Genomic DNA, 55,923 nt, shown 5'->3' on the forward strand with positions numbered 1-55,923 from the left:
AACACCGACTGGGCCTACCACTACTACCGCGGCGCCCTCCCGCCCGGCCGCATCAACCTCGGCATCCCCTACTACTCCCGCGGCTGGCAGAACGTCCAGGGCGGCACCGACGGCCTGTGGGGCACCTCCGCGATGCCCGACCAGTCCCAGTGCCCGAAGGGCCTCGGCGGTCGCGGCCCGGCCAACGCCCAGAGCTGCGGCCTCGGCGCGACCGGCATCGACAACGTCTGGCACGACACCGAGGATGGCCGCGAGGTCGGCGCCGGGTCGAACCCGCTGTGGCACACCAAGAACCTCCAGGACGGCCGCACCCCCGGCTACCTGAAGTCCTACGGAGTCGACCCGGCCACCGACGCGGGCAAGCTGACCGGCGGCTACGCCGAGAAGTACTCCGACCCGCTGCAGGCGTCCTGGCTGTGGAACGACACCAAGAAGGTGTTCCTCTCCACCGAGAACGAGAAGTCGATCGACGCCAAGGCGAAGTACATCGCGGACAAGGGCATCGGCGGGGCGATGATCTGGGAGCTCGCCGGCGACTACACCAAGCGCCCCAACGGCGAGTGGGGCATGGGCTACGACCTGACCACCCGGCTCGACAACGCCCTCAAGGGCGCGGGGGCGTCCGGCAACACCACCGGCGGCGGCAAGACGCTGCCCGCCCAGGTGATCGACGTCAAGGCCGAGCTGGTGGACTTCCCCACCAACGTCGCGGACATGTGGCCGATGCAGCCGAAGCTGCGGATCACCAACAACTCCAAGGTCGCCCTCGCCCAGGGCACGGAGATCTCCTTCGACCTGCCCACCTCCGCCCCGCCGGTGGTGAAGGACGGGGCCTGGAAGGAGATGAGCGGCATCGTCCCCGGCCACACCGGGCCCAACGCGGGCGGGCTGAAGGGCGACTTCCACCGGGTGACCGTCAAACTCGGCTACTGCGAGGACATCCCCGCCGGCAGGTCGAAGGACATCGACATCAAGTACTACCTGCCCGTCACCGGCCCCGCGAACGTCACCTTCAGGATCGGCGGCACGGACTACGGGTCCACCGGCGACAAGCGCCGCGCGGTGACGACCGTCGATCCCCCGGCACCGGCCTCCGGGGCCCAGTGCCAGGCCGCGCCGTGGCAGGCGCACGCCTACAACCCCAACCCCTCGTTCGCGTTCTGGCAGACCGGCGACAAGTGGATCATCGAGGACCGCAACAGCGGCAACGTCCTCGACCACCCCGCAAGCTGGACCGACGCCCACCTGGTGGACAAGCAGAACGGCAACGCCAACCAGCTGTGGACGGTGACCGAGGAGAGCCAGGGCTGGTACCACATCAAGTCCGCGTCCAGCGGCCACGACCAGTGCCTGGGCGCCACCACGGCCAGGGGCACCCTCACGGTCCGGGACTGCGACGGGAAGGTCGACCAGTGGTGGCGCCTGGTGCCGCTCAGCACGGACCAGGCCACCGCCGGCAAACCGCAGCTGGACAAGTGGTCCACCGGCGGCCCCAAGCACGGCAGCTCCTACGCGCTGGGCAGCTTCGCCGACGGGACCGACTGGTGGAAGGCACCGGCCTACCTCGCCGCGCCCGCCAACAGCGCCACCGCCGCCGGCACGAAGATCATCACCGGGGACACCGACGGCGCCTGGGCCTCGACGGTGTCGTGGAACGGCTTCTACTGGCGCGCCAAGTGGTGGAACAAGGCGACCGACGAGCCCGGCAAGAGCGACGCCTGGCAGAAGCTCGGCCCCACGCCGTGACCACCCCCGGCTCCGGCCGGAGTTGATCACCCGGGCCCCGGGAGAGCGGTGACGCCCTCCCGGGGCCCGTACCCACTACCGGCGCCTGAGCCGGTGCAAAACACCCCAGCCACCCCGGAGTCCTGACGGAACGCGAGGGCCGGGGCGGGCAGTCAAGCGACTGCCCGCCCCGGCCCTCGTTCGTCCTCGACGGTCACCCCGCCTCCGCTGTCCGGGGCCATACCCGGCTCACGGCCGGTGTGTGCTCCTTCGCTCCACTGGGTGACGACCCGGGTCCGGCGCGGGTATCCGACACCTCCGACCCCACCTCGGCCGAGGAGGAGTGTCAATTCCGCGGGTTGAGGCGGCGGGTGGGCTCCGCTGTCGACGGGTCCTCGGGCCAGGGGTGGCGGGGGTAGCGGCCTCTCAGCTCTGCGCGGACGGCGCGGTAGCCGTTCTGCCAGAAGGATGCGAGGTCGCCGGTGACGGCGGCGGGGCGACCGGCGGGGGAGAGCAGGTGAATGGTGAGGGGGACGCGGCCGGCGGCCAGGGCAGGGGTCTTGGTCCAGCCGAAGAGTTCCTGCAACTTGACGGCCAGCACCGGGCGTTCGGTGCTGTAGTCGACCCGTATCTTCGAGCCGGACGGCACGGTGATGCGTTCGGGGGCCAGCTCGTCCAGGCGGCCTGCCTCGCCGGTGGCCCAGGGGAGCAGGCGTTGCAGGGCGGCAGTCGTATCGATGCGGGCGAGGTCGGCGCGGCGACGGGCGCGGGAGAGTTCGGGCTCCAGCCATTCGTCGGCGCGTTCCAGCAGCGCGGCGTCGGAGACGTCCGGCCAGGGGTCGCCCATGGCGGTGTGGAGGAAGGCGAGGCGTTCGCGCAGGCCGGAGGGGAACGTCAGCAGGGTGCTGATGCCCTCGCGGGCCAGGCCTTCGAGGATGGCGGTGCGGACGAGGGCCCGGTCGGGGCGGCTGAGCGGCTTCTCGGCGAGTTCGATCGCGCCCAGCGACTCGACCCGGCGGGAGACGACCTCGTCGCGGCGGGTGTCCCAGTGGACTTCCTCGCGGGATTCGAGCAGCGAGGCACCGGCAAGCCGGGCGGTGTCCTCGTCCAGTGCCGCAGCGTGCAGGATGCGGGCGGACGGGGAGCCGGCCGGGCGGTCGGCGACTGCGATGGCGAGCCACGGCAGTGCGCCGAGCGCGGTGCCGGGCGCGAGTTCGGCCGCCGTCCCGGAGGCCATCAGGTACGGGCTGCGCTCGCCGGGGGCGGGCCGCTCCACCCGGGCGCGGGCGATGCGTTCGGGGAAGGCGAGGGCGACGACGAGGCCGGCGGCGGTCGTGTCGGGTAGCTGAGTGGCGGCTTCGGAGCCGGCGGCGCGCAGCAGGCGGCGGACTTCCTCGCGCCAGCGGCCGGCGTAGGGGTCGTTGGAGGAGCGGACCGCCCGCCAGACCGCGCCGAGGTCGTCGCCGAGGGCGCGCGGCGGTTCCTCGGAGAGCAGGGCGACCACCTCGGCAGCGCGACGGGCGCCGACGGCAGGGGCGCCGTCCACCAAGGCCCGCCCCAGCCGGGGGTGCAGCCCGGTGCGGGCGAGGCGCACGCCGCGCGGAGTGGCCCGGCCGTCGGCGTCGACGGCGCCGAGGGCCTGGAGGGTCTGCCGGGCGGCGGCCATCGCCCCGGCGGGCGGGGCGTCGGGCAGGGCGAGGCCGGTGGCGTCCGGGTCGCCCCAGCAGGCGGCCTGGAGAGCGAACGTGGTGAGGTCGGCGAGGGCGATCTCGGGGGTGGGGAAGCGGGCGGCGAGGGCGTCCTCGGCCTCGTTCCAGCAGCGGTACACGGTGCCGGGGGCCTCGCGGCCCGCACGGCCGGCGCGCTGGCGGGCGGCGGCGAGAGAGGCGCGGACGGTGACCAGGCCGGCCAGGCCGCGGGCGTGGTCGGTGCGCGGTTCGCGGGCGAGCCCGGCGTCGACCACGATCCGCACGCCGGGCACGGTGAGCGAGGACTCGGCGACGGCGGTGGCGAGCACGACGCGGCGGCCGTCCGAGGGGGTGAGGGCGGCGTCCTGGACGGCCTGCGGGGCGCGGCCGTGGAGTTGTAGTACGTCCGCCGCCACGGTGGACAACTGCCCGGCGACACGGCTGATCTCGCCGACGCCGGGCAGGAAGCAGAGCACGTCGCCCGCCTGCTCGGCGAGCGCCCGCCGGACGGTGGCGGCGACGTGGTCGAGCAGCGCCGGGTCGACCCGGGTGCCGTGGGCGGGCCGGACGGCGCGCGGCGGCGGTGCCCACACCGTCTCGACCGGGTGGGAGACCCCGTGCGCCTCCACCACCGGCGCGCCGCCGAGGAGTTCGGCCCAGGCCTCGGTGTCGGAGGTGGCCGAGGCGCAGACCAGCCGCAGTTCGGGCCGCAGTGCCGCCCGGACGTCGAGGAGGAAGGCGAGCGCGGTGTCGGCGTCCAGGTGCCGTTCGTGGCACTCGTCCAGGACGGCCACGTCCACTCCGGGCAACTCCTGGTCGCGCTGGAGCCGTTGCAGCAGCACCCCGGTGGTGACCACCTCGACCACCGTCTCCGGGCCGACGCGACGGTCCCCGCGCACGGTGTAGCCGACCCGCCCGCCGACCGCCTCGCCCAGCAGCCAGGCCATCCGCCGGGCGGCGGCCCGGACGGCGAGTCGGCGCGGTTCGGCGACCAGCACGCGAAGCGTCGGACGCCCGGGATCGAGCAGACCGGCGAGCGCGAGCGGCACCAGGGTCGTCTTGCCGGTGCCGGGCGGGGCGGCGAGGACGGCGGTGCCCGGCCCGTCCAGCGCGTCGTGCAGTGCGGGCAGGGCGCTGCGGACGGGCAGTTCGCGCCAGGCGGGGTTCAGCGAGGCGGGGTTGGGCAAGGCGGGGTTCGGCAAGGCGTCAGCTCCGCTCGGCGACGAAGATCGCGGTGCCGGGGATCAGCCGCCCGCGCAGCGGGGACCAGCCGCCCCACTCCTGCTCCAGGCCGACCGGCCACTCGGGCTCGACCAGGTCGGTCAACCGGAATCCGGCGCCGACGAGTTCGCGGACCCGGTCGCCGATGGTGCGGTGGTGCTCGACGTAGCTGGCACGGCCGTGCTCGTCCTCCTCGACGTAGGGGGTGCGGTCGAAGTAGGAGGAGGCGGCGGTGAGGCCCTCGACGCCGGGCTCGTCGGGGAAGGCCCAGCGGATCGGGTGGGTGACGGAGAACACCCAGCGGCCGCCGGGGCGCAGTACCCGGTGCACCTCGCGCATCAGGGCGGCGGTGTCGGCGCTGAACGGGACGGCGCCGTAGGCGGAGCAGGCGAGGTCGAAGGAGGCGTCGGCGAAGGGCAGGACGGCGGCGTCGGCCTGGACGACGGCGACGGGGGTGGCGCCGCGGCCGAGGTCGATCCGGCGGGAGTGCTGGAGTTGGCGGTGGGAGATGTCCAGGGCGACGGGGCGGGCGCCGCGGCCGGCCAGCCAGCGCGAGCACTGGGCGGCGCCGGCGCCGATCTCCAGCACGTCCTTGTCCGCGACCTCGCCGAGGAGGTGGGCGTCGGCCTCGTCGAGGCCTTCGGGGCACCAGGTGAAGCGGTCGTCGCCGAGGAACTCCCCGTGCTCGTCCTGGTACTCGTCGGCGTTGCGGTCCCACCAGTGCCGGCTGGCCCGGCTGCTCTCCCCGGTGCCGGCCGCGCGCCGTACCGCGTCGTCGCCGTCGCCGTCAAGATCATGCAGGTCGGACTGGGGGGTGGTGGCCACGGTGATAATGCCCATCGCGTAGGGTGTGGAGTGCGGAAGCGCCGCTGCCGAGACCGGGCCCGTCAAGGACCCGATCCTGGTGGTGGCATCCGGGGAAGGGCCCCTTCGGGCGCCACCGCAAGGTGCGCAATCGGAGGATATGGCCTGATCCATACCGGGCTCCACCGTCTTGCCGCTCTTGGCGTTGACCGTGCCTGGCCGTCCCCGTATGCTACAAGTTGCGCTGCGGGCCTGCGCGCCTCAGACGGAGCAGGTCGCGCTCGCATCTGTCGAAGACCCCACGGTCGCAAGACGGACGCCGGATTTCTCGCTGTGCGGGAATGCCGGTGCGCCGTGTTCTTGGCTGTCCGGCTTTCGGTGGGAGCGATACGGGCCCCCCGCGTGGCATTACCTACGACTTTCATGTCCGTACCGGAGCCCTTTTCCTAATGACGAGCCCCACCGACTCCTCCCTCAGCACCACCCCGCAGGTCGCGGTCAACGACATCGGCGACGCCGAGGCGTTCCTCGCCGCCATCGACGAGACCATCAAGTACTTCAACGATGGCGACATCGTCGAGGGCGTCATCGTGAAGGTCGACCGTGACGAGGTCCTCCTCGACATCGGTTACAAGACCGAGGGCGTCATCCCGTCCCGCGAGCTCTCGATCAAGCACGACGTCGACCCGCACGAGGTCGTCGCCGTCGGTGACAACATCGAGGCCCTGGTTCTCCAGAAGGAGGACAAGGAGGGTCGTCTCATCCTGTCCAAGAAGCGCGCTCAGTACGAGCGTGCCTGGGGCACGATCGAGAAGATCAAGGAAGAGGACGGCATCGTCACCGGTACCGTCATCGAGGTCGTCAAGGGTGGTCTCATCCTCGACATCGGCCTCCGTGGCTTCCTGCCGGCCTCGCTCGTCGAGATGCGCCGCGTCCGCGACCTCCAGCCCTACGTGGGCAAGGAGCTCGAGGCCAAGATCATCGAGCTGGACAAGAACCGCAACAACGTGGTCCTGTCCCGCCGTGCCTGGCTGGAGCAGACCCAGAGCGAGGTCCGCCAGACCTTCCTCACCACCCTGCAGAAGGGCCAGGTGCGCTCCGGCGTCGTCTCCTCGATCGTCAACTTCGGTGCCTTCGTGGACCTGGGTGGCGTCGACGGCCTGGTGCACGTCTCCGAGCTGTCCTGGAAGCACATCGACCACCCGTCCGAGGTTGTCGAGGTCGGCCAGGAGGTCACCGTCGAGGTTCTCGACGTTGACATGGACCGCGAGCGCGTCTCCCTGTCGCTGAAGGCGACCCAGGAGGACCCGTGGCAGCAGTTCGCCCGTACCCACCAGATCGGCCAGGTCGTTCCGGGTAAGGTCACCAAGCTGGTTCCGTTCGGTGCGTTCGTCCGCGTGGACGAGGGCATCGAGGGTCTGGTCCACATCTCCGAGCTGGCCGAGCGCCACGTGGAGATCCCGGAGCAGGTCGTCCAGGTCGGCGACGAGATCTTCGTCAAGGTCATCGACATCGACCTCGAGCGTCGCCGCATCAGCCTGTCGCTCAAGCAGGCCAACGAGGCGCTGGGTGCCAACCCGGCCGAGGTCGAGTTCGACCCGACCCTGTACGGCATGGCCGCCTCGTACGACGACCAGGGCAACTACATCTACCCGGAGGGCTTCGACCCCGAGGCGAACGACTGGCTGGCCGGCTTCGAGAAGCAGCGTGAGGAGTGGGAGCGCCAGTACGCCGAGGCGCAGTCCCGCTTCGAGCAGCACCAGGCCCAGGTCATCAAGAGCCGCGAGGCCGACGCCGAGGCCGCTGCCGAGGGTGGCGACGCCGTCGCCGCCGCTGCCGGTGGCTCCTACTCGTCCAGCAGCGACGAGGGCTCCGGCGCTCTCGCCTCGGACGAGGCCCTGGCGGCCCTGCGCGAGAAGCTGGCGGGCGGCCAGAGCTGAAGCTCTGACCCGCTGCCAGTACCTGGCGCATAGCTGAACGGTGGGCCCCACCCGGAGAAATCCGGGTGGGGCCCATTTCGTTTTCCGCCTTTGGCCGGGGCCTTTTGCTTCACGTTCTTTCGTTTTTCGCCTTCACTTATTTGTGGTTCATGTGAAAGAATTTTGTGAGATGTGGCTCATTGTCCGTCTATAGGTCGAACATCGGGTTGCACCTACATTGAGGGGAGCTGCCCGAAAGGCCTCCTTGATGCGCAACGCTCCCACCGCTGCCGGCGACCCCGCGGTCCCCGGGCGGCTCGCCGCCCTCGGCCGGTTCTGCTTCCGCCACCGCCGCTGGGTGCTCGGCCTCTGGGCCGTCGTCCTGGTCGTGGGCGTGCTGATCGGCGGCCGGGTCTTCGAAGGAACGGTGGCCGGCGCCTCCTCCGCCACCGCCGAAGCCGACCGGGGCAACGCGGTGGTCGCCGCGACCGACCCGGCCCGCGGCACCGTCACCGCCGTCGTGGACGGGAAGCCGGTCGACGACCCGGCCGTACGGGCCGCCGTCACCAAGGCCACCGCCGACCTCGCCGCCCTCCCCGGAGTCTCCTCCGCGCTCGACGCCTACGGCACCGGCCCGGCGCCCGCCGCACTGCGCTCCGCCGACGGCACCGCGAGCCTGGTCACCGTACGGATGGCCGACACCAGCAGCTCCGCCCAGGCCGACGCCGTCACCCAGCGCCTCGCCGCGCTGAACGGCGAGGCCGGCGCCCACGTCACGGTCGGCGGGGACCTGGTGCTCCAGGACGAGGTCAAGAAGCAGACCGAACAGGACACCCGCTTCGGCGAGATGGTGACGCTGCCGCTCACCCTGATCGTCATGGTGCTGGTCTTCGGCGGCCTCGCCGCGGCCAGCCTGCCGGTGATCGGCGCGGTCGCCTCGGTGGGCGGCGCGCTGCTGGCCATGTTCGGTTTCAGCCGGATCATGGACATCGACACCAGCGTGCTGCCGATCGCCACCGTGCTCGGGCTCGGGCTCTCGATCGACTACGCGCTGCTCATGGTGAACCGCTTCCGGGAGGAACGCGGGCACGGCGCGGGCATCGCCGCCGCCGTCGAACGCACCGCCGCGACCGCCGGGCGCACCGTCGCCTTCTCCGGCCTCACCGTCGCCGTCGCGCTCTCCGGCCTGTTCGTGTTCACCAGCCCGGTGCTCGGCGCGGTCGCCGCCGCCGGGGTGAGCGTGGTGGTGATCGCGGTCGCCGCCGCGCTGACCCTGATCCCCGCGCTGCTCGGCTTCGCCGGCTCCCGGATCAAGGCGCCCGCCGCGCCCGTCCCCGACGAGGGCTTCTTCAGCCGGACCGTCCGCCGGGTCGGCAAGCGGGCGGTGCCGGTCGCGCTCGCCTGCGTCGCCCTGCTGATGGCCGCCGGCGCGCCCTTCCTGCACGCCGACATGCGCAACTCCGGCGCCGCCGTGCTGCCCGCCTCCTCGGCCGGGCGGCAGGTCGCCGACGCCGTCGACCAGCGCTTCCCGCAGGCCGCGGCCGCGCCGATCACCGTCGTCGTCGAGGGCGGCGCGCCCGTCGCCCAGGCGTACGCGGACGACGTCGTCGCCGAGCTGCCCGGGGTCGCCGGGGTGCGGGCGGTGACCCCGGTGAGCGACTCGGTGTCCACCGTCGACGTGCTCGTCCACGGCGACCCGCAGGGCCGCCAGGCCAAACAGGTCGTCCAGGAACTGCGGGCCGACCGCGGCGGGCTGAAGACCTACGTCACCGGCGGCGCGGCCTCGGTCGTCGACTTCGAGGACGAGCTGATGTCGCGGGGCCCCTGGGCGCTCGGGCTGGTCGCGGTCGGCACGCTGGTGCTGCTCTTCCTGATGACCGGCTCGGTGGTGATGCCGGTCAAGGCGCTGCTGATGAACCTGCTGTCGCTGGGCGCCTCGCTCGGCGCACTCACCCTGGTGTTCCAGGACGGGTACTTCAGCGGGCTGCTCGGCTTCAGCCCCACCGGCGGGCTGGAGACCTTCATCCCGGTGCTGGTCTTCGCCTTCGCGTTCGGGCTGTCCATGGACTACGAGGTGTTCCTGCTCGCCCGGATCAAGGAACTGCGGGACAAGGGACACGGCTGCACCAGGGCGGTGGAGCTCGGGGTCCAGCGCAGTGGCCGGATCATCACCTCGGCGGCGCTGTTGATGGTGATCGTGTTCGCCGGGTTCGCCCTCGGGGACATGCTCATGGTCAAGCAGATGGGCATCGCGCTGGCCGTCGCCGTCGCGGTGGACGCCACCCTGGTGCGCTGCCTGCTGGTGCCCGCCGCGATGAGCCTGTTCGGCGAGTTCAACTGGTGGGCGCCCGCCCCGCTGCGGCGCCTGCACCGGCGCTTCGGGCTGAGCGAGCACGTCGAACTGCCGACCGTCGGCGCGACGGCCGTCCCGGCTCCGCGGCCGGAGGCCAGGGACCTGGTGGGTTCAGCGCAGTCGGCGCAGTAGGTCGACGCCCGCCCTCAGGGTCAGCCGCTCCTCCGGGGTGAGGCGGGCCTCGATGGCGGTGGCGATCCGCTGCTCCCGGCGGGCGCGCTGCTCCAGCAGGGCGGCGCGGCCCGCTCCGGTCGCGGTGACCAGCAGTTTCCGGCCGTCGGTGGGGTGGGGCTGCTGGGTGACGAGCCCGGCCTCGGTCAGCAGGGCGACGGTGCGGGCCATCGACTGGTGGCGGACGCGCTGGTGCTCGGCGAGTTCGGCGACGGTGCAGGCGCGTTCGTCGCGGACGAGGACGCCGAGGACGCCGGCCTGGTTCTGCGGCAGCTCGTCGTCCGGGCGCAGGGAGCGGACCAGGTCGCCGATGGCGGCGCGCAGCTCGGCGGCGAGTTCGAGGGTTTCGGGAGCCGGACTGTTCATGGGAGAAGCCTACCGGGAACCTCCACAGCAAAACTGTACAGTCATGCTGTATGGTCTGCCGCATGAGGATCACCAAGTTCGGACACGCCTGCGTACGCCTGGAGCACGACGGGACGACCGTCGTCGTCGACCCCGGGGCGTTCACCGACCCCGCCGCGCTGACCGGGGCCGACGCCGTCCTGATCACCCACGAGCACATGGACCACTTCGAGGAGGCCCGGCTGCGCGCCGCCCTGGAGGCCGACCCGGCCCTGCGGGTGTGGACCAACAGCGCGGTGGCCGCCCAACTGGACGGGGTGGCGCAGCGCGTCGCCGTGGTCGGCGAGGGCGACGCCTTCGAGGTCGGCGGGGTCGGGGTGAGCGTGCACGGCGAGTGGCACGCGGTCATCCACCGGGACATCCCGCGGGTGAAGAACATCGGCTTCCTCCTCGACGGCCGGCTGTTCCACCCCGGCGACGCCTTCACCGTGCCGCCGCACTCGGTGGACACCCTGCTGCTGCCGCTCGCGGCGCCGTGGAGCAAGGCCGGTGAGGTCGTCGACTACGTCCGGGAGGCCGCTCCGCGGGTGGCGGTGCCGGTGCACGAGGCGACGCTGAGCCCGATCGGGCACATGATCGCCACCCGGCTGCTCGGGCCGGACGGGCCGGGCACGGGCGCGGAGCTGACCGTGCTCGGCGAGGGCGAGAGCCTGGAGCTGGGCTGACGGTGCCGGCCGGGGGGCGGGGCCGGACAGGTGCTGGTTGCGCGGCGGTCGGCCGCTGGTCCCTGCGGTCCGGGCGCCGGTAGCCTGACGCCATGCTGAAGATCGGACTGACGGGTGGCATCGGCGCCGGCAAGAGCGAGGTGTCCCGGCTCTTCGCCGCCCACGGCGCGGTGATCGTGGACTCCGACGTGATCGCCCGCGAGGTGGTCGCGCCCGGGACGGACGGTCTGGCGGCCGTGGCCGCCGAGTTCGGGCCGCAGGTGCTGCGCGAGGACGGCGCGCTCGACCGCCCGGCCCTCGGCGCGATCGTGTTCGCCGACCCGGCGCGGCTCCAGGCACTGAACGCGATCGTCCACCCGCTGGTGCGCGCCCGGTCCGCCGAACTGGAGGCCGCGGCCGCGCCGGACGCGGTGGTGGTGCACGACGTGCCGCTGCTCGCGGAGAACGGCCTCGCCCCGCTGTACGACCTGGTCGTGGTGGTCGACGCGGCCGACGACGTGCGGGTGGAGCGGCTGGTGCGGCTGCGCGGGATGGCCGAGGACGAGGCCCGGGCCCGGATGGCCGCGCAGGCCTCGCGGGCGGACCGGCTGGCGATCGCCGACGTGGTGATCGACAACGGCGGGCCGCTGGAGGCGCTCGCGGCGCGGGTCGACGAGGTGTGGGCGGAGCTGGTGAAGCGCGCCGCCGCTGCCTGAGGTTCAGGCGGCGGTCAGCGGCAGACGGGCCCGGACGGCGAAGCCGCCCTCGGTGGTGGGGCCGGCGTGCAGGGTGCCGCCGAGGTCGTCGGCGCGGGTGCGCATGCCGTCCAGGCCGTGGCCGCCGGAGGGCAGCCGGAGTCCGTCCGGGTCGGCCGCCGTGGCGGGGGAGTTGACGATGTCGAGGCGCAGCCCGTCCGGGTGGACCTCGACGGTGACGGCGACCTCGGCGGCCGGGGCGTGCTTGTGGGCGTTGGTCAGGGCTTCCTGGACGATCCGGTAGGTGGCGTACTGCACGGCCGGTCCGGGTGCGGGCAGTCCTTCGGCGGGGCCGGTGAGGGTGAGGTCGACGGCGAGTCCGGCCTGGCGGGACTCCTCGACCAGGGCGGGCAGTCCGTGCAGTGAGGGGCCCTGGTCGGAGGCCGGGGTGAGGACGCCGAGCAGGCCGCGCAGCTCGGTGAGGGCCTGGAGGCCGAGAGCGCGGATCAGGCCGAGGGTCTCCCGGACGGCGGTCGGGTCGTCGGCGGCCGCGACCTGGCAGGCGCCCGCGTGCAGGGTGATGAGGGAGACGCGGTTGGAGACCACGTCGTGCATCTCCCGGGCGAGCCGGGCGCGTTCGGCGGCGGCGGCGCGCTCCTCGGCGTACCGGCGGGCCGTCTCCAGCAGCCGGTTGCGTTCGGCGAGTGCGGCGACGGCGCGGGCGCGATGGTGGGCGGTGAGGCCGAGGGCGAGCGGGACGGCGCCGAAGACCAGCGGGTCCTCGGCCAGGTTGGCGAGGGCGGAGAGGCTGCTGACGTCCCCGAGGTCCATGGGGAGGAGCAGGCGCACCCCGGCCAGCACGGCCAGGACGGCCGTCACCCGGGTGGCGCCGCGCCGCGTGGCCAGCCCGTAGAGGGCGACGGCGAGCGGGAGTTGGCCGCCCAGCAGGGTGACGGCGGCGACGGCCGCCGGGTACCGCAGGCGGGCGGCGAGGGCGAGCGCGCCGGCCGCCACCAGGCCCGCGTTGACCGGTGCCGAGGTGGTCGGTCCGATGTCGGGGTCGCCCGCGGCGAGCGGGACGAGCACCAGCAGCACCAGGACGGTCGGCCCGAGCGCGACGACCGGGCCGGGCAGGCGCAGCGGCGGGCCCGGCAGCGGTACCGCGGCGAGGGCGGAGTCCAACTGGTCGGCGGGGTGGGTCCGGTGGGCCGCGCCGGCGTGCTGGGCGGTGTGGGGCTGGTGGTCGGCGTCGGCTTGGTGGGCGGCGTCGGGCTGGTCGGTGGACGGGTGGTGCTGGTGACGGGTGGGGTCCAACCGGCCGGTGGGGCGCCGGAGTCGGGGCCGCTGCTGGGTGGGCTGGCGCATGGGGGCATGCTCGCACACCCCGTCCGGCCCGGGGTGGCGAGCGGGCCGCAGTGGCCGGGAACAGCCTGGAATTCGCCTTCCCGGGAAGGGATCATGGTCGGATGGATGATCGTTTCTCTCCCGAGCCGCCGACCGTCGTCCGGCTGCCGCAGTACACCCGCGCCGACCATGACGAGATCCTCGGCCCCGGCGACGACCCGTACGGCGTCGCCTACACCGGACTGACCTGGCTGCCCAAGGACATCCACTTCGGCATCCGGGCCGCCGACGGCAGGCTCGTCGCGCACACCGGCCTGGTGCCGCTCCCGCTCACCGTCGGCGGCACCGACCTGGCGGCGATCGGTGTCGGCGGCGTCGCCGTCGCCCCCGACCGGCGCGGCGCCGGCCTCGCGCGGGCCGTGGTCCGGGCCGCCCTCGGCCACGCCCGCACCCTCGGCCACCGCCACGCGCTGCTGTTCTGCCGCCCGCCGCTGGCCACGTTCTACCGGGGGCTCGGATTCCGCGAGGTCGCGGAGGAGGTGACGGTGGAGCAGCCCGAGGGGCGGTTGGCGGTGATGCCGCTGCGCACCATGTGGGCGCCGCTGGCGGAGGGCGCCGGGTGGCCGGAGGGGCCGGTGCGGTTGCGCTCGCTGCCGATGTGACGTGCCCTGTGGGGATGGGGGGCGGGGGCGGGTTCTGGGCGGGGTCACTCCGGCCAGGCGGAGTTCTCGATCACGGCGACGAAGTCGGTCCGCTCGAAGTCCGGGTCGAAGTGGGCGAGGACGTCCGCCTTGACGTTGCCGAAGGCGGTCTCCGGCTTGGGCGCGACGCCGTCGTGGAAGGCTCGCAGGATGCCGCGCTTGAAGTCCGGGCGCGGATGGGCGGTGACCACGGCGTCCCGGTCGGCGGCGGCGAGGTCCGCGTACCCGATGCCGAGCACGTCCAGCTCCACGCCGGCGGTGGTCAGCGCGATCTCCGGCTCCAGGAACTCCGGGATGCCGGGCGTGGTGTGCAGGGCGATCGCCTCCCACACCAGGCGCACCCGCCGCTCGTCCACCCCGTGCCCGCGCAGGAACGCGGCGGCGGCCTCGGCGCCGTCCACCTCGAAGCGCCGACCGGAGGCGTGGTGCTCGGGGCCCAGGCCGAGATCGTGGAACATCGCGGCCAGGTACAGGAGTTCGGGATCGAAGTCGAGCCCCCGGCGGCGGCCCTGGAGGGCACCGAACAGGTAGACCCGGCGGGAGTGGTGGTACAGCAGCTCGGTGGTGGCGTCCCGGACCAGCTCGGTGGCCTCGGCGGCGAGGCGGCTGTCGGGGATCCGCACCCCGGCGATCTCGGTGGCGGTCATGCGGTGGCCTCCAGGGCGGTGGTGCTCGGGTCGGTGCCCGGGACGGTGGCGGTCGGTACGGCGGCGGTTCGGTCGGCAGGGGTCGGGTCGGTCGGGTCGGTCGCGGTCGGCGAGCCCGCCGCGTGGGCGACGGCGGCGCCGGCCAGCGCGCGGATCATGGCGTGCGCCCGGGTGCCGTCGCCGGACAGCTCCGGTTGGAAGAGCGAGGCGAGGAAGAACGGGTGGTCCGGCAGTTCCAGGACGCGCACCTCGCCCGCGCCGTCCGCGCCGCTGAACCGCAGCCCGTGCGCGCGCAGTCGGTCCAGGTAGTCGGCGTTGAGGCCGTACGCGCAGTGGTAGCGCTCCAGGGTGCGGGTGGTGCCGAGGACGCGCTCGGCGAGCGTGCCGGGGGTGATCGCGACCGCCCCCTCGTGGCCGACCAGGGTGCAGGCCAGCGGCACGATCACCTGCTCGTCCCGCTCCGGGTGCTCCTCGCCGTGGACGGCCCCGCCGAGGCCGCAGACGTTGCGGGCGTACTCCAGCACCGCGTGCTGGAACCCGGCGCAGGTGCCGAGGAAGGGGATGCCGCGCTCGCGGGCCGTCCGGACGGCGGCCAGCGCGCCCGCCTCGCTGCGGTAGGGGCTGCCGGGGAGCAGCCAGACGGCGTCGAAGCCGTCCAGGGCACCGGGCGCCCCGGCGTCCTCGGTGGGGATCCAGTAGGCGTCCAGGACGAGCTGCTCGCGCTCGGCGAGGGCGTCGAGCAGGCCGGGGATGCGGGCGTGCGAGCGGACGGCGGGGGAGCGGTCGCCGACCAGGGCGATCCGCGGGGTGAGGTAGGTCATGGGACTATCCTGAACCCGCACCCGAGATCAGCGCCAACGATGATTTCTTACCCATCGATCAGAAGAGTTGATGACTGCCGTGGATCCGCAGCAGCTGCGCACCTTCGTCACCGTCACCCGCCTCGGCTCCTTCTCCGAGGCCGCGCGGGAACTCGGCTACACCCAGTCCGCGGTCTCCCAGCAGATCGCCGCCCTGGAGGCCGACCTCGGGACCGGCCTGCTCAGCCGCCGCCCGGTCGGCCCGACCGAGGCCGGCCTGCGGCTGCTGGAGCACGCGGCGCCCCTGCTGGTCCGGCTGGAGGCGGCGCGCGCCGACGTCGCACGCCTGGCCGGTGCCCCGAGTGCCCGGCTGGTGCTCGGTGCCACTCCGCTGGCAGTCGGAGCGACCCTGGGGCGCGCACTCGGCGAGGTGCGCCGGGCCCACCCGGCGGCCGACCTCGTCGTCCGGGTCCTCGCCCAGGACGCGCTGCCCGCCCAGGTCGCCACCGGCGAGGTCGACCTCGCCCTGATCGACGGCCTCGCCGCCCCCAGCGACCCGCTGCCGCTGCCCGACGTCGGCCCGCTCACCACCGTCGCCGTCGACGAGCAGCCCGTCGCCGTCGCCCTCCCGGTCGGCCACCCCCTCGCGGGCCGCACCGGCGTCGCGCTCGCCGACCTCTCCGCCGCCCGCTGGCTCGACGCCCCCGACCTCACCCCGACCGCCGCCCGGCTGCGCGCCGCCGCCGGCGTCGACGGCTTCCGCCCCGCCACCCGCTACCGGGGCACCGACGTGCACGGGCTGCTCGCCCTGGTCGCCACCGGGCACGGGCTCAGCCTGCTCCCGGCGTCCGTCCTCGCCGGGGCGCCCGGCGTCGCGTCCGCGCCGATCGCCGCCCCGCGGCTGGTGCACCGCACCGAACTGGTGCACGGCAGCCTGCCGGAGGGGCCGGCCGCGCTGCTGGCACGGCTGCTGTCGGGCACGCCCTGAGCCCGCTCCCCGGATCGCGCCGGGCGCCCGCGGTGATTGTGGAGGCGCGATCACCGGGCGTTCACGTCCTGGGACTGACGGTGGTCGCATTGGTGGTGCTGTCATGGGCACAGTCGCCCGGCGCGAGGCCGGGCAAGGCCCAGGAGATCCCCCACATGATGCTCCGTCAGCGTCTCACCGTCGTCGCCGCGGCGGCCGTCCTCGCCGCCGCCGGGCTCGCGGCCGGCACCGCGCAGGCCGCCCCCGCCAAGGGCTCGCCCGTCAAGATCCGTCCGCTCGCCGCGAGTTGTTCGCAGGCCTACCTGCCGCTGCCCGACCCGTCCTGCACGCCGGGCGCCTACAACCCGGACGTCACCCAGGCCACCATCGGCCAGACCATCTGCGTCTCCGGCTGGACCTCCACCGTCCGCCCGCCGACCAGCTACACCAACGCGCTGAAGGCGCAGCAGATCGCGCAGTACGGCTACGCGGACACCAACCTGTCCGACTACGAGGAGGACCACTTCGTCCCGCTGGAGCTCGGCGGCGCCCCGCGCGACCCGCGCAACCTCTGGCCCGAGCCCCGTTACGGCGACCAGACCGCGACCGGCAAGGACGGCGTCGAGACCAAGCTGAAGAACGCGGTCTGCAAGGGCAAGGTCGGCCTCGACGACGCCCGCAGCGCCATCGTGACCGACTGGACCACCGCGCTCAGCAGCCTCGGCCTCTGACCCTCTGCCGCTCCGGCCCTTCGGCCTTCGGCATTCGTGCTGGTGCGGCGGTCGGTCCGTCCGGTCCCCTGTGCCGGACGGGCCGACCTGCCGTCCGCCCCGGGCGCCGCCTCGGCGGTGCGCGGGGCCGTCTGTGGTGGTTCTGTGGTGGTGGTCGGGGCGCGGCGCCGGGTCAGCGGCCCGAGCGGGCCGAGCTGGCCGGGGCCGGGCCTGCGGTGGTGCCGGGCCGCGTGTGCGCGGCGCCGTCCGCCCGTTCCCGCTGCCCGGTCGCCTCGCGGATGCGGGCACTCGGCATGGCTGTTCCCTTCCCCCGTACGTTCTGCCGCCCGGCCGCCGGCCCGCTGCGCTCCTCTGTTCCGAGGGGCGGTCGGGCTCGGCTGCGTCGACGGCGGTCGAAACTTATGCCACCGGGCCGCCGGGAGCAAAGCGGGATACCGGCGGGTAGGCCGCCTTACCCGGCCGTTGCGGGGGCGTTGGTGGTGAAGGTGTGTGCGGGCGTGTCGGAAGGTATGGCGGGCCTTCGGCGCCCGACCGGTCGGCGGGACGGTGCGCGGTCGCGGATTCCCCCTGCCGGGCGGGGGTTCGCCGGTCGGCCGCAGCCCCGGCCCGCCCGCCCGTGCGGGCCCGCGGCCGGTCGCGGCGGACGGCCGATGCCAAGGCTTTCCCCCGACCGGATCCGCCGCCCTCCCTCCGGGTGACGGGCCTGGCTCGGCACGCCCCGGCACGCTCCCGGCCCCGGACCGGACCGGTGGCGGATCAGGCGTGGGTGCCGGGGACGCCGAGCTGCTGGGCGAGCCAGGGGAGGGCCTGGGCGAAGGTGGCGGCCCCGGTCTGCCAGGTGTGCTTGCCGGAGCCGACGGCGGTGGTGGTGCGGATGCCGTCCTTCCGGGCGGCGTCGTTGAGGGCCTTGGCGGACTCGATCTGGCCGTGCTCCTCGTCGCCCTGCCCGAAGTAGCCGGAGACGCCCTGGTACTTGGGGTGGTGGGCGAGGACGGTCAGCGGGTCGTGGGCGGCCCAGGCGGTCGCGTCGCCGCCGTACAGCTCCTGGACGGTGTGGTCCTTGTCGCCGGTGGCGGGGCCCTTGTCGCCGGAGAAGTCGCCGAAGTGGGTGAAGACGTCGGGGTGTTCGACGGTGAGGTCGACGGCGCAGGTGCCGCCCATGGACCAGCCGGCCACGCCCCACCTGTGCGGGTCGGTGGCGGCGTTGAAGGTCTTCTGGACGAACGGCGGGACGTCCTTGAGCAGATGGCTCTCGGAGTTGCCGTGCGGGCCGTCGACGCACTCGGTGTCGATCCGGAAGCCGCCGGTCGCGTCGACGAAGACGAGGATCGGCGCGAAGCCGTTGTGCTTGGCGGCGAAGTCGTCCGCGGTCTTCACCGCGTTGCCGGAGCGGATCCAGTTGTCGGGCGCGGCGAACTCGCCGCCGATCAGCTCCAGCGCCGGCAGCTTCGGCCGGTTCTGGCTGCGGAACCACGCGGGCGGCAGGTAGACGAGCTCCTGGCGGTGGGTGAAGCCGCTGGCCGTGCTGGGGATGTCCACCTGGACGATGCGGCCGGTCCTCGTCTTCCCGTGCAGGGAACCGAGTTCGGCGAGCGTGATCTGCTCCGGCAGCGGCTGCCCGCCCAGTTCGCCGATCGCGTCGTCGAGGGTCGGGTAGTAGCCGGTGGCGATGTTCACGCTGTTGGCGGCGCAGAACAGGGCGAGCAGCGCGGCCGGCGGCGCCAGCGCCCGGCGCCACCAGCGGGCGCCGCGCCAGCCGAACCCGAGCGCGCTGACCGCCGCGACCGCGACCCCGCCCCACAGCCACACCCCGAACGGGATCGGATCGGTGATCCCGGCGAGCGTGAGCACCCCGACGGCGGCGAGGGCGGTGAGCAGCAGCGCCGTCCCGAGGGCGATCGGGCCCCACTTCAGCCGCCAGGTCCGGTCCCGCCAGCCGAGGGCCGCCAGGAACAGGGCGAGGGCCACGGCCTGGACGGTCCAGGGGAACCAGCCGCCGAGCAGGGAGACGTTCATCTGGCGGAGGCTAGGGGTGCCGGATGAGAAGTCGATGAGAGGCTGACAGGTCGCTGGGAGGCGGCTGGGAGGTACCGTCGGTGGCCTGCGTAGGCCCCGGTTGACGGGCGCGCGGCCGGGGGCGCTATATTTGAACGCGTTCAGGTTTGCTGCTAGGGGGAGTCATGGTGGTGGTGCCGACAAGCGCGCGCCTGCTGGCGCGTGCCTTCTTCCGCTGCACGGGGAGTGCGGAGGCGACAGGAAAGTGGGTCACTTGAACGTGTCTCTCTTCTGTGTGATGAGGTTGCGCGACTCGTCGAGGGACAGGGCGGTTGCCATGATTTCGTCGAACGCCGCTCGATAGACATCGACTTGGTCCGGGTCCTCAACCCAGTCGCTGCTGAGCATTCCGTTGAGCAGGACCAGGTCGAGATCGCGTTGCCGAAATTCCAGGAGTGCGAACGGCCCGGTCATTCCGGGATGCGGCGGTGCCATGGCCGGCATGATCTGAATCCTGATGTTGGGGACCAGGCTGAACCGCAGCGGCTTGTCCAACTGGCCGGCCATCACGCCCTGGGCGCCAGGGGTCCTGTCGCTGCCGGGCTGGTCGCCAGTCACGCTCTACGTGGCGATGGGGCGGTAGGCGGCCCGCCGTACGGGAGTGCGGTCCGTCGTACGGGAGGGCCGCCCGCCGCCGTCAGGCGGCGAAGCGCTCGCGCAGTGCCGCCAGGCCGTCCGCGAACACCCCGTGGAGGCGGTCGGCGGAGTCCTTGCGGTGCTCGGCGTCGACGTCGTACGTGGCGCCCCACTCGACGAAGCTGGCGTCGAGCGCGGTGACCGGGGTGACCCGCAGCGTCGCCCGGTAGCCGTACAGCTCGAATGCCCCTTCGGGGAAGCTGTAGGTGTAGCTGCGGGCCTCCTCGTCGTAGGCGAGCAGCGTCTCGTGCAGTGCCACGCCGTCGATCTCGAACACCCGGACCGACCCGATCGCGTTGCCCGTCAGCTCGTTGCCGAGGCTGCTGGCTGGCAGGTTCGGGTGCCAGCCGCCGAGGTTGTGGAAGTCCCCGAGCAACTCCCACACCCGCTCGGCCGGAGCCTCCACCACCGTGCTGACCTTCGTGCCTGCCATCGTCGTTGCCGCCTTTCGCGTGCCTCCGTACGGACGGGCACCATCCTCGGGCCGCCGCGCGGCAGGCGCCAGGGGGCCTGGCGGTCGGCTCCGGGGCGTCACCTGCCCGGCGCGGCCGCTTCGAGGTCGTCGACGGTGCCGGACATGACGGTGCGCAGGTGCCGGGTGAGGTGCTCGGTCGGCCAGTCCCACCAGGCGAGGGCGAGCAGGCGGGCGATGTCCGGCCCGCTGTAGCGGGTGCGGATGAGCTTGGCCGGGTTGCCGCCGACGATCCCGTAGTCGGGGACGTCGTCGACGACGACGGCGCCGGAGGCGACGATCGCGCCGTGGCCGATGCGCACCCCGGGCATCACCATGGCGCCGTAGCCGATCCAGACGTCGTTGCCGACCACCGTGTCCCCCCGGCCGGCGAGGCCGGTGATCAGGTCGAAGTGCTCGGCCCAGCTTCCGCCCATGATGGGGAACGGGAAGGTCGAGGGGCCGTCCATGCGGTGGTTCGCCCCGTTCATGAGGAACCGGACCCCCGTACCCAGCGCGCAGAACTTCCCGATCACCAGCCGCTCCGGGCCGTAGTGGTAGAGCACGTTGCGCGTCTCGAACACGGTCGCGTCGTCCGGGTCGTCGTAGTAGGAGTAGTCGCCGACGTCGATCAGCGGGGACGTCACCAACGGCTTGAGGAGCACCACGCGCGGCTGTCCGGCCAGCGGGTGCAGCGTCGAGGGATCGGGCGGAACGGAACTCATGGCGACACGACTCCGGCTCGTCAGGTGTGAAGCGTGGGAGGGACATCGATCATCCCACCGTCTAGGATCGCGGATCATGGACGCGAGCACCGGCATGATCACCGTTCCGTCCGGCCGCGTCACGCTGTCGGACCGTCGCACGCAACGGAGTTGGAGCGTCGAGCTCGCCCCCTACGAGCTGGCGGCCTGTCCGGTCACCCGCGAGCAGTACGGCGCCGGGGCCGGCGACCGGCTCCCCGCCGACAGCGTCTCCTGGTACGACGCCGTCCACTACTGCAACGAACTGTCCCGGCGCCACGGCCTCACCCCCGCGTACCACCGGGACGGCGAGTCCGTCACCTGGGACCGCGCCGCCGACGGCTACCGGCTGCCCACCGAGGCCGAATGGGAGCACGCCTGCCGCGCCGGGACGGACGGCCCCCGCTACGGGCCGCTCGACGAGATCGCCTGGCACCGCGGCACCTCGGGCGCGCGCCCGCACCAGGTGGGCGGTCTGCGCCCTAACGGCTTCGGCCTGTACGACCTGCTCGGCAACGTGTGGGAGTGGTGCTGGGACGTGTACGACGCCGAGGTGTACGGCGGCTACCGGGTGCTGCGCGGCGGCGGCTGGTTCGACGAGCACTGGAGCTGCCGCGCCTCCGTCCGCCGCCGCAGCCACCCCACCCTGCGGATCGACGACGTCGGCTTCCGGCTCGCCCGGTCGATCACCGCCTGAAGGCGCGCGCCGCGGGGAACCCGGGCCAGGTCACGGACCGTTGGGGTCTGCATGAACGATGCACCGGTGTCCCTCAGACCGATCGGCCAAGCCGACCTCGACCCGCTCGAAGTACTGCTGAACGACCCCCAGGCGGTGGGCCCGTTCCAGTGGTACGGGTGGCGCGACCCCGGGCGGTTCCGGCGCCGCTGGGCGGAGCACGGCCTGCTGGCGCCCGAGCAGTCGATGCTCGCGGTGCTGTCCGGGGACGAGTTCGCCGGGTTCGTCGCCTGGCGGCAGGTGGGCCAGGTGGACGTGGCGCCGTACTGGAACGTCGGCATCGTGCTCCGCCCGGAGGCGCGCGGCCGGGGCATCGGCACGCAGGCCCAACGGCTGCTGGTGGACTACCTGTTCGCCCACACCCCGGTGATGCGGCTGGAGGCGGACACCGAGGACGCCAACCTCGCCGAGCAGCGCGCGCTGGAGAAGTGCGGCTTCGTCCGCGAGGGCGTCCAGCGCAGCAGGGGCTTCCGGGACGGCCAATGGCGGGACATGGTCCTCTACAGCCTGCTGCGCACCGACCCCCGGCCCTGATCCGCAAGACCCGTCAGGCGGCCCCGAACCACTCCTCCGCGAGGGCGTCCAGCGTCCGCGCGGAGGGATTCAACTCCCTCAGGTACCACGGAAGGTGGCTGTACACGTGGAGCAGCGTGTACGCCATCAGCAGGCCCGGCTCGAAGCCGCGCCCGTAACCGGCCAGGAGGCGGCCGAGCAGGCGGGGGTCGGCGCGGGTGGTGAACAGGCCGACGGCGACGAGGTCGTAGGCCGGGTCGCCGACCATGGCGGGTTCGAAGTCGAGCAGGCCGGTGAGGCGCCAGCCGTCGGCCGGGTCGACGAGCAGGTGCTCGCGCATGAACTCGGTGTGCAGCAGGGCGCGTTGCGGCGCCCGGGGCAGCGGCGCGGCGGCCAGGAAGCCCGGGATCTGCTCCAGCCAGGCCTCGGGCAGGCCGCGTTCGCGCTGGCGGGCCACCGCCCCGGCCCGCTGCCGGTCCAGGAAGGCGCCCCAGTCGCCGGGGCCGAGGGTGTCGGCGAGCGGTCCGGGGTCGAGGGCGTGCAGGGCGGCCAGCGCCCGGCCGCAGTCGTGGGCGATCCGCTCCCGGTCGGCCTGCGGGATCCGCGGCCAGGCGGGGGCCAGGCCCTCGCCGGACAGTCGTGACATCAGCACGTAGCGCCAGCCGTTGACGTGGGCGCCGGCGGCCCGTACGTCGGGGGTGGGGATCGGCAGGGCGCCCCGGAGGCGGGTGAGGACGCGCTCCTCGGTGACGCCGTCCTCGGCGCTGGCGGCGGGGAACAGCTTGAGGACGTGCGCGTCGCCCACCGCGTAGACCGGGACGGACCCTTCCGTGAAGCGCGCCAACGGCAGCCCGGCGAGGCCGAGTTCGGCGCAGAGCGCCTCGGCTCCGGGGCGCATCACCGCCTCGTCGCGCACGATCGCGTCCCACTGTTCTTCCGTCTCCACCACCGGCAGCATGGGCGCACGGTAGGCGGACCGGCGTCGCCGCGGCAAAGGCTTTTCAGCGGTCGGGGCCGGCCGGCTCCGCCGCCCGGGACGGGCCGGGAGCGGGAAGCGGCCCGCGCCCCGCGCCGGAGCGGTTCACCGGGGCCCGCAGACGTCGGTGGCGGTGGGGGAGAGGGGTTCCGGGCCGCCGGCCGGGTCGCGGGTGAGGAGGTAGCGGGCGCCGGGGCCGGTGTCGGCGGCGCGGTCGGCGGCGTTGTAGAGGGAGCAGCGGGAGAGGGAGAGGCAGCCGCAGCCGATGCAGCCGGTCAGCTTGGCCTTGAGGCGCTGGAGCTCGGCGATCTGCTCGTCGATGCGGCTCTGCCAGGATTCGGCGACCCGGTCCCACTCGGCGCCGCTGGGGGCGGGGCGCTCGGGGAGCCGGTCGAGGGCGACGCGGGCCTCGTCGAGGGAGAGGCCGACGCGCTGGGCGGCGCGGACGAAGGCGATCCGACGCAGCGTGCCGCGGGGGTAGCGGCGCTGGCCGCCGGCGGTGCGGGTGGCGTGGATGAGGCCGAGGCTCTCGTAGTAGCGCAGGGCGGAGGCGGCGAGGCCGCTGCGGCGGCCGAGCTGGCCGATGGTGAGCAGGTCGTCGCGGTGCGGGCCGGGTGATCGGCCGTGGTCCGGGGTCGCGGTCATGGGCACCCACTCTAGCCGCTTGACCTCAAGTCGACTTTAAGTTGCACCATCGTGGTCATGACGACGAACGCAACCGCGGACCTCGCGGAAACCGCCCGTTTCGAGGACCTGTCGGCGCTGATGGGCCTGATGACCGGCGACGAGAAGCACGGCCCGGCCGCCACCTCCACCCTGGACGCGCTCTGGGTGCTGTACGACCGGGTCCTGCGGGTGGGTCCGGAGCGGGCCGAGGCGCAGGACCGGGACCGCTTCCTGCTCTCCAAGGGCCACGGCCCGATGGCGTACTACGCGGTGCTCGCGGCCAAGGGCTTCATCGACCCCGGGGTGCTGCCGAGCTTCGGCGGCTACGACTCTCCGCTCGGCCACCACCCGGACCGGATGCTCGTCCCCGGGGTGGAGATCGCCTCCGGCTCGCTCGGGCACGGCCTGCCGCTGGGCGTCGGCACGGCGCTCGGGCTGCGGGCGCAGGGCCTGACCGATCCGGCGGTGTGGGTGCTGGTCGGCGACGCCGAGTTCGACGAGGGCTCCAACCACGAGGCGGTGGCCTTCGCCGGTGCGTACGGGCTGGAGCGGCTGCACGTGGTGGTGATCGACAACTCCTCGGCCACGCACGGCTGGCACGGCGGGATCGCGGCCCGGTTCGCGGCCGAGGGCTGGTCCGCCGTGACGGTGGACGGCCGCGACCACGAGGCGCTGTACCGCGCCTACACCGCCGAGCACCCGGGCCGCCCGCACGTGGTGGTCGCCCGGGTCGAGCCCAAGGACTCCTGAGCCCGAGGGCTCCCGAGCCCGAGGACCCCCACGCAAGCGCCAACCCCCACGCAAGCGCCAACCCCCACGCAAGCGCCAACCAGCATGAACCGAAAGGCACTTCACCGATGGACACCATGCGCGACCGCTTCATCGACGTCACCAGCCGCCTGCTGGACGAGGACCCCCGGCTGGCCGTGGTGCTCGCCGACATCAGTGCGGCCGCCTTCGCCCCGGCCCAGCAGCGCCACCCGGACCGGGTCGTCAACGTCGGCATCCGCGAGCAACTGCTGATCGGCGCGGCCGGCGGCCTGGCGCTGACCGGGATGCGCCCGATCGCCCACACCTTCGCCAGCTTCCTCGTCGAACGTCCCTTCGAGCAGGTCAAGTTGGACCTCGTCCACCAGGGCGTCGGCGCCGTCCTGGTGAGCGCGGCCGGCTCCTACGACTGGCCGGCCGGGGGCCGCACCCACATGTCCCCGGGCGACGTCGCCCTGCTGGACACCCTGCCGGACTGGACGGTCCACGTGCCGGGCCACCCGGACGAGGCCGAGCAGCTGCTGCGCCACGCCGTCGCGGACGGCGACCGCAACGTCTACGTCCGCCTCTCGGAGCACCGGAACGCGCAGGCCCTGCCGGTCGAGGCGGGCCGGTTCACCACCGTGCGGCAGGGCTCGCGCGGGGTGGTCCTCGCGGTCGGGCCGATGCTGGACGCGGTGCTCGCGGCCACCGAGGGCCTGGACGCCACCGTGCTGTACGCGGCGACGGTGCGCCCCTTCGACGCGGCCGGGCTGCGGGCGGCGGTGGGGGAGCGGGCGGACGTGGTGCTGGTGGAGCCGTACCTGGCGGGCACCTCGGCGAACGAGGCGCACGCCGCGCTGGCCGACCGCCCGCACCGGGTGCTGGGCCTGGGCGTGCCGCGCGAGGAGCACCGGCACTACGGCTCGATCCCGGAGCACCTGACCGCCTACGGCTTGGACGCGGCCTCGCTGCGGGAGCGGATCGGCACCTTCCTGTGGTGACGTTCCTGTGGTGACGCGCGGGGTGGGTCAGCGCGCGACGGTCGCCACCGCGACCACCGCCACCGCGTCCGCCCCCAGCCGTACCGCCGTCCCGTCCAGCGCCGCCGCCCCGAAGGCCGCGACCAGTTCGCGCCCGGTCCCGTCCAGTGGCAGGGTGGCCTCGGCGGGGCCGAGGTTGACGGCGATCCGGTACGGCCCCCGGTGCACCACCAGCCAGCGCGCCGCCTCGTCGTACGCCACCCGCACCGCGCCGAGGTCGGGGTCGGACAGCTCCGGCCGGTCACGGCGCAGCCGGATCAACGTCCGGTGCCAGGTGAGGAGTTCGGCGTGCGGGGCGCGCCGGGGCTCGGTCCAGTCGAGGACGGAGCGCAGGACGGTGGCGGGCTCCTGCGGGTCGGGGACGGACTCGGCGGCCCAGCCGTGGTCGGTGAACTCCCGGCGCCGGCCCTGCCGGACGGCCTCGGCGAGCTGCGGGTCGGTGTGGTCGGTGAAGTACTGCCAGGGGGTGGCCGCGCCCCACTCCTCGCCCATGAACAGCATCGGGGTGAACGGCGAGGTGAGCACCAGCGCGGCGCCGCAGGCGAGCCGGCCGGCGGTGAGGCAGGTGGAGATGCGGTCCCCGAGGGCCCGGTTGCCGATCTGGTCGTGGGTCTGGAGGTAGCCGAGCAGCCGGTGTCCGCCGTCCGGGGGGAAGGGGCGGCCGTGGCCGCGGCCGCGGAAGCCGGACCAGGTGCCGTCGTGGAAGAAGCCGCGGGTGAGCGTCTTGCTGAGGGCGGCGAGCGGGCGGCGGGCGAAGTCGCCGTAGTAGCCCTGGGATTCGCCGGTGAGCGCGCAGTGCAGGGCGTGGTGGAAGTCGTCGCTCCACTGCGCGGTGAGGCCCTGGCCGCCGGCCGCGCGCGGGGCGGTGGTGTGCGGGGTGTTGAGGTCGGATTCGGCGATCAGGAACAGCGGGCGGTTGGTCGCGACGGCCAACTTCTCGACCTCGTGGGACAGTTCCTCCAGGAAGTGGACGGCTCGGTCGTCCGCGAGGGCGTGTACGGCGTCCAGTCGCAGGCCGTCGATCCGGTAGTCGCGCAGCCAGCCGAGCGCGCTGCCGGTCAGGTAGCGGCGCACCTCGTCGGAGCCGGGGGCGTCCAGGTTGACCGCCGCCCCCCACGGGGTGTGGTGCCGGTCGGTGAAGTACGGGCCGTACGCGGGAAGGTGATTGCCGGAGGGGCCGAGGTGGTTGTGGACGACGTCCAGCACCACGCCGAGGCCCTTGCGGTGGGCGGTGTCGACGAAGCGCTTCAGCCCCTCGGGCCCGCCGTACGGCTCGTGCACGGCCCACGGCGAGACCCCGTCGTAGCCCCAGCCGTGTCGGCCGGGGAACGGGCAGACCGGCATCAGTTCGACGAAGTCGACGCCCAACTCGACGAGGTGGTCGAGGTGTTCGGCGGCGGAGTCGAAGGTGCCGCGGGGGGTGAAGGTGCCGATGTGCAGCTCGTACAGCACGGCGCCGGGCAACGCGCGGCCGCGCCAGCCGGTCTGCGACCAGCGGAACGCGGCGTGGTCGACCGGGCGGCTGGGGCCGTCGGGGCCGTGCGGCTGCCAGGGGGAGCGCGGGTCGGGCAGCGGCGGCCCGCCGTCGAGGCGGAAGGCGTAGTCGCCGGCCGGAGCGTCGCCGGTCCACCAGCCCGGGCGCTCCGGGCACCGGGCCAGCGGATGGGCGGAGCCGTCGACCTCGACCTCGACCCGGTCGGTGGCCAGGGGCGCCCACACCTCGTAGGTCCGCACGCTCAGCTCCTCCTCGTCAGCAGGGCCACCGGCCGGTCCGCCAGCAGCCGCGTGACGGGCACCGGGCCCGCCGGGTGGGTCCGCAGCGTCAGCAGGTCCGTCCAGGGCCCGCCCTCGGGCAGCTCCAGCACGGTGCCGCGCCAGCCGCCGGCGCGTTCCAGCCCGTACGGGAGCCGGGTGACGGCGGTGACCACGTCGGCGCCGCGGGCGAAGGCGAGCAGGTGGTCGGCGGCGGGGCCGGCGGCGCTCAGCGGCCGGTAGGGCCCGAGCGGGCGCTCGCGCCGCAGGTGCAGCGCCGCCCTGGTGAGGTGCAGCTTCTCGCGGGCGAGGTCGCCGGGGCGCGGGGCGGCCGCGTCGGTGAGCCGGACGGCGAGCGCGCCGAGGTCCACCACGCCCCGGTTGTCCGGGTCGACGAGGGTGTACAGCGGCTCCTCGCTGCCCTGGTAGAGGTCGGGCACGCCCGGGACGGTGAGGTGCAGGAGCGCGGCGGCGAGGGTGTTGGCGCGGGCGTAGGGGGCGAGGGCGTGCACCAGGCCCTCGATCCGGGGCAGCAGTCCGGGGTTGGTGTGGACGGCGCGGGCGCGCGCGGTGAGCGCCTGCTCGAAGCGGGTGTCGGGGGTGGTCCAGGAGGTGTGCAGCTTGGCCTCGCGGGCGGCCTTGAGGAGGGCGGCGACGAGCCGGTCGGGGTCGATCGGCCAGGCGGCGACGAGGGTGTGCCAGAGCAGCCAGTCGCCGTCGCGGGCACCGTGGTCGTGGTCGTGGTCGTGGTCGTGGTCGCCTTCGCCGTCGGGGCCGGCGCCCGGGCCGGGCCCGGCTGCGGTGGACCAGGCGGCGGCCTCGGCGGCCCAGGCCTCGGGCCGCTCGGCGAGCACGGCGAGCCGGGCGCGGGCGTCGGCGCTGCGCTTGGTGTCGTGGGTGGACAGCACGGTCATGCTGTGCGGCCAGGCGCGCTCCAGGTAGCGGCACCAGTCGTGGAACCGGGCCGGCGACAGCCCCGGCCGGCCGGGCTCGCCGCCGACCTCGTTGAGGCCGGGCAGCGCGTTCCACCGGTAGAAGGCGGTGTCCTCGACGCCCTTGGCGGCGACGGCGGCGGCGGTCTGCGCGAAGCGCTCGCAGAACTCGTCCTTGTGCGGCCCGCTCCCCAGCTCCCCGAGGGCCAGGGCGGCGACCAGCCGGTCCGTCGGGTCGGCCGAGCCGCCCAGCGCCGCGCGCACCTGCTCGGCCGAGGCCGGCGGCACCGGCTCCCCGGGCCGGGCGTACGGCCGGTACACCGGGTAGCCGGTGAACAGCCGCCGCAGCGCCGCGCGCAGCTGCCAGGGCGCGTGGTCGGCGTGCGCGGGCTCGGCGGCGCCGATCCGCAGCGCGATCCGCACCAGCCGGTCGACCTCGGCGGCCAGCTCGCCGTGCGGCGCGGTCATGTCGGCCCGCCCGCGCCGGGCGGCGGCGACCGCCGGGTGGGGGTCGGCGCAGGGTTCGCCGCCCGGCGCGGAGCCGGTCAGGAACGCCGCGTACGCCCCGGTCAGCCGGCAGGCGCCCGCGTGGTCGGTGAGCACGCCGTCGATGCGGCGCAGCGCGTCGTAGCCGGTGGTCCCGGCGACCGGCCAGTCCGCAGGCAGCCGCTCGTCGCCGGTGAGGATCTTCTCGACGACGGTGTACGCCCCGCCGGTGGCGCCGGCGAGGCGGCGCAGGTAGCCGCGCGGGTCGGCGAGCCCGTCGGGGTGGTCGATCCGGAAGCCGTCGACGACGCCGTCGGCGTGCAGCCGCAGCAGGGTGGCGTGGGTGGCGGCGAACACCTCGGGCTCCTCGACCCGGACGGCGATCAGCTCGTTGACGGTGAAGAAGCGCCGGTAGTTCAGTTCGGTGCGGGCCAGCCGCCACCAGGCGAGCCGGTACCACTGGCGGGCGAGCAGCTCGTCCAGCGGCAGTCCCGAGGTGCCGGGCCGCAGCGGCAGCTCGTGGTCGTGGTAGCGCAGCACCTCGCCGTCCACCACCAGCTGGTCCAGCACGGCGCCGAGCCGGTCGCCGAGCAGCGGCAGCAGCACCCGGCCGCGCGCGGGGGCGTCGACGGGGCCGGGCTGGGCCGCCCAGTCGATGTCGAACCAGCGCGCGTACGGCGAGTCGGGGCCGTCGCGCAGCACCTGCCACAGCGGCTGGTTGAGCCGCTCGGGGACGGGCACCGCCATGTGGTTGGGCACCACGTCGACGAGCAGCCGCAGGCCGTGCCGGTGGGCGGCGTCGGCCAGCGCGCGCAGGGCGCCCTCGCCGCCGAGCTGCTCGCTGACCCGGCCGTGGTCGACGGTGTCGTAGCCGTGGGTGGAGCCGGGGGCGGCCTCCAGCAGCGGGGACAGGTGCAGGTGGGAGACGCCGAGGGCGGCGAGGTAGGGGACGGCGGCGGCGGCGTCGTGGAGGGTGAAGCCGGGTTGCAGCTGGAGGCGGTAGCTGGCCGTGGGGGCGGTAGCGGTAGCGGTGGCGGATGAGGGGGAGGTGGCGGCCGGGCGGGGCGGTGCGGGCTCGGCGGCGGAGGTCATAGGTCCATGAGTACCCGGGGGAGCCCGCCGCCAAGACCCGCTGCTGGTCCGAACAGGTGAGCGCGGGGTGTCAGGCCGGCCGCTGGAGCACCATCAGTGAGCGGTCGGTGAGCCACAGCGCGTCGCCGGCCTTGACCCGCGCGCCCGTGCCCGGGGCGGGCAGCCGGGCCTGCGCGGTGTCGACCACGACCTGCCACTCCTGCCCGTGGTCGGCGGGCAGGGTGAACTCCAGCGGCTCGAAGTGCGCGTTGAACATCAGCAGGAAGGAGTCGTCGACGATCCGCCCGCCGCGCCGGTCCGGCTCGGAGATGGCGTAACCGTTGAGGAAGACGGTCAGCGACTTGGCGTAGCTGGCGCCCCAGTTGCGCTTGGTCATCTCCTCCCCGCCGGGGGTGAACCAGGCGATGTCGGTGAGGTCGTCGTGGCCGCCCGAGTCGTGGCCGCCCGAGGGGTGACCGCCGGAGAGGTGGCCGCCGGAGAGGTGACCGCCGGAGAGGTGGCCGCCGGCGGGGCGGCCTCCGGCGGCGAGCGTCCCCGGCCCGGGGCGCCCGGGGACCGGCCGCCCGTGGAAGAAGCGCCGCCGCCGGAACACCGGGTGGTCACGGCGCAGCCAGATCATCCCCTGGGTGAACTCCAGCAGCCGCGCCTCGGGCCCGTCGCCGTCCGGCCAGTGCAGCCAGGTGAGTTCGTTGTCCTGGCAGTAGGCGTTGTTGTTGCCCTGCTGGGTGCGGCCGAGTTCGTCGCCGTGGGAGAGCATCGGCACGCCCTGGGAGAGCATCAGGGTGGCGATGAAGTTGCGCTGCTGGCGGGCTCTGAGCTCCTCGACGGCCGGGTCGGTGCCGGGGCCCTCGACGCCGCAGTTCCAGGAGCGGTTGAAGGACTCGCCGTCGCGGTTGTCCTCGCCGTTGGCCTCGTTGTGCTTGTCGTTGTAGGAGACGAGGTCGCGCAGGGTGAAACCGTCGTGGCAGGTCACGAAGTTGATGGAGGCGATGGGGCGGCGGCCGTCGTCCTGGTAGAGGTCGGAGGAGCCGGTGAGCCGGGAGCCGAACTCGGCGAGGGCGGCGGTCTCGCCGCGCCACAGGTCGCGCACGGTGTCCCGGTACATGCCGTTCCACTCGGTCCACAGCGGCGGGAAGTTGCCGACCTGGTAGCCGCCCTCGCCGAGGTCCCAGGGTTCGGCGATCAGCTTGGCCTGGGAGACCACCGGGTCCTGCTGGACGAGGTCGAAGAAGGAGGAGAGCCGGTCGACCTCGTGGAACTGCCGGGCCAGGGTGGCGGCGAGGTCGAAGCGGAAGCCGTCGACGTGCATCTCGGTGACCCAGTAGCGCAGCGAGTCCATGATCAGCTGGAGCACGTGCGGGCTGCGCATCAGCAGGCTGTTGCCGGTGCCGGTGGTGTCCTCGTAGAACCGCTGGTCCTGGGCGAGGCGGTAGTAGGAGACGTTGTCCAGCCCGCGCAGGGACAGCGTCGGCCCGAGGTGGTTGCCCTCGGCGGTGTGGTTGTAGACGACGTCCAGGATCACCTCGATCCCGGCCGCGTGCAGCGCCTTGACCATCGACTTGAACTCCTGCACCTGCTGGCCCCGGTCGCCGCTGGAGGCGTAGGAGGAGTGCGGGGCGAAGAAGCCGATGGTGTTGTAGCCCCAGTAGTTGGTCAGGCCCAGGTCGCGCAGCCGGTGGTCGCGGACGAACTGGTGCACCGGCATCAGCTCGATCGCGGTGACGCCGAGCTTGGCCAGGTGCTCGATCACCGCCGGGTGGGCCAGGCCCGCGTAGGTGCCGCGGATCTCCTCGGGGATGCCGGGGTGCAGCCGGGTGAGGCCCTTGACGTGCGCCTCGTAGATGACGGTGCGGTGGTAGTCGGTGCGCGGCGGGTGGTCGGTGCCCCAGTCGAAGTACGGGTTGATCACGACCGAGTGCATGGTGTGCGGGGCGGAGTCGAGGTCGTTGCGGCGCTCGGGCGCGCCGAAGTGGTAGCCGTAGACGGCCTCGTCCCAGTCGATGTGCCCGCTCATCGCCTTGGCGTACGGGTCCAGCAGCAGTTTGGCGCTGTTGTGGCGCTGGCCTAGGCCGGGGTTGTACGGGCCGTGGACGCGGAAGCCGTAGCGCTGGCCGGGCTGGACGCCGGGGAGGTAGGCGTGCCGGACGAAGGCGTCCGTCTCGCGCAGTTCGACGGCCGTCTCCGAGCCGTCCTCGTCGATCAGGCACAGCTCGATCCGGTCGGCACTCTCGGAGAACACCGCGAAGTTGGTGCCGACCCCGTCGTAGGTGGCGCCGAGGGGGTAGGGCTTACCGGGCCAGACCTGCATGAGTCCTCAACTTCCTTGCACTCAACGAAAACTGACGTGTAGTCCGATAACGTGCCCGGACCCGGACGCTCTCTTCCCGGCCGGGCGGCCGGGCATGTGCGGCGCTCGCGCGCCGTGACGCACGGCACAGTGCGCATACTCCCCGAGCCTTCCCCCGGCGGCCGGGACATGTGCTGCCGGTTCGCCCGAACGGGTGTCCAGTCGACATTCCTGTGATAAGTGCGGGCCAGTGGCGGGCGGGCTTGTGGCGGGCGGGCCTGCGATGAGCGGGGCCTGCGACGGGCGTGGGCCTGTGAAGGGTGGGCCTGGTGGTGGTGCCGGGCCCCGTGGGCCATCCGGCTGCACACCGCTCGCGGCGGGCAGTACCCTTGATCGTCCGGCCGTCCCCGGGCCGGTGGCGCTCCATCAGCCGCGCAGGGGCGGAGCGTAGAGCAGCAAACCAGGTGAGGTGGCGCATGGTGTTCCCCGCCGGCGGCCGCGGCCCGGGGCCCGACGGCCCCGACCGGGGCGGCGCCCGCAGCGAGGCGCCCACGGTCGTCATGCGCCCCACCCTGTCCGGCCGCCCCCTGGTGCCCGCCCAGGGCGGCCCGGTCGAGGTCCCCGCCCTCGCCTGGTCCGCCGCCGAATGGGAGGACGCCTACCAGCGGGTCCGCCTGTCCGGCCGCGCCTACGTCTGGCTCAACCTCGTCGAGCAGCGGCTGCGCTCCCTCGTCGACGAGGTGCTGCACCCCATCTACGCCCCCGCCCACGGCGAGGACTGGGTCACCGCCGCAGCCGGACCCGCCGGCGAGGAGTGGGCGCACCGGGCCGGCGCCGTCCGCGAGGTCAGCCGCCGCAAGGGCTACCTGCTCGACCCGGCGGACGACGACCCGCTGGTCTTCCTCACCCTGCCCCAGCTGCGCGAGCTGATGGTCCAGCACTGGCCCTGCTTCGAGCCCTACCTGTCCGACCGACGCGAGATCGAACTCGCCCTGGACGAACTGGAAGTGGCCCGGCACGTGGTCTCCCGCAACCGGGTGCTCACCCAGACCGTCCTCGCCCAGACCGAACGCGCCGCCGCCCGCCTGCTCGCCGTCCTCGACGGCGGCGCCGGCGGCGTGCCCGCCGACGTCGTCGAGTCGCTGGTGGCCGGCCGGTACGCGGACGTCGTCGCCGTGCACGCCGACCGCGTCCGCCTCCAGCGCGACCTGCCCGTCGAGGACCTGCTGGACGGCGCCCGGCGCCTGGACGCGCTCGGCATCGGCCTCGGCATGCTCTGCCAGAACTACACCGGCAAGCGGCTGGTGCGCCTGGCCGGCGACGGCTGCCGGGTCCGTCTGCTCTTCCTCAACCCGGCGAGCAGCGCCGTCCGCCGCCGTGAACGCGAACTCGGCCTCGGACGCGGCGAGTTGTCGCGCTCCATCGAGATGAACATCATGCACGTGCGCCGGGTGCGGGCCCGGCTGCGCGACCAGGGCGGCTTCGAGATCCGGGTCTTCGACGAGACCCCGCGCTTCACCGCCTACCTCGTCGAGGGCCCCCGCCCGACCGGCCAGGTCGGCGGCCGCCGCCAGAGCCGCGACCTCGGCGTCATCCAGCCCTACCTGCGCCGCGCCCGGGGCATGGAGTCCCCGGCCCTGGTGCTGCGCGGCGGCGCCGGCCAGCAGCCCGGCGGCAGCGAACAGGGCCTGCTGGAGGTCTACCGCGAGGAGTTCGAGGGCGCCTGGGGCGACTCCCGGCCGGTGTCCTGAACCCGCCCCCCACTTCTGACGGACCATCGGATTCCTCTCTCCACCCCCGGGTGGAGACCCGGAACTCCATCCGTGCGGCGGCGACACCCCCGGGCCGCGCCGCGCAAGCTGGAGGCGGGGTCGCGGCCGCACGAGCGACGCGACGACGTCGAGGGGAGTGCGCCGTGGTGTACGGAACAAAGCGCGGGACAGGACGGGGGGCGGCGCGCGGAAGGCTGCGCGAAGGGCCCGGGGCGGGGCTCGGGACGGGGCCCGGCGGAAGGCTGCCGGGGAATGCCCGCCGAACCGCCCGCCGGCGCTGGCCGTTCGCGCTGGCCGGCGTGGCGGCAGCCCTGCTGGGCCTGCTGCCGGCCGTCCCCGCCGAGGCCCGGGAGGCGGGCGGCTGCCGTACGGCGACCTCCGCCGGCCGCCTGCAAGGGGTGGCCCAGGACGGCCGGTGCGCCTACCTGGGCGTCCCGTACGCGGCGCCGCCCACCGGCGGGCGCCGGTTCCGCCCGCCGCAGCCCGCCGCACCCTGGCCCGGAACGCTGCGCGCCACCCAGGCCCGCCCCGGCTGCCCGCAGGACCTGAGCGCGGGCGGCGGCGGCACCGAGGACTGCCTGTACCTCAACGTGTGGTCGGCGCACCACGGCGGCGCCCGCAAACCCGTCATGGTCTTCCTGCACGGCGGCGCGGACGAACTCGGGGCCGCCGGCCAGCCCGTCTTCGACGGCGGCCTGCTGGCCGAGCGCGGCGACGCCGTCGTGGTGAACCTGGACTACCGGCTCGGCATCCTGGGCTGGACGGAGCTCGGCGCGCTCGATCCGTCCTACGCCGGCTCGGGCAACAACGGGCTGCGCGACGAGAGCGCCGCGCTGACCTGGGTGCGCCGGCACATCGGTGCCTTCGGCGGCGACCCGGGCAACGTCACCGTCTTCGGCCAGTCGGCCGGCGCGATCTCGATCAGCGCCCTGCTGGCCGGCGACCACCCCGAGCGCCTCTTCCGGCGCGCCATCGTCGAGAGCGGGCCCGGCTACCTGGTGCACACCGCGGCCGCCGCGCGGGCCACCGCCGGAAAGGTCTTCGCCACCGGCGGCATCCACACCGTCGCGGACCTCGACCGGCTGAGCACCCAACAGGTCCTCGAACTCCAGGAACAGGTTCAGCACGGGCTCTCCGGACTGTCCTCCGCGGTCTTCTTCGGCCCCTCCATCGACGGGGCGCTGGTGCCCGGCCCGGTCGTCGAACGGATCGCCGCCGGCAGCGCCCGCGACGTCGACGTGATGACCGGCACCACCGAGAACGAGACCGACTACTGGGCGCTGTTCGACCCCACGCTGCCGGACCTCCCGCTGAGCGCCTACCGCAACCTGCCCCCCGTGCTCGCCGACCGCAAACAGCAGATGTACGACCGGTACGCCGCCGACCGCCCCGGGGCCACCGAGGGCCGGGTGGTGAACGCGATGCTCACCGACCAGACCGAGCGGATCCCCACCCTGCGGCTGGCCGAGGCCCAGTCCCGCTGGCGGCCCACCCACGTCTACCAGTTCGACTGGCACGTGCCCTACGTCCCCGGCCTGCCCGCCGCCCAGAACCTGGGCGCCATGCACACCCTGGAACTGCCCTTCGTCTTCGGCGGCCTGGACCTCGGCGCGATCCCGCGCGGCGCGCAGACCGTCGCCGCCCAGCGGCCCGAACTCACCCGGCTGTCCGAGCGGATGGCCGACGCCTGGGCCTCCTTCGCCCGCCAGGGCGACCCGGGCTGGCCGTCCTACACCGCCGACGCGCGGGCCACCCGGATCTGGGACCTGAACCCCAGCGTCCGGTACGCCCCGCACGACGACGAACGCGCCCTCTGGGACGACTACTCCTTCCCCGCCCTGGACCTCGGCACCCGCTGAGGCCTTCCCGCCTTCCCGCCTTCCCGCCGGAACAGGGGGCCGGGCCACCGCCCGGCCCCCTCGGCGCGCCCCGCCCCGGCGTCCGGCCCCTGAAACCCGCTGGCCAGGCCGGTGCGGCCGCTGCCACACTGCGGGCCGTGAACAGCCTTCCCGCCTGGACCCTGCGCCCCGCCACCGCCGCCGACGTCGAACCCGTCGCCGAACTCAAGGCCGTCGTCCTGCGCGCCGACCTCGAACGCCTCGGCCGCTACGACGACGACCGGGTCCGCCGGCGCCTGCGGGCGGGCTTCTCCAGCCGCCACAGCTCCGTCATCCTCGTCGACGGCGCCTTCGCCGGCTCCGTCACCGTCCGCCCCGCCGAGCAGGGCGGCCGCTGGATCGAGCACTTCTACCTCGCCCCCGCCCACCAGGGCCGCGGCCTCGGCACCGCCGTCCTGCGCCACCTCCTCGCCCAGGCCGACGCCGCCGGCGAGCCCGTGCGCCTCGACGTCCTCCAGGGCAGCCCCGCCCGCAGCCTCTACGAACGCCACGGCTTCGTCCTCGACCACGAGGACCCGATCGACGTCTACCTGGTCCGCGAGCCCGCCGCCTGAACCGGGGCCGGCCCGCTGGTCGGGGCGTGGCGCCCGGTGACGCTCGCCCGGGTGACGCGAGTAGGCCGGACGGATGGTGACCGGCGGTCGGGCGCGGCGCTCACCCGAGCACCGGGCCCGACGGCTTGTTAGCGTCCCGTCCATGATCGACAGCCCGCACTCCACCGGCTCCGAACACCCCCGCGCCACCCGCCGCGGCCTGCTGCGCACCGCCCTCGGCGCCACCACCGCCGGAGCCCTCACCCTCACCGGCGCTCGCCCCGCCCAGGCCGCGCCCCGCACCGCCACCCGGCGCATCGACTTCCACGGCCACCACCAGGCCGGCATCACCAACCCGCCCCCCGGCTACGGCACCTTCCTCGCCCTCGACGTCAAGGCCCGCGACCGCAAGGCCCTCGAAACCCTCCTGCGCACCCTCACCGACCGCATCCGCTTCCTCACCGCCGGCGGCACCCCGCCCGACCTCGGCCCCGCCGCCGCCCCCTCCGACAGCGGCACCCTCGGCCCCGACCTGCCCGCCGACGACCTCACCGTCACCGTCGCCGTCGGCGCCTCCCTCTTCGACACCCGCTACGGCCTCACCCGCCACCGCCCCCGCCGGCTCACCGCCATGCGGCCCTTCCCCGTCGACGCGCTGCGCCCCGCCGAATGCCACGGCGACCTCTCGCTCCAGATCTGCGCCGAGAACCGCGACACCGTCCAGCACGCCATCCGCGACCTGCTGCGCAGCACCAACGGCCTGATCCGCCCGCGCTGGCAGCTCGACGGCTTCCAGAACCGCTCCCGCCCCACCGGCGCCGCCCGCAACCTGCTCGGCTTCAAGGACGGCATCGAGAACCCCGACACCACGAACGCCCGCGAGCTGGACGCCCTCGTCTGGGTCGGCGAGGGCGGCGACGAACCGCACTGGGCCGCCGGCGGCAGCTACCAGGTCATCCGCGCCATCCGCACCCTCGTCGCCGGCTGGGACGAGGTGCCGCTCAAGCAGCAGGAACGCCTGATCGGCCGGCGCAAGAACGACGGCGCCCCGCTCGGGGCGGCCGGCGAGACCGACACCCCCGACTACCGCAACGACCCCGACGGCGCCGTCATCCCCCTCGACTCCCACATCCGCCTCGCCAACCCCCGCACCGACGGCACCCGCGACAGCCGCATCCTGCGCCGCGCCTTCAACTACGACCGCGGCCTCGATTCCGACGGCGAACCCGACCTCGGCCTCGCCTTCTGCTGCTACCAGCAGGACGTGGCCCGCCAGTTCGAAGCCGTCCAGACCCGCCTCAACACCGAACCCCTCGCCCGCCACCTCCGCCCCACCGGCGGCGGCTACTTCTACGTCCTCCCCGGCGCCCACGACACCACCGACTGGCTCGGCCGCACCCTCCTCACCGCCACCTGACGCCCCGGTTCGCGCGCCCGTCGCCCCAACCGGGGCGCGGGCGACCGCCGTTGGGGCGACCTGCCGAAACCGAGGGGGCCGTCCGCCGCCGTCCGCCGCCGCACCGGCCCGCACCCCGACCGCCCCGGCGGCCCGGATGTCGGTGGGGCGGGTGATGATGGGGGCTGTTTCGAGAGGCAGGACGGAAGGACACCCCCTTATGAGCTGGTGGCAGCAGCCACTGGTCGGCTTCGACCTGGAGACCACGGGCACCGACCCGGCCGTGGACCGCATCGTCACGGCCGCGCTCGTGGACACCGTCGGGGCCCGCCGGGTGGGGGCCGCGCACTGGCTGCTCGACCCCGGGGTCCCGATCCCGGCCGAGGCGGAGGCGATCCACGGCATCGGCGACGACCTGGCCCGCGGCAAGGGCCGGCCGGCCAAGGAGGCGGTGGAGGAGATAGCCGGCGCGCTCTGCGAGCGGCTCGCCGCAGGGCGCCCGGTGGTCGCGTTCAACGCGCCGTTCGACCTGTCGCTGCTCGACGCCGAGCTGCGCCGGTACGGGCTGGTGCCGCTCGCCGAGCGCCTCGGCGCCCCGGTCGGGCCGGTGCTGGACGCGCTGGTCGTCGACCGGGCGGTGGACAAGTACCGCAAGGGCTCGCGCACCCTGCAACGGGTCTGCGAGGTGTACGGCGTCGAGCTGACGGACGCGCACGAGGCGGGCAGCGACGCGCTGGCGGCCGTCCGGGTCGCCGTCGCCCTCGCCGAGCGCTACCGGGCCGAGGTCGGCGACGTCGCGCCGGCCGAGCTGCACGAGCGCCAGATCGGCTGGTACCGGGAGTGGGCCGAGGGCTTGCAGGCGTGGCTGCGCCGCGGCAAGGACCCGCAGGCCGTGGTCGACCCGCGGTGGCCGATGAGGTGACCGCCCCCGGTGAGGCCGGCGGGCCGGGCGGGGCCTAGGCAGTGTCGTCAAAGGTCAGGCCCACATGAGGAGTGAGGCGAGGGTGGCGGCGGCTTGGTAGGACACGGCGGTCTTGTCGAACCTGGTGGCCAGGCCTCGCCACTGCTTCAGGCGGTTGAAGCAGCGTTCGACGACGTTGCGGTGCTTGTAGAGCTGGCGATTGAACGCCGGTGGGCGACCGCCGAGCCTGCCGCGCCGCAGTCGATTGGCGATCTGGTCGGCCCGCTCGGGGATGGTGTGGCTGATGCCGCGCTTCCGCAGCCAGGCGCGGATCGCCTTCGAGCTGTAGCCCTTGTCGCCGAGGACGTGTTCGGGACGGGTCCGGGGCCGTCCTGGTCCAACCCGGGGCACCCGAATCTCGTCCATGACGGCGGTGAACTGGGTGCAGTCGTTGGTGTTCCCGCCTGTGAGGACGAGGGCGAGCGGTCTGCCGAGTCCATCGACGGCCAGATGGAGTTTGCTGGTCAGCCCGCCTCGGCAGCGGCCGAGCGCCTGGTTTCGGGTCCCCCTTTTCGCGCCCCCGCAGCGTGCTGGTGGGCCCGCACGATGGTCGAGTCGACCGACACGAGCCAGTCGATGTCGCCAGCCGCGTCCGCCTTCGCCTGCGCGGCCCGCAACATCCGATCGAATGTCCCGTCTTCGGCCCAACGTCGGAACCGGGTGTGCAGGGTGGCCCAGGAGCCGTACCGCGGCGGCACGTCCCGCCAGGCCACCCCGGTCCGGAACTTCCACACGATCCCGTTCAGCACCGTCCGGTCGTCCAGCCGCGGGCGGCCCGTGCCGGGCCTGGGCAGCAGCGGCTCCACCAAGCCCCACTCGGCATCGGAGAGTTCATGGCGACGTATCACCACACCATGATCCACCAGCCAAGATCACTTTGACGACACTGCCTAGCCGGCCGGCCAGTCGAAGGTGTAGCCCTGGGCGACCAGCCAGGGCAGCAGCTGCTTGAGCGCGGCCACGGTCTGGGTGCGGTCGCCGCCGCCGTCGTGCATCAGGATCACGCCGCCGGGCTTGAGCTGCTTCTGCACGGTGGAGACGATGGCGGGCACGCCCGGGCGGGACCAGTCGCGCGGGTCGACGGACCAGCCGAGCGAGGACATGCCGAGGCTCGCGGTGATCTGCTCGTTGTCGGCGTTGAAGCCGCCGCCGGGGGCGCGGAACCAGCTGACCCGGGTGCCGGGGCCGCCGGCCTTGACGATCATGTCCCTGGCGGCGGAGATCTCGTAGGCGGCCTTGTCGTGGGGGAGCTTCGCGAACGGCTGCGGGTGGTGCACGCTGTGGTCGCAGAGCCGGTGGCCGGCCGCGAGGATGCGCTTGACCAGGGCCGGGTTGGCGGCGGCGTTCTGGCCGATCTCGCAGAAGGTGGCCTTGGCGTGGTACTGGGCGAGCAGGTCGAGGATCTGGCCGGTGGCGGGGCCGGGGCCGTCGTCGAAGGTGAGCGCCACGGTGTGGCCGCCGGAGGCGGTGGAGCCGATGACGGTGCCCGGCTTGACCGGCGCGGGCGTCGGCGCGGGGGTGCCCGAGGGCGTGGTCGCGACGGGGGTGGTGGTGACCGGGGTGCTCGGCGTGCCGCTGTGGGGCGCGGCGGTCGTCTCGGCCGGCGCCTTGGGCGTGCGCGGCTTCGGGACGGCCGGCGGGGCGGCGGAGGCGGGTGCGCTGTCGGAGCCGGGGGCGGGCGCGACGGTGGCGACGGGGCCGTCGGTCGGCCGGGAGTCGGTCGGCGCGATGGTGATCGGGGGCTGGGTGCTGACGCCGGCCGTCGGCTGGAGGGCTCCGCTGGCGGTGCCGCACGCGGCCAGGCCCAGGGTGGCGGCCGCCACGACGCAGCCTGCGACCAGCCGGCGGCGGGCCGTGAGGGCCGTACGGGTCGGAGGGGAGGGCCGGCGGGTGGCGGAGTGGGGCATGGCGGCGGCTCCTGTGGTGCAGAGGGGTGCAGAGGACGGGTGCCGATCCCTCGGTCAGGATGACTGTCCGATAGGACGCCGAGCGTACGTGCCCCGGTTGCGGAGCGGACCGGAGCGCCGTAGGAGTCTTCTCACACGCGCCCGGGTTGGCGCCCCCGCGGCCCGCCGGGTATCCCGGGGGCCGTGACGGGGGCGTCCCGGCACTTCAGAGGCCCGGCACTTCAGGAGCCCGTCGCTTCGGAAGCCCGACGCCCCGGGAGCCCGACGCCTCAGAACGGGTACCAGCGCACCTCGGTGGCACCCTCCCGCAGCGAGGCGACCCGGCGCCTGAACTCCGCCAGCGCGGCCGGGTTGCCGGGCACCTGCTGGGCGACCCAGGAGGCGCTGGCGGTCTCCCGGGCCCCGCGCAGCACCGCGAAGCCGGGCCAGGCGCGCACGTCCCAGCCGTACGCCTCGACGAAGGCCCGGTACTCCTCGCCGGGCACGCCGTACCGGTCGTGGCTGAGCGCGAGGACCACCAGGTCGTGTTCGCGCAGGTCGTGCGAGACGTTCTCCAGGTCGAGCAGGACGGGCCCGTCCGGGCCGACGTGGACGTTGCGGGGCAGCGCGTCGCCGTGGATCACACCGGGGTGCAGGTGCGGGGCGAGGTCGGGCAGGGCGGCGGCGAAGCCGTCGCGGCGGTGGCGCAGGAAGGCGACGTCGGCCGGGTCGACGTGGCCCTCGGCGGAGGCCAGCCAGCGTTCGACGGGGGCCAGCAGGTCGCGGTGGGCGAGCGGGAAGGGCGGCAGCGGCAGCCGGTGCAGGGCGCGCAGCAGCGGGGCGAGGTCGGCGGGGCGGGCGGGGCGGACGGCGGGGGCGAGCCGGTGCCAGAAGGTGACGGGGTGCCCGTGGGCGAGCTGGGGCTCGGCTTCCACCGCGTCGTACGGGCGGACCACCGGGACGTCCTGGGCGGCGAGCCAGTGGGCGACGGCGAGTTCGTGCCGCGCCCGTTCGTACAGTTCGGGGCCGCGGCCGACCTTGGCGACGACGGCCGGGTCACCGAGGTCGAAGACGGCGTTCTCGCCGAGCGCGAGCAGCCGGGCGTCGCCGGGGCCGGGCAGTCCGGCGGACTCGCAGGCGTGGGCGAGCAGCAGCCGGGCGCGGCCTTCGTCGAAGGGGATCATGGCGGTGCTCCGTTGGGGCGGCGTTCATCCGGAGGCCTCCGGACGGTGATCATCATGACGGACCGGGGTGGGGTTTTCCCTACCCTCCCACCCTGACATCTCCTCCCAGGGGGTAGGGGAGAGATCCACCCTGAGGGGGAGCTGTCTCCACCCGGAGCACGAGGTCAAGGGGCGTGCGCCCGGGAGAGACTGGGTCGGGGCCGCTTCGGAGCGGCCTGACGGGGGTTGGACCACGGGGGCTCCTTGCCGGGCGGCAAGCAAGTACTCGTAGGATGACGCCCAAATCCACTTACCTGCCGACCGGCTAGGGGGCGCCGCCGCGCGTCTCCCACCGGTCCAGCCGTCGCCCGGCGTCCCGTCCCCCAAGGGCTGCGGTGAACCATGCCCAGGAGGCATCGAGCATGTTCCACCGACTAGGACAATTCGTCGTACGCCGCGCGTGGTGGGTGATCATCGCGTGGGTGATCGGAATGATCGCCGTCCTCATGACCGCGCCGAAGGTCAGTTCGCAGACCGACGAAGCCGCGTTCCTCCCCAAGCACTACGAGTCCATCCAGGCCGCACAGGTGCAGGAGCGGGCCTTCCCGGCCGCCTTCACCCCGGGCGCGCTCGCACTCTTCGAGCGCAACGACGGCGCCGCGTTCACCGACGCGGACAAGGCCGCGATGGGCAAGCTCGTCCAGGACCTGACGGCCAAGAAGATCGACGGCGTCGAGAAGATCATCCCGCCGTCCGACCAGCTGGGCATATCCCCGGACCACAAGTACGCGATGGCCATGATCGCCGTCGACAAGTCGAAGCAGCAGGACCAGAACGGGACCGCGGACATCGCCAAGGCCCTCCGCGACGACGGCAAGGCACTGGCCTCCGGCACCGACCTGAAGTTCCAGCTCGGCGGCCCCGCCGCCCAGGCGCTCGACCAGAAGGAAGCCTCCGGCTCGGCCGAGGGCATCATCACCATGGCCACGGTGCTCCTGGTCATCGTGATCGTCGGCATCATCTTCCGCGGCATCCTGGCCGGCCTGCTGCCGGTCCTGGTCTCGCTGATGATCGCGCTGCCCGCCTCCATCGGCCTGATCAACTACGCGACCGACATCTTCAACCTCAAGAGCACACCCATCCTGATGGCGATCCTGATCGTCGTCGTGCTCGGCGTCGGCACCGACTACTTCCTGTTCCTCGCCTTCCGCTACCGCGAGCGACTGCGGGCCGGCGACGACCGCAACGCCGCCGTGGCCAACGCGGTCGGCCGGGTCGGCGAGGCGATCGCCTCCGCCGCCGGCGCCGTCACCATCGCCTTCGCCGCGCTGATCCTCTCCAGCCTCGGCATGTTCCAGGCGCTCGGCCCCGCGCTGGCGATCGCGGTCGTGGTCACCGCCCTGGCCTCGCTCACCCTGGCCCCCGCGCTGCTCGCGGTCATCCCCGCCCGCGCCGTCTTCTGGCCCGGCAAGAAGTGGACGGACGAGCCGAGCACCGCGCGCTTCACCGCGCTCGGCCGGGTCGTCCAGAAGCGCCCGGCGCTGGCCGCCGTCGCCTCCGGCGGCGTACTGGTCGCCCTGTCCGTGGGCGCGCTCGGCTACAACGGCCTCTTCGACATGGCGGGCAGCTCCATGCCCAAGGACAAGGAGTCGATGGTCGTCCAGGACAAGATGGCCAAGGGCTTCTCCGCCGGCGCCGCCGACCCGAGCCAGGTCTACCTGAGCAGCACCGACGGCAAGAAGCTCGACCCGGCCTCCTTCCCGGCCTTCGCCGACAAGCTGCAGGGCGTCGGCGGGGTGTCCAAGGTCTACCTGCCGAGCGCCGACGCCAAGAGCATCAGCGCCGACGGCGCCACCGCCCAGTTCACCGTCATGCTCAAGGACGCCCCGGCCAGCAACGAGGCGATCGACGCGGTGACCGAGCTGCGCACCGTCGCCCACGCGCAGGCCCCGGCCGGCAGCGAGGCCAAGGTCGGCGGCCTCACCTCGGTGTTCAAGGACATCAACCTGGCGATGACCCACGACTACAAGCTGGTCTTCCCGATCGCCGGGCTGCTGATCCTGCTCATCCTGGCCCTCCAGCTGCGCAGCGTGGTCGCCCCCTGGTACCTGATGGCCTCGGTCGGCCTCGGCTTCAGCGCCACGCTGGGCGCCACCACGCTGATCTTCCAGAAGATCGGCAACGAGACCGGCCTGATGTTCATGATGCCGATCCTCATCTACCTCTTCGTGGTGGCGATCGGGACGGACTACAACATCCTGATCATCGCCCGTCTGCGCGAGGAGGCCCGCGCGGGCCGCAGCCCGCGCGAGGCGGCCCGTGAGGCGCTGCGCCACGGCGGCCCGACCGTCGCCGCGGCCGGCTTCATCCTGGCGGCCTCGTTCGGGACGTTCATGCTCGCCGGCAACACCTTCATGATGGAGTTCGGCTTCGCGATGGCCTTCGGCATCGTGCTGGCGGCCTTCGTGATGGCGATGTTCTTCACCCCGGCGCTCACCGCGCTGATCGGCAACCGGGCCTGGTGGCCAGGCCACGGCGCCGACCCCGAGCACGGCCACGGCGGCAGCCACGGCGCAAGCCTCGGTGCCGGCCCGGCGGCGGACGCGTACGGCGTGCCGGAGCCGGCCGGACGGCGCTGATCGCCTCGTTCGGACACGGTCGACGCCCGACCGACGCGCCACACAGGCGGCGTCCCGCTTCGGCGGGGCGCCGCTTGCCCCCTTTCCCTGGCCGTCAAACGTGATCTGTTGAGCACAAAAGTCCCCGGTCAATCGGGGTGTCGCCGTGCTACAGTCGACTCAGTTGCAGTTTTGGTTCCCATGAACGTATGTGTGCGCCTGCTGGTCCAACCAACAGGCGCATTTGTTTTGTCCGGTGTTTCAGTCTCCGGATGGGGATCGCGGCTACTCCGGGGTTCACGCGGTGTGAATCCCTGATGCCCCAGTTTTTTGAGGAGACGGTTATGGCTACCGGCACCGTGAAGTGGTTCAACAGCGAAAAGGGCTTCGGCTTCATCGAGCAGGCCGAGGGCGGCCCGGACGTGTTCGCGCACTACTCGAACATCCAGGCCAACGGCTTCCGTGAGCTCGTCGAGGGCCAGGCCGTCGAGTTCGACGTGACCCAGGGCCAGAAGGGCCCGCAGGCCGAGAACATCCGCGTCATCGGCTGACGTCAGCCTCCACGCTGACTCGCGATCTCGCGAAGCGGGGGCCCGTACCACACGGTGCGGGCCCCCGCGCATGCCGCCGTACGGCCGGGGCGGCGAGTTTCCTACCGACGGCCGACCAGCCCCCACCCGGGGCTGCCGACCGACGTACGGAGACTTCGTGACCACCCCTGCCCGCCCGCCGCGTGACCGCGCCGCCCGCACCACCGACCAGGCCCGCCGCGGCGAGAACCCGCGCCGCAGCGCCGGCGCCGGCCGCGGCGAGAACGCCGGCCGCACCGGCACCGGCGACCGCGCCCGCCGCGGCGAGAACCCGCGCGCCACCGGCGACGCCGAGCGCGCCCGCAAGCCGCGCGGCCGCACCGGCGCCCCCAAGAACACCCGCGCCGCCGCCGTGCCCGAGGCCGCCGACTTCACCGTCGTCGAGGGCACCCCGGCCCGGCCCCCGGCGGACACCTTCGCCGAACTGGACCTGCCCAAGGGCATCCTCAGCACGCTCACCCGCGAAGGCGTCACCGCGCCGTTCCCGATCCAGGGCGCCACGCTGCCCGACTCGATCGCCGGCCGCGACGTGCTCGGCCGCGGCCGCACCGGCTCCGGCAAGACCCTCGCCTTCGGCCTGCCGCTGCTCGCCCGCACCGCCGGGCGCCGCGCCGTCGCCCGCTACCCGCTGGCGCTCGTCCTGGTGCCCACCCGCGAGCTCGCCCAGCAGGTCACCGACGCGCTCACCCCCTACGCGACCGCCGTCAACCTGCGGATCACCACCGTCGTCGGCGGCATGTCGATCAACCGCCAGGCCAACGCCGTCCGCCGTGGCACCGAGGTCCTGGTCGCCACCCCCGGCCGGCTCGACGACCTGATCGGCCGCGGTGACGTCAACCTGTCCGACGTCGCCATCACCGTCCTCGACGAGGCCGACCAGATGGCCGACATGGGCTTCCTCCCGCAGGTCAGCAAGCTGCTGGAGCAGGTCGCCGAGGGCGGGCAGCGGATGCTGTTCTCCGCGACCCTGGACCGCAACGTCGACCGCCTGGTCAAGCGCTTCCTCACCGACCCGGTCACCCACTCGGTCGACCCGTCGGCCGGCGCGGTCACCACCATGGACCACCACGTCCTCCAGCTGGACCAGGCCGACAAGGCGTCCACCACCGCGCACATCGCCTCCCGCGACGGGCGCGTGATCATGTTCGTGCACACCAAGCACGGCGCCGACCGCCTCGCCAAGCAGCTGCTCGCCACCGGCGTCCGGGCCGCGGCCCTGCACGGCGGCAAGTCCCAGCCGCAGCGCAACCGGGTCCTCGACCAGTTCCGCGACGGCCACGTCACCGCGCTGATCGCCACCAACGTCGCCGCCCGAGGCATCCACATCGAAGGCCTCGACCTGGTCGTCAACGTCGACCCGCCGGTCGACCACAAGGACTACCTGCACCGCGGCGGCCGCACCGCCCGGGCCGGCGAGTCCGGCACCGTCGTCACCCTCGTCCTGCCCGAGCAGCGCCGCGAGGTCAACCGGCTGATGACGGTCGCGGGCATCCGCCCCACCGTCACCAAGGTCCGCCCCGGCGACGCCGACCTCGCCAAGATCACCGGTGCCCGCACCCCCAGCGGCGTCGCGGTCGCCGTCGCCGTCCCCGCGCCCGCCGAGGCCCCGGCCGCCAAGGCCGACGCCAAGTCCGGCAACCCGCGCCGCCGCCCCGGCAAGCGCTCCGCGCTGCCCGCCGACGTCGACATGAACGGCAACCCGCGACGCCCCCGCCCCAAGCAGCGCATGGGCGCCGCCGCCCAGGGCGACCGCCCCCAGGCGGCCGGTTTCATCGGCCGCTCCTCCGGCCGCGCCAAGCCCGGCAGCGGCGCCAAGTCCGGCTCCAACTACGGCACCGGCCGCCAGCGCCGCGCCATCGACTGACCCCCGGCGACCGCCCGACGGCCCGGCCCCCTCGCACCGAGGGGGCCGGGCCGTTTCGTCGCGGGCCCGTCCGTCCGACGGACGCCGTCACCCTGCGGCGGTCCGACCCGGGCGAACCTCCGTTGATGTTGGTCATGTGCAATGCTATGTACATCACCACCATCGGTCGACGGAGGTATCCGGATGTCCGTGACACAGATCGACATCGATGAAGACGCGCTGGAACGAGTGATGACGCTCGCCGGAGTTCGGACCAAGAAGGACGCCGTCAACCTGGCACTGCGCTTCTACGCCGAGCGGCAGGAACGTGCTGCCCGGATCAGCCGGCATTTCGAGCGGGCTCGGCACTGGGGAGCCGTCGAGGACGCAGAGCGGATGCACCGAGCGGAGAAGGACGCCCGGTGATCTATCTCCTCGACACCTCCGGACTCGTCCGGTTGTTGGGCGAGCCCAAGCTCCTGGCCGTCTGGTACGACGCGATCGACGCAGGGTCGATCGCGTCGTGCTACCCGCAGCGCGCGGAGTTTCTGTACAACGCGCGCAGCGGCCGGGAGTACGACGAGATCACCGAGATGTTCGCCGACCTGTACCCGGACGTCTTGGTACCGAAGAACGCTGGGCGCTGGATCGACACGGTTCAGCGGCGCATGGCCCTCGCCGGGCAGCACCGTAGTGCCTCCGCGGTCGACCTCATGATCGCGGCGACGGCCGCGCACCACGGCCTCACGGTCCTCCACGACGATGCGGGCTACCGCGCGGTGGCGCGGCACGCCGCCGACCTGAGCGAGCACAGCGTCCTCGATCACGGGTGAGCCGGCCCCGTGGTCAGGCGGTGAGCGTCCGGGGCGTCGTGGCAGCCGTACGCGCCTCGTCGTAGCGCTCCAGGAGGAGGGCGGCGAGTTCGGGGGCGGGGCCCAGGACGGCGGCGACGGCGTCCGCTCCGGCGGCGGCCTCGGCGATGCGGTCGGGCAGGAGGCCCGGGGCCAGCAGGTAGGGGGAGACGGCGGTGCGGGCGGCGCCCGCGGCGCGCAGGGCGGCCAGGGCGTCGGGCACGCGCGGGCCGGTGGCGGAGGCGTAGGCCACCTCGACGGCGGCCCAGCCGCGGCTGCGGCGCCACCCGGCGGCCACCGTGCGGGTGGCGGCGTCGGCGGCCGGGTCGGAGGAGCCGGCCGCCGCGAGCACCACGCCGGTGCGGGCCCGGACGGCGGCCGAGCGCACGTCCACCCCGGCCTCGGCGAGGCGGCGGTCCAGGGCGGCGAGCAGCAGCGGCGACGGGCCCAGGACGGCGGCGACGGGCAGGGCCGCGCCGGCCGTGCGCAGGGCGGCCGGGATGTCGTGCTTGGCGTGGTAGGCCCGGTTGAGCAGCAGCGGGACGGCCACCGCGTCTCCGAGCCGCCCGACGACCTGCGGGATGCGCGGCGCGCAGTGGTCCAGGTAGGCGGTGGCAACGTCCAGCCCGGGGCGCAGCGCCCGCACCTCCTGGACCAGTGCGGCCACGGTCGCGGCGTGCCGCGGGTCGCGGCTGCCGTGGGCGATCAGCAGGAGGGCGGGCATCGGCGTCGGCCTTACTTGACGGCGGCCAGCAGGCCGCGGTTGCGCAGCACCCGGCGCTCGACCGGGGTGAAGACGAGCAGTTCGATGGCGATGCCGACGAACAGGATCAGGATGATGCCGAGCAGCACCCCGGACATGTCGGAGAACTCGCGCTGGTCCTCCAGGAACCGGCCCAGGCCCCGGCCGAGGTCGGGGGAGGAGGCGACGAGTTCGGCGGCCATCAGGGAGCGCCAGGAGAACGCCCAGCCCTGCTTGAGGCCGGCCAGGTAGCCGGGCAGCGCGGCGGGGATCAGCACGAGCCGGGCGCCGGTGAGGCCGGTGGCGCCGATGGTGCGTCCGGCGCGCAGGAACAGCGGCGGCACCTGGTCGATGCCGGCGACCAGGCCGTTGGCGATGGAGGGGACGGCGCCGAGCAGTATGACCGCGTACATCATCCGGTCGTTGATGCCGAGCCAGATGACCGCGGCCGGCACCCAGGCGACCGAGGGCAGCGACTGCAGGCCCTGGAGGACCGGGCCGATGGCGGTGCGCACCGGCCGGACGCGGGCGACGACCAGCCCGATCGGGGTGCCGATGACGACGGCGAGCAGGAAGCCGGACAGGCCGCGCCAGACGCTGGTCCAGATGATCGAGAACAGCGTGCCCTGGTACCAGAGCTCCTGGGCGGAGTGCCACACGTCGGTCGGGCTGGGCAGCTTGTAGGCGGAGGTGAGGTGCAGGCTGTAGGCGCCCTGCCACAGGGCGAGCACCACGAGGACGCCGATCAGCGGCGGCAGGGCCTTGGTCCGCAGCGCCTGGCCGAGCGAGCCGCGCTGGGTGGAGACGGCGTCGAGGGCGTCCAGGCCGGCGCCGACACCGGCGGTGTCCGTGGCGGCGGCCCCGTCGGTCCTGTCGGCCCTGCCGGCCTTGCCGGTCTTCTCCAGGACCGGGGTGCTGTCAGTGCTGGCCATGGCGACGGATCTCCCCACGCAGTTCTTCGGTGATCTCGATGGACAGGTCGGCGACGCCGGCGGACTCGATGCGGCGCGGCTGCGGCAGGTCGATCCGCCACTCGCGGGCGACCCGGCCGGGGCGGGAGGAGAGCAGGACGACGCGCTGGGCCAGGCGCACGGCCTCGCGCACGTTGTGGGTGACGAACAGGACGGACAGCTGCCGCTCGGCCCAGATCCGGGTGATCTCGTCGTGCAGCACGTCGCGGGTGATGGCGTCGAGCGCGGCGAACGGCTCGTCCATCAGCAGCACCTGGCTGCCCTGGGCGAGCGCGCGGGCCATCGCGACGCGCTGGCGCATGCCGCCGGACAGCTCGTGCACGCGCTTGCCGTACGAGCCCTTGAGGCGGACGAGTTCGAGCAGGCGCTCGGCTTCGGCGCGGCGCTCGGGGCGGGGGACGCCGGCCAGCTTGAGGGCGAGTTCGATGTTGCGGCCGGCGGTGAGCCAGGGGAACAGCGCGTGTTCCTGGAACATCAGCGCGGGGCGGCCGCCGGGCACCTCGATGGTGCCGCGGCTGGGCTTGTCCAGGCCGGCGACCAGGTTGAGCAGGGTGGACTTGCCGCAGCCCGAGGCGCCGAGCAGGGTGACGAACTCGCCGGGCGCGACGTCGAGGGTGATGTCGTCCAGGACGTGGGTCTGCGCGCCCGGGCGGCCGAAGGACTTGTGCACGTGCGAGATCCGGACGGCGGGCGCGGCGCCGTCGGCGTCGGCGCCGGCGGTGTCCGCCGAGGTGGTCAGTGCCGGTGTCATCCGGGCACCTCCTGCGTGAGTGGTCTGGCTGAGGGCTGGCGGAGCGGGAGCGGGGCCGGGGCCCGGCCCCGCCCGTCCCGGTGGGCATCGATCGCGGATCGACCGGGCGGGCGGGGGTCCGGACCGCGGAGTCGGGGGCGGAGTCTGGGGCGGACTCGGCGCGGCTCGGCGTTACTCGGCACCGCTCGGCGCCGTTTCGGAGCCGGGTGGCGCTACTTGGCGCCGAGTCCGGCGTCCGCCACGGGGCCCTGGCCCTTGGCCGCGAGCACCTTGTCGAGCAGGGTGAGGTCGTAGATGCCGTTCAGGTTGGGCTTCTTGAGCAGCCCGGCGGTGACGGCGTGGTCGGCCTCGGCCTGGAGGGTGTTCGCCAGCGGGTCGTCGAGGAAGTCGATGTCGGCCCAGGCCGGGTCGAGGATGGCCGGCTCCAGCGCGTTGCCGGCCTCCTTCTTGATCGCGTCGTTGGCGTCGGCCTTGGCCTTGTCCGGGTTGGCCTTGATGAAGGCGTTGGTGTTCACCGAGCCGCGCAGCACGGCCTCCACCACGTCCGGGTGCTCCTTGAGGAACTTCTGCGAGACGATGATGTTGGTGATCACGAACTTCTTGTCCGGCCAGACGTCCTTCTCGTTGAGCAGGACCTTCGCGCCGAGGGTGACCAGCTTGGAGGCGGTGGGCTCGGGCACCCAGGCGCCGTCGATGGAGCCCTGCCGGTAGGCGTCGGGGGTGACCTTGTTGTCGGTGCGCACCACCGAGACGTCGCCGGCGCCGGACGCCGCGTCGACCTTGAAGCCCTTGCCGGCCAGGTAGTTGAGCAGCGCCACGTCCTGGGTGTTGCCCAGCTGCGGGGTGGCGATCTTCTTGCCCCTGAGGTCGTCCAGCGAGGAGATCTTGTCCGGGTTGACCACCAGCTTGACCCCGCCGGAGGCCGAGCCGCCGATGATCTTCAGGGACTGGCCGTCGGACTTGGTGTAGCCGTTGATCGCGGGGGAGGGGCCGATCCAGCCGATGTCGATGGAGCCGGCGTTGAGCGCCTCGATCTCGGACGGGCCCGCGTTGAAGACCTGGGTCTTGATCTGGGTGGCGCCCAACTCCTTCTGGAACAGCCCCTCCTGGAGGCCGACCAGGGCGGTGCCGTGGGTCAGGTTCGCGAAGTACCCGATCTTCACGGTGTCCGCGGACAGCTTCGCGCCGGAGGCGCCGGCCGAACTGGCGGCGGAGTCGGCGCCCGCCTTCTTGTCGTCCGCCTTGGAGCCGTAGCTGCACGCGGACAGCAGGGTCACGGCGGTCAGGCCGGCCACCGCGGCCACCGCGGAGCGTCTGATCCGGCCGGCGTCGGGGCGGGCACGGGTATGCGAGAGGGCCGGGTTCGGTGCCATGGTGAAGTCCTGTTCATCGACGGACCGTCAGGAGGCGGTCTCGGGGACGTGGCGGTCGCCCGTCGGGGCGGCCGGGGGTCGCAACTCAGCGCTGTCGGCCCGCACATCGGGTCAGGCCGCCCTGGCCGCTGCCGAGGACGCCGCTGCCGATGCGGCCGCCTTCCTTGTCCATGTCCGAGAACGCCTCGCTGGGCATCAGACCCAGTCCTCCTCAGCGGGTTCGGTGGCGCGTACGGTCGCGAAGGCCTCGCCCGCCATGCCGGCGGTGAGGGTGGTGCCGTCGGCCGGGTCGATCAGCAGGAACGAGCCGGTGCGGCGGTTGTCGGAGTAGGCGTCGAGCGCCAGCGGCTCGGCGGTGCGCAGCACCACGTGGCCGAGGTCGTTGACGTTCAACCCCTCGGCGCCGGAGCGCTGTTCGAGGGTGTCGCCCGCCTTGGTCGGCAGAGCGATGCGGTAGGTGATGTCCTTGACCAGCGCGCGCACGGTGCGGGTGGTGTGCTTGAGCAGGACCTTGTCGCCGGCGCGCAGCGGGCGCTCGTCGAGGTGGCTGACGGTGGCCTCGATGTCCCTGGTGGGCACGGGGATCACGCCGGCCGCGATCAGGTCGCCGCGGGAGACGTCGAGGTCGTCGGCGAGCCGGACGGTGACCGACTGGGGTGCCCAGGCGAGGTCCGTCTCGCGGCCGAGCGCGTCGATCCCGGCGACGGTGGTGGTGTGGCCCGAGGGCAGTACCGTCACCGGGTCGCCGACCCGCAGCACGCCGGAGGCCAACTGCCCGGCGTAGCCGCGGTAGTCGGGGTGCTCCTCGCTCTGCGGGCGGATCACGTACTGGACCGGGAAGCGGGCCGGCTCGGCGCCTGGGTCGCTGCCGACCGGGACGGTCTCCAGGTGCTCCAGCAGGGTCGGTCCGCCGTACCAGTCCATGTGCGCGGACGGCTCGACGACGTTGTCCCCGGCGAGGGCGGAGATCGGCACGGCCACCACGTCGCCCACGCCGAGCGAGGCGGCGTAGGCGGTGAACTCCTCGGCGATGGCGGCGAAGACGGGCTCGGCGTAGTCGACCAGGTCCATCTTGTTGACGGCCAGCACCACGTGCGGCACCCGCAGCAGCGCGGCGACGGCGGCGTGCCGGCGGGTCTGCTCGACGACGCCGTTGCGGGCGTCGACCAGCACCACGGCGAGCTCGGCGGTGGAGGCGCCGGTCACCATGTTGCGGGTGTACTGCACGTGCCCGGGGGTGTCGGCGAGGATGAACCGCCGCCGGGGGGTGGCGAAGTAGCGGTAGGCCACGTCGATGGTGATGCCCTGCTCGCGCTCGGCGCGCAGGCCGTCCGTGAGCAGCGCGAGGTCGGGCGCTTCCTGGCCGCGGCCCAGCGAGACGCGTTCGACGGCCTCCAGCTGGTCGGCGAGCACGGACTTGGAGTCGTGCAGCAGGCGGCCGACCAGGGTGGACTTGCCGTCGTCGACGGATCCGGCGGTGGCGAAGCGCAGCAGCGACGTGGCGGTTGCTTCCTGGGTGGTGCTGGTCATCGTTAGAAGTACCCCTCGCGCTTGCGGTCTTCCATCGCGGCCTCGGACAGCTTGTCGTCGGCCCGCGTCGCGCCGCGCTCGGTGAGGCGGCTGGCGGCGATCTCGGCGATCACGGCCTGGATGTCGGTGGCGTCCGAGTCGACGGCGCCGGTGCAGGACATGTCGCCGACGGTGCGGTAGCGGATCAGCCGCCGCTGGACGGGCTCGTTCTCCCTGGGGCCGCCCCACTCACCGGCGGTCAGCCACATGCCGCCGCGGGCGAAGACGTCCCGCTCGTGGGCGTAGTAGATCCCCGGGAGGTCGATGCCCTCGCGCTCGATGTACTGCCAGACGTCCAGCTCGGTCCAGTTGGACAGCGGGAAGACGCGCACGTGCTCGCCGACGGCGTGCCGGCCGTTGTACAGCGACCACAGCTCGGGGCGCTGGCGGCGCGGGTCCCAGGCGCCGAACTCGTCGCGCAGGGAGAACACCCGCTCCTTGGCGCGGGCCTTCTCCTCGTCGCGGCGCCCGCCGCCGAACACCGCGTCGAAGCGGTTCGTCTCGATGGCGTCCAGCAGCGGCACGGTCTGCAGCGGGTTGCGGGTGCCGTCCGGGCGCTCGCGCAGCCGGCCGTCGTCGATGAAGTCCTGGACGTGGGCGACGTGCAGGCGCAGGCCGTGCTCGGCCACGACGCGGTCGCGGTAGGCGATCACCTCGGGGAAGTTGTGGCCGGTGTCGACGTGCAGCAGCGAGAACGGCACGGCGGCCGGATGGAAGGCCTTGAGAGCCAGGTGCAGCATGACGATGGAGTCCTTGCCGCCCGAGAAGAGGATCACCGGGCGCTCGAACTCCCCCGCGACCTCGCGGAAGACGTGCACCGACTCGGCCTCCAGCACGTCCAGGTGGGACAGCGCGAAAGGGCCCCCGGCCGGCTGGTTCTGGGCGTCGGCGGTGCGGACCGGGCCGTCGGTCGCGGTGGTCATGCGAGACCCCTCTCGGTCAGGAAGGCGTGCAGCTCGGCGGCGGACTCGGCGACCGCGCGGCCCTGCGTCTGGATCCGCAGCTCCGGCTTCTCCGGCGCCTCGTACGGGTCGTCCACGCCGGTGAGGCCGGCCAGCTCCCCGGCGGCCTGCTTGGCGTACAGGCCCTTGACGTCGCGTTCGGCGCACAGCTCGACCGGGGTGGCGACGTGGACCTCCAGGAACTCGGTGCCGGCCGCCGCGTGCCGCTCGCGCACCGCGGCGCGCGAGTCGGCGAACGGGGCGATCACCGGGGCGAGCACCTTGACGCCGTGGGCGGCGAGCTTCTCGGCGACGAAGCCGATCCGGGTCACGTTGGTGTGCCGGTCCTCGCGGGTGAAGCCGAGGCCCTTGGAGAGGAACTCGCGGATCTCGTCGCCGTCCAGGACCTCGACCTTGTGGCCCTCGGCGCGCAGCCGTCCGGCCAGCGCGAAGGCGAGCGTGGTCTTGCCCGCGCTCGGCAGCCCGGTCAGCCACACGGTGGCGCCGCGCTCGCAGGGGGTGGCCGCGGGGGCCGCCTCCGCGGCTCCGTCGGCGGCCCGGGTGTGAGCTGTCACAGTCTCAAGTCCTTCGTCGGTAGTGGGGGGTGGGTCAGAGGTGGATGCCGCACTCGGTCTTGCCGGAGCCGGACCAGCGCCCGGCCCGGGCGTCCTCGCCCTCGGCGGGCTTGCGGGTGCAGGACAGCGGCGAGCAGCCGATCGAGGTGTAGCCCTCCCACAGCAGCGGGTTGAGCAGCACCCCGTGGGCGGCGACGTAGGCGTCCACGTCCTCCTGCGTCCACCGGGCGATCGGGGCGATCTTGACCTTGCGGCGCCGGGCGTCCCAGGACACCACCGGGGTGTCCGCCCGGCTCGGGGACTCGTCGCGGCGCAGCCCGGTCGCCCAGGCGTCGTAGCCGCCGAGGCCGCGGTTGAGCGGCTCGACCTTGCGCAGCGAGCAGCACAGGTCCGGGTCGCGGTCGTGCAGGTGCGGCCCGTGCTCGGCGTCCTGCTCGGCCACGGTGCGCAGCGGCCTGAGGGTGATGACGTTGACCGGCATGGTCGCGGCCACCGCGTCCCGGGTGCCGATGGTCTCCGGGAAGTGGTAGCCGGTGTCCAGGAACACCACGTCCACGCCGGGGAACACCGAGGAGGCGAGGTGGGCGACGACCGCGTCCTCCATCGAGGAGGTGACGCAGAAGCGGCGGCCGAAGGTGTCGGCGGCCCAGGCCAGGATCTCCTGGGGCGTCGCCTCCTCCAGCTCGCGGCCGGCCCGGACGGCTATCTCCTCGTGGTCAGTCGTCGAGCTGGTCACCGGACGAACCCCCGTCGTTCGCAGTCGAGTTGGCCGAAGTCGTGGCGGCCGAAGCCGAGTTGGCCGCGGTCGAGGCGGTCGAGGCGGTCGGGGACAGCAGGCCGAGGAACTTCAGCTGGAAGGCGCGGCGGCACCCGTGGCACTCCCAGGCGCCGTGCCCGGCCTCGGAGGGGCGCAGGTCCTCGTCCCCGCAGTACGGGCAGAAGAACGGCGCGGCACGCTCACTCACGACAGCTGCTCCTCGTCGGCCCGGGCCGCCCACTGGGCGAAGCGCTCGCCCTCGGTGCGGTCGGCCTGGTAGCGGGTCAGGACGCGCTCGACGTAGTCGGGCAGGTCGTCCTTGGTGACCTTGAGGCCGCGGACCTTGCGGCCGAACCCGGCCTCCAGGCCGAGCGCGCCGCCCAGGTGCACCTGGTAGCCCTCGACCTGCTCGCCGTTGCCGTCCGGGACGAGCTGGCCCTTGAGGCCGATGTCGGCGACCTGGATGCGGGCGCAGGCGTTCGGGCAGCCGTTGATGTTGATGGTCAGCGGTTCGGCGAAGTCCGGCAGGCGCTTCTCCAGCTCGTCGATGAGCGTGCGGCCGCGCTCCTTGGTCTCGACGATGGCGAGCTTGCAGTACTCGATGCCGGTGCACGCCATGGTGCCGCGGCGGAACGGCGACGGGGTGACCCGCAGGTCCAGCGCTTCCAGGCCGGCCACCACCGAGTCGACCTGGTCCTCGGCGATATCGAGGACCAGCATCTTCTGTTCGGCGGTGGTGCGCAGCCGGTCGCTGCCGTGCGCGGCGGCGAGGTCGGCGATCTGGCCGAGCAGCCGGCCGTCGA

General features: G+C 73.7%; 50 protein-coding genes and 1 pseudogene (1 of these 51 only partly in view). 22 read left to right on the forward strand and 29 right to left on the reverse strand.

Annotated features, from left to right (window positions below):
• A partial coding sequence (locus ACIO9K_RS28625; protein WP_400334342.1) for a chitinase C-terminal domain-containing protein occupies positions 1-1,746 on the forward strand: 1,746 nt, incomplete at its 5' end.
• A 325-nt stretch (positions 1,747-2,071) separates the two neighbouring features.
• Here the strand turns inward: ACIO9K_RS28625 and hrpB are convergent.
• Positions 2,072-4,615, reverse strand: a complete 2,544-nt coding sequence (gene hrpB / locus ACIO9K_RS28630; RefSeq protein ID WP_400334344.1) for an ATP-dependent helicase HrpB — start codon at positions 4,613-4,615, stop codon at positions 2,072-2,074.
• 4 nt (positions 4,616-4,619) lie between these two features.
• The gene (locus ACIO9K_RS28635; protein WP_400334346.1) at positions 4,620-5,474 is read right to left on the reverse strand and encodes a class I SAM-dependent methyltransferase; all 855 of its coding nucleotides are present in this window, start codon (positions 5,472-5,474) and stop codon (positions 4,620-4,622) included.
• A 413-nt stretch (positions 5,475-5,887) separates the two neighbouring features.
• Here ACIO9K_RS28635 and rpsA point away from each other — a divergent pair, with 413 nt between their 5' ends.
• Positions 5,888-7,378, forward strand: a complete 1,491-nt coding sequence (gene rpsA / locus ACIO9K_RS28640) for a 30S ribosomal protein S1 (RefSeq protein WP_063347134.1) — start codon at positions 5,888-5,890, stop codon at positions 7,376-7,378.
• Positions 7,379-7,625: 247 nt separating this feature from the next.
• On the forward strand, positions 7,626-9,842 hold the full coding sequence (locus tag ACIO9K_RS28645) for an MMPL family transporter (protein WP_400334348.1): 2,217 nt from the start codon (positions 7,626-7,628) through the stop codon (positions 9,840-9,842).
• On the opposite strand, the gene ACIO9K_RS28650 is transcribed toward ACIO9K_RS28645, so the two are convergent.
• Positions 9,822-10,247 (reverse strand): MarR family transcriptional regulator, encoded by a 426-nt coding sequence (locus ACIO9K_RS28650; protein ID WP_363584187.1) that lies wholly within the window; start codon positions 10,245-10,247, stop codon positions 9,822-9,824. The two genes, ACIO9K_RS28645 and ACIO9K_RS28650, sit on opposite strands and share 21 nt — an antisense overlap.
• Positions 10,248-10,309: 62 nt before the next feature.
• Between ACIO9K_RS28650 and ACIO9K_RS28655 the strand changes: the two genes are divergently transcribed.
• Both ACIO9K_RS28655 and coaE read left to right on the forward strand, forming a co-directional pair.
• Positions 10,310-10,951 carry an MBL fold metallo-hydrolase gene (locus ACIO9K_RS28655; protein ID WP_400334350.1) on the forward strand — a complete coding sequence of 214 codons (642 nt, stop codon included), beginning with the start codon at positions 10,310-10,312 and terminating at the stop codon, positions 10,949-10,951.
• A gap of 92 nt (positions 10,952-11,043) precedes the next feature.
• Positions 11,044-11,646 carry a dephospho-CoA kinase gene (gene coaE, locus ACIO9K_RS28660; protein ID WP_400334352.1) on the forward strand — a complete coding sequence of 201 codons (603 nt, stop codon included), beginning with the start codon at positions 11,044-11,046 and terminating at the stop codon, positions 11,644-11,646.
• A 3-nt stretch (positions 11,647-11,649) separates the two neighbouring features.
• Here the strand turns inward: coaE and ACIO9K_RS28665 are convergent, their stop codons facing one another.
• Positions 11,650-12,990 (reverse strand): sensor histidine kinase, encoded by a 1,341-nt coding sequence (locus ACIO9K_RS28665; protein ID WP_400334354.1) that lies wholly within the window; start codon positions 12,988-12,990, stop codon positions 11,650-11,652.
• 101 nt (positions 12,991-13,091) lie between these two features.
• Between ACIO9K_RS28665 and ACIO9K_RS28670 the strand changes: the two genes are divergently transcribed.
• Complete coding sequence (locus ACIO9K_RS28670) at positions 13,092-13,631, forward strand: GNAT family N-acetyltransferase (RefSeq protein WP_363584179.1); 540 nt, start codon at positions 13,092-13,094, stop codon at positions 13,629-13,631.
• A gap of 44 nt (positions 13,632-13,675) precedes the next feature.
• On the opposite strand, the gene ACIO9K_RS28675 is transcribed toward ACIO9K_RS28670, so the two are convergent.
• Both ACIO9K_RS28675 and ACIO9K_RS28680 read right to left on the reverse strand, forming a co-directional pair.
• Positions 13,676-14,317: an HD domain-containing protein gene (locus tag ACIO9K_RS28675; RefSeq protein ID WP_400334356.1), complete on the reverse strand. Its 642-nt coding sequence runs from the start codon at positions 14,315-14,317 to the stop codon at positions 13,676-13,678.
• Positions 14,314-15,138: a hypothetical protein gene (locus ACIO9K_RS28680; protein WP_400334358.1), complete on the reverse strand. Its 825-nt coding sequence runs from the start codon at positions 15,136-15,138 to the stop codon at positions 14,314-14,316. The genes ACIO9K_RS28675 and ACIO9K_RS28680 overlap by 4 nt, the downstream gene beginning before the upstream one ends.
• Positions 15,139-15,208: 70 nt before the next feature.
• Here ACIO9K_RS28680 and ACIO9K_RS28685 point away from each other — a divergent pair, with 70 nt between their 5' ends.
• A complete protein-coding gene (locus ACIO9K_RS28685; RefSeq protein WP_400334360.1) occupies positions 15,209-16,105 on the forward strand; it encodes a LysR family transcriptional regulator in 897 nt (298 codons plus the stop codon).
• Positions 16,106-16,260: 155 nt separating this feature from the next.
• On the forward strand, positions 16,261-16,815 hold the full coding sequence (locus tag ACIO9K_RS28690; RefSeq protein WP_363584171.1) for a hypothetical protein: 555 nt from the start codon (positions 16,261-16,263) through the stop codon (positions 16,813-16,815).
• Positions 16,816-16,987: 172 nt separating this feature from the next.
• Here the strand turns inward: ACIO9K_RS28690 and ACIO9K_RS28695 are convergent, their stop codons facing one another.
• From ACIO9K_RS28695 to ACIO9K_RS28715, 5 genes are all read right to left on the reverse strand, one after another.
• On the reverse strand, positions 16,988-17,110 hold the full coding sequence (locus tag ACIO9K_RS28695) for a hypothetical protein (RefSeq protein WP_363584169.1): 123 nt from the start codon (positions 17,108-17,110) through the stop codon (positions 16,988-16,990).
• A 461-nt stretch (positions 17,111-17,571) separates the two neighbouring features.
• A complete protein-coding gene (locus tag ACIO9K_RS28700) occupies positions 17,572-18,831 on the reverse strand; it encodes an alpha/beta hydrolase (protein WP_400334363.1) in 1,260 nt (419 codons plus the stop codon).
• 249 nt (positions 18,832-19,080) lie between these two features.
• A complete protein-coding gene (locus ACIO9K_RS28705) occupies positions 19,081-19,428 on the reverse strand; it encodes a Scr1 family TA system antitoxin-like transcriptional regulator (RefSeq protein ID WP_400334365.1) in 348 nt (115 codons plus the stop codon).
• 79 nt (positions 19,429-19,507) lie between these two features.
• Positions 19,508-19,939, reverse strand: coding sequence for an SRPBCC family protein (locus ACIO9K_RS28710; RefSeq protein ID WP_400334367.1), 432 nt, complete (start codon positions 19,937-19,939; stop codon positions 19,508-19,510).
• A gap of 98 nt (positions 19,940-20,037) precedes the next feature.
• Complete coding sequence (locus ACIO9K_RS28715; RefSeq protein WP_400334369.1) at positions 20,038-20,682, reverse strand: CatB-related O-acetyltransferase; 645 nt, start codon at positions 20,680-20,682, stop codon at positions 20,038-20,040.
• A gap of 76 nt (positions 20,683-20,758) precedes the next feature.
• Here ACIO9K_RS28715 and ACIO9K_RS28720 point away from each other — a divergent pair, with 76 nt between their 5' ends.
• Together ACIO9K_RS28720 and ACIO9K_RS28725 are read left to right on the forward strand one after the other, a co-directional pair.
• Positions 20,759-21,397 (forward strand): formylglycine-generating enzyme family protein, encoded by a 639-nt coding sequence (locus tag ACIO9K_RS28720; RefSeq protein WP_400334371.1) that lies wholly within the window; start codon positions 20,759-20,761, stop codon positions 21,395-21,397.
• 66 nt (positions 21,398-21,463) lie between these two features.
• Complete coding sequence (locus tag ACIO9K_RS28725) at positions 21,464-21,970, forward strand: GNAT family protein (RefSeq protein ID WP_363584158.1); 507 nt, start codon at positions 21,464-21,466, stop codon at positions 21,968-21,970.
• Between the two features lie 13 nt (positions 21,971-21,983).
• Here the strand turns inward: ACIO9K_RS28725 and ACIO9K_RS28730 are convergent, their stop codons facing one another.
• Both ACIO9K_RS28730 and soxR read right to left on the reverse strand, forming a co-directional pair.
• On the reverse strand, positions 21,984-22,907 hold the full coding sequence (locus ACIO9K_RS28730) for a phosphotransferase family protein (protein ID WP_400334373.1): 924 nt from the start codon (positions 22,905-22,907) through the stop codon (positions 21,984-21,986).
• Positions 22,908-23,030: 123 nt separating this feature from the next.
• A complete protein-coding gene (gene soxR, locus ACIO9K_RS28735; RefSeq protein WP_400334375.1) occupies positions 23,031-23,570 on the reverse strand; it encodes a redox-sensitive transcriptional activator SoxR in 540 nt (179 codons plus the stop codon).
• 57 nt (positions 23,571-23,627) lie between these two features.
• Between soxR and ACIO9K_RS28740 the strand changes: the two genes are divergently transcribed.
• Together ACIO9K_RS28740 and ACIO9K_RS28745 are read left to right on the forward strand one after the other, a co-directional pair.
• Entirely contained in the window at positions 23,628-24,341 is a 714-nt protein-coding gene (locus ACIO9K_RS28740) for a transketolase (protein WP_400334376.1), read from the forward strand.
• Between the two features lie 107 nt (positions 24,342-24,448).
• The gene (locus tag ACIO9K_RS28745; RefSeq protein ID WP_400334377.1) at positions 24,449-25,342 is read left to right on the forward strand and encodes a transketolase family protein; all 894 of its coding nucleotides are present in this window, start codon (positions 24,449-24,451) and stop codon (positions 25,340-25,342) included.
• A 27-nt stretch (positions 25,343-25,369) separates the two neighbouring features.
• Here ACIO9K_RS28745 and treZ read toward each other — a convergent pair whose 3' ends face one another.
• The 3 genes from treZ to glgX form a co-directional block, all read right to left on the reverse strand.
• Positions 25,370-27,115 (reverse strand): malto-oligosyltrehalose trehalohydrolase, encoded by a 1,746-nt coding sequence (treZ, locus tag ACIO9K_RS28750; protein ID WP_400334379.1) that lies wholly within the window; start codon positions 27,113-27,115, stop codon positions 25,370-25,372.
• Between the two features lie 2 nt (positions 27,116-27,117).
• Complete coding sequence (gene treY, locus ACIO9K_RS28755) at positions 27,118-29,643, reverse strand: malto-oligosyltrehalose synthase (protein ID WP_400334381.1); 2,526 nt, start codon at positions 29,641-29,643, stop codon at positions 27,118-27,120.
• 70 nt (positions 29,644-29,713) lie between these two features.
• Positions 29,714-31,951, reverse strand: a complete 2,238-nt coding sequence (gene glgX, locus ACIO9K_RS28760; protein ID WP_400334383.1) for a glycogen debranching protein GlgX — start codon at positions 31,949-31,951, stop codon at positions 29,714-29,716.
• 455 nt (positions 31,952-32,406) lie between these two features.
• On the opposite strand from glgX, the gene ACIO9K_RS28765 reads away from it, so the two are divergent.
• The 5 genes from ACIO9K_RS28765 to ACIO9K_RS28785 all read left to right on the forward strand — a co-directional run bounded on the left by ACIO9K_RS28765 (position 32,407) and on the right by ACIO9K_RS28785 (position 38,451).
• Positions 32,407-33,681: an SAV2148 family HEPN domain-containing protein gene (locus tag ACIO9K_RS28765; protein WP_371516519.1), complete on the forward strand. Its 1,275-nt coding sequence runs from the start codon at positions 32,407-32,409 to the stop codon at positions 33,679-33,681.
• A gap of 320 nt (positions 33,682-34,001) precedes the next feature.
• Positions 34,002-35,561 carry a carboxylesterase/lipase family protein gene (locus ACIO9K_RS28770; protein ID WP_400334385.1) on the forward strand — a complete coding sequence of 520 codons (1,560 nt, stop codon included), beginning with the start codon at positions 34,002-34,004 and terminating at the stop codon, positions 35,559-35,561.
• Positions 35,562-35,698: 137 nt separating this feature from the next.
• On the forward strand, positions 35,699-36,154 hold the full coding sequence (locus ACIO9K_RS28775) for a GNAT family N-acetyltransferase (protein WP_363584142.1): 456 nt from the start codon (positions 35,699-35,701) through the stop codon (positions 36,152-36,154).
• A 142-nt stretch (positions 36,155-36,296) separates the two neighbouring features.
• On the forward strand, positions 36,297-37,550 hold the full coding sequence (efeB, locus tag ACIO9K_RS28780; protein WP_400334387.1) for an iron uptake transporter deferrochelatase/peroxidase subunit: 1,254 nt from the start codon (positions 36,297-36,299) through the stop codon (positions 37,548-37,550).
• A 199-nt stretch (positions 37,551-37,749) separates the two neighbouring features.
• A complete protein-coding gene (locus ACIO9K_RS28785) occupies positions 37,750-38,451 on the forward strand; it encodes an exonuclease domain-containing protein (RefSeq protein WP_363584138.1) in 702 nt (233 codons plus the stop codon).
• A gap of 54 nt (positions 38,452-38,505) precedes the next feature.
• Here the strand turns inward: ACIO9K_RS28785 and ACIO9K_RS28790 are convergent.
• The 3 genes and pseudogenes from ACIO9K_RS28790 to ACIO9K_RS28800 form a co-directional block, all read right to left on the reverse strand.
• Positions 38,506-39,335, reverse strand: a pseudogene (locus ACIO9K_RS28790) (IS5 family transposase).
• Between the two features lie 45 nt (positions 39,336-39,380).
• A complete protein-coding gene (locus ACIO9K_RS28795) occupies positions 39,381-40,397 on the reverse strand; it encodes a polysaccharide deacetylase family protein (RefSeq protein ID WP_400334389.1) in 1,017 nt (338 codons plus the stop codon).
• 269 nt (positions 40,398-40,666) lie between these two features.
• Positions 40,667-41,560 (reverse strand): aminoglycoside phosphotransferase family protein, encoded by an 894-nt coding sequence (locus ACIO9K_RS28800; protein WP_363584134.1) that lies wholly within the window; start codon positions 41,558-41,560, stop codon positions 40,667-40,669.
• Between the two features lie 470 nt (positions 41,561-42,030).
• Here ACIO9K_RS28800 and ACIO9K_RS28805 point away from each other — a divergent pair, with 470 nt between their 5' ends.
• From ACIO9K_RS28805 to ACIO9K_RS28825, 5 genes are all read left to right on the forward strand, one after another.
• A complete protein-coding gene (locus ACIO9K_RS28805) occupies positions 42,031-44,178 on the forward strand; it encodes an MMPL family transporter (RefSeq protein ID WP_363619081.1) in 2,148 nt (715 codons plus the stop codon).
• 323 nt (positions 44,179-44,501) lie between these two features.
• Positions 44,502-44,708 (forward strand): cold-shock protein, encoded by a 207-nt coding sequence (locus tag ACIO9K_RS28810; protein ID WP_350881634.1) that lies wholly within the window; start codon positions 44,502-44,504, stop codon positions 44,706-44,708.
• 157 nt (positions 44,709-44,865) lie between these two features.
• On the forward strand, positions 44,866-46,611 hold the full coding sequence (locus ACIO9K_RS28815; protein WP_400334392.1) for a DEAD/DEAH box helicase: 1,746 nt from the start codon (positions 44,866-44,868) through the stop codon (positions 46,609-46,611).
• A gap of 183 nt (positions 46,612-46,794) precedes the next feature.
• The gene (locus tag ACIO9K_RS28820) at positions 46,795-47,016 is read left to right on the forward strand and encodes a type II toxin-antitoxin system VapB family antitoxin (RefSeq protein ID WP_400334394.1); all 222 of its coding nucleotides are present in this window, start codon (positions 46,795-46,797) and stop codon (positions 47,014-47,016) included.
• A complete protein-coding gene (locus ACIO9K_RS28825; protein WP_400334396.1) occupies positions 47,013-47,423 on the forward strand; it encodes a PIN domain-containing protein in 411 nt (136 codons plus the stop codon). The genes ACIO9K_RS28820 and ACIO9K_RS28825 overlap by 4 nt, the downstream gene beginning before the upstream one ends.
• 13 nt (positions 47,424-47,436) lie before the next feature.
• On the opposite strand, the gene ACIO9K_RS28830 is transcribed toward ACIO9K_RS28825, so the two are convergent.
• From ACIO9K_RS28830 to ACIO9K_RS28875, 10 genes are all read right to left on the reverse strand, one after another.
• Positions 47,437-48,165, reverse strand: a complete 729-nt coding sequence (locus ACIO9K_RS28830; protein WP_400334398.1) for a sirohydrochlorin chelatase — start codon at positions 48,163-48,165, stop codon at positions 47,437-47,439.
• Between the two features lie 11 nt (positions 48,166-48,176).
• Complete coding sequence (locus ACIO9K_RS28835; RefSeq protein WP_363618993.1) at positions 48,177-49,115, reverse strand: ABC transporter permease; 939 nt, start codon at positions 49,113-49,115, stop codon at positions 48,177-48,179.
• Positions 49,102-49,905, reverse strand: coding sequence for an ABC transporter ATP-binding protein (locus ACIO9K_RS28840; RefSeq protein ID WP_400334400.1), 804 nt, complete (start codon positions 49,903-49,905; stop codon positions 49,102-49,104). The genes ACIO9K_RS28835 and ACIO9K_RS28840 overlap by 14 nt, the downstream gene beginning before the upstream one ends.
• Before the next feature lie 212 nt (positions 49,906-50,117).
• Positions 50,118-51,278, reverse strand: a complete 1,161-nt coding sequence (locus ACIO9K_RS28845; protein WP_363618995.1) for an aliphatic sulfonate ABC transporter substrate-binding protein — start codon at positions 51,276-51,278, stop codon at positions 50,118-50,120.
• A gap of 195 nt (positions 51,279-51,473) precedes the next feature.
• A complete protein-coding gene (locus ACIO9K_RS28850; RefSeq protein ID WP_400334402.1) occupies positions 51,474-52,808 on the reverse strand; it encodes a sulfate adenylyltransferase subunit 1 in 1,335 nt (444 codons plus the stop codon).
• 2 nt (positions 52,809-52,810) lie between these two features.
• On the reverse strand, positions 52,811-53,770 hold the full coding sequence (cysD, locus tag ACIO9K_RS28855; protein ID WP_400334404.1) for a sulfate adenylyltransferase subunit CysD: 960 nt from the start codon (positions 53,768-53,770) through the stop codon (positions 52,811-52,813).
• Positions 53,767-54,363, reverse strand: coding sequence for an adenylyl-sulfate kinase (gene cysC / locus ACIO9K_RS28860; RefSeq protein ID WP_400334406.1), 597 nt, complete (start codon positions 54,361-54,363; stop codon positions 53,767-53,769). The genes cysD and cysC overlap by 4 nt, the downstream gene beginning before the upstream one ends.
• A gap of 34 nt (positions 54,364-54,397) precedes the next feature.
• A complete protein-coding gene (locus ACIO9K_RS28865) occupies positions 54,398-55,099 on the reverse strand; it encodes a phosphoadenylyl-sulfate reductase (protein ID WP_400334408.1) in 702 nt (233 codons plus the stop codon).
• On the reverse strand, positions 55,080-55,328 hold the full coding sequence (locus ACIO9K_RS28870; protein ID WP_363619088.1) for a hypothetical protein: 249 nt from the start codon (positions 55,326-55,328) through the stop codon (positions 55,080-55,082). Before ACIO9K_RS28870 ends, ACIO9K_RS28865 begins: the two co-directional genes overlap by 20 nt.
• Positions 55,325-55,923: the 3' end of a nitrite/sulfite reductase gene (locus ACIO9K_RS28875; RefSeq protein ID WP_363619000.1), read on the reverse strand. Its footprint extends 1,126 nt past the window's final position; the window shows 599 of its 1,725 coding nt (coding positions 1,127-1,725); its start codon lies beyond the right edge, outside the window; it ends in the stop codon at positions 55,325-55,327. Before ACIO9K_RS28875 ends, ACIO9K_RS28870 begins: the two co-directional genes overlap by 4 nt.

The sequence above is a fragment of the Kitasatospora sp. NPDC087271 genome (genome assembly GCF_044744605.1).
Classification (GTDB): domain Bacteria; phylum Actinomycetota; class Actinomycetes; order Streptomycetales; family Streptomycetaceae; genus Kitasatospora.

What these genes read in the sequence shown, in the direction of transcription:
- ACIO9K_RS28635 (WP_400334346.1), bottom strand. Translation starts at nt 5,474, where the DNA reads ATGGGCATTATCACCGTGGCCACCACCCCCCAGTCCGACCTGCATGAT.
- rpsA (WP_063347134.1), top strand. Translation starts at nt 5,888, where the DNA reads ATGACGAGCCCCACCGACTCCTCCCTCAGCACCACCCCGCAGGTCGCG.
- ACIO9K_RS28645 (WP_400334348.1), top strand. Translation starts at nt 7,626, where the DNA reads ATGCGCAACGCTCCCACCGCTGCCGGCGACCCCGCGGTCCCCGGGCGG.
- ACIO9K_RS28650 (WP_363584187.1), bottom strand. Translation starts at nt 10,247, where the DNA reads ATGAACAGTCCGGCTCCCGAAACCCTCGAACTCGCCGCCGAGCTGCGC.
- ACIO9K_RS28655 (WP_400334350.1), top strand. Translation starts at nt 10,310, where the DNA reads ATGAGGATCACCAAGTTCGGACACGCCTGCGTACGCCTGGAGCACGAC.
- coaE (WP_400334352.1), top strand. Translation starts at nt 11,044, where the DNA reads ATGCTGAAGATCGGACTGACGGGTGGCATCGGCGCCGGCAAGAGCGAG.
- ACIO9K_RS28665 (WP_400334354.1), bottom strand. Translation starts at nt 12,990, where the DNA reads ATGCGCCAGCCCACCCAGCAGCGGCCCCGACTCCGGCGCCCCACCGGC.
- ACIO9K_RS28670 (WP_363584179.1), top strand. Translation starts at nt 13,092, where the DNA reads ATGGATGATCGTTTCTCTCCCGAGCCGCCGACCGTCGTCCGGCTGCCG.
- ACIO9K_RS28675 (WP_400334356.1), bottom strand. Translation starts at nt 14,317, where the DNA reads ATGACCGCCACCGAGATCGCCGGGGTGCGGATCCCCGACAGCCGCCTC.
- ACIO9K_RS28680 (WP_400334358.1), bottom strand. Translation starts at nt 15,138, where the DNA reads ATGACCTACCTCACCCCGCGGATCGCCCTGGTCGGCGACCGCTCCCCC.
- ACIO9K_RS28685 (WP_400334360.1), top strand. Translation starts at nt 15,209, where the DNA reads ATGACTGCCGTGGATCCGCAGCAGCTGCGCACCTTCGTCACCGTCACC.
- ACIO9K_RS28690 (WP_363584171.1), top strand. Translation starts at nt 16,261, where the DNA reads ATGATGCTCCGTCAGCGTCTCACCGTCGTCGCCGCGGCGGCCGTCCTC.
- ACIO9K_RS28695 (WP_363584169.1), bottom strand. Translation starts at nt 17,110, where the DNA reads ATGCCGAGTGCCCGCATCCGCGAGGCGACCGGGCAGCGGGAACGGGCG.
- ACIO9K_RS28700 (WP_400334363.1), bottom strand. Translation starts at nt 18,831, where the DNA reads ATGAACGTCTCCCTGCTCGGCGGCTGGTTCCCCTGGACCGTCCAGGCC.
- ACIO9K_RS28710 (WP_400334367.1), bottom strand. Translation starts at nt 19,939, where the DNA reads ATGGCAGGCACGAAGGTCAGCACGGTGGTGGAGGCTCCGGCCGAGCGG.
- ACIO9K_RS28715 (WP_400334369.1), bottom strand. Translation starts at nt 20,682, where the DNA reads ATGAGTTCCGTTCCGCCCGATCCCTCGACGCTGCACCCGCTGGCCGGA.
- ACIO9K_RS28720 (WP_400334371.1), top strand. Translation starts at nt 20,759, where the DNA reads ATGGACGCGAGCACCGGCATGATCACCGTTCCGTCCGGCCGCGTCACG.
- ACIO9K_RS28730 (WP_400334373.1), bottom strand. Translation starts at nt 22,907, where the DNA reads ATGCTGCCGGTGGTGGAGACGGAAGAACAGTGGGACGCGATCGTGCGC.
- soxR (WP_400334375.1), bottom strand. Translation starts at nt 23,570, where the DNA reads ATGACCGCGACCCCGGACCACGGCCGATCACCCGGCCCGCACCGCGAC.
- ACIO9K_RS28740 (WP_400334376.1), top strand. Translation starts at nt 23,628, where the DNA reads ATGACGACGAACGCAACCGCGGACCTCGCGGAAACCGCCCGTTTCGAG.
- ACIO9K_RS28745 (WP_400334377.1), top strand. Translation starts at nt 24,449, where the DNA reads ATGGACACCATGCGCGACCGCTTCATCGACGTCACCAGCCGCCTGCTG.
- treY (WP_400334381.1), bottom strand. Translation starts at nt 29,643, where the DNA reads ATGACCTCCGCCGCCGAGCCCGCACCGCCCCGCCCGGCCGCCACCTCC.
- glgX (WP_400334383.1), bottom strand. Translation starts at nt 31,951, where the DNA reads ATGCAGGTCTGGCCCGGTAAGCCCTACCCCCTCGGCGCCACCTACGAC.
- ACIO9K_RS28765 (WP_371516519.1), top strand. Translation starts at nt 32,407, where the DNA reads ATGGTGTTCCCCGCCGGCGGCCGCGGCCCGGGGCCCGACGGCCCCGAC.
- efeB (WP_400334387.1), top strand. Translation starts at nt 36,297, where the DNA reads ATGATCGACAGCCCGCACTCCACCGGCTCCGAACACCCCCGCGCCACC.
- ACIO9K_RS28785 (WP_363584138.1), top strand. Translation starts at nt 37,750, where the DNA reads ATGAGCTGGTGGCAGCAGCCACTGGTCGGCTTCGACCTGGAGACCACG.
- ACIO9K_RS28795 (WP_400334389.1), bottom strand. Translation starts at nt 40,397, where the DNA reads ATGCCCCACTCCGCCACCCGCCGGCCCTCCCCTCCGACCCGTACGGCC.
- ACIO9K_RS28800 (WP_363584134.1), bottom strand. Translation starts at nt 41,560, where the DNA reads ATGATCCCCTTCGACGAAGGCCGCGCCCGGCTGCTGCTCGCCCACGCC.
- ACIO9K_RS28805 (WP_363619081.1), top strand. Translation starts at nt 42,031, where the DNA reads ATGATCGCCGTCCTCATGACCGCGCCGAAGGTCAGTTCGCAGACCGAC.
- ACIO9K_RS28810 (WP_350881634.1), top strand. Translation starts at nt 44,502, where the DNA reads ATGGCTACCGGCACCGTGAAGTGGTTCAACAGCGAAAAGGGCTTCGGC.
- ACIO9K_RS28820 (WP_400334394.1), top strand. Translation starts at nt 46,795, where the DNA reads ATGTCCGTGACACAGATCGACATCGATGAAGACGCGCTGGAACGAGTG.
- ACIO9K_RS28830 (WP_400334398.1), bottom strand. Translation starts at nt 48,165, where the DNA reads ATGCCCGCCCTCCTGCTGATCGCCCACGGCAGCCGCGACCCGCGGCAC.
- ACIO9K_RS28835 (WP_363618993.1), bottom strand. Translation starts at nt 49,115, where the DNA reads ATGGCCAGCACTGACAGCACCCCGGTCCTGGAGAAGACCGGCAAGGCC.
- ACIO9K_RS28840 (WP_400334400.1), bottom strand. Translation starts at nt 49,905, where the DNA reads ATGACACCGGCACTGACCACCTCGGCGGACACCGCCGGCGCCGACGCC.
- ACIO9K_RS28845 (WP_363618995.1), bottom strand. Translation starts at nt 51,278, where the DNA reads ATGGCACCGAACCCGGCCCTCTCGCATACCCGTGCCCGCCCCGACGCC.
- ACIO9K_RS28850 (WP_400334402.1), bottom strand. Translation starts at nt 52,808, where the DNA reads ATGACCAGCACCACCCAGGAAGCAACCGCCACGTCGCTGCTGCGCTTC.
- cysD (WP_400334404.1), bottom strand. Translation starts at nt 53,770, where the DNA reads ATGACCACCGCGACCGACGGCCCGGTCCGCACCGCCGACGCCCAGAAC.